53 protein-coding genes, 1 tRNA gene and 1 riboswitch (1 of these 55 cut by a window edge) are annotated in these 55,917 nt (G+C 68.9%); of the genes, 18 read left to right on the forward strand and 36 right to left on the reverse strand.

The genetic code is table 11. The features are described from left to right. The first annotated feature begins 6 nt into the window (after positions 1–6). Positions 7–1,968 (forward strand): DNA topoisomerase IV subunit B, encoded by a 1,962-nt coding sequence (gene parE, locus Q5Y72_RS02820; protein WP_305961900.1) that lies wholly within the window; start codon positions 7–9, stop codon positions 1,966–1,968. 78 nt (positions 1,969–2,046) lie between these two features. Here the strand turns inward: parE and Q5Y72_RS02825 are convergent, their stop codons facing one another. Next, entirely contained in the window at positions 2,047–2,598 is a 552-nt protein-coding gene (locus tag Q5Y72_RS02825) for a hypothetical protein (protein ID WP_305961901.1), read from the reverse strand. A gap of 123 nt (positions 2,599–2,721) precedes the next feature. On the opposite strand from Q5Y72_RS02825, the gene moaA reads away from it, so the two are divergent. Next, entirely contained in the window at positions 2,722–3,735 is a 1,014-nt protein-coding gene (gene moaA, locus Q5Y72_RS02830) for a GTP 3',8-cyclase MoaA (protein ID WP_305961902.1), read from the forward strand. Positions 3,736–3,961: 226 nt separating this feature from the next. After that, entirely contained in the window at positions 3,962–4,618 is a 657-nt protein-coding gene (locus Q5Y72_RS02835) for a DUF6338 family protein (protein ID WP_305961903.1), read from the forward strand. A gap of 477 nt (positions 4,619–5,095) precedes the next feature. Here Q5Y72_RS02835 and ispG read toward each other — a convergent pair whose 3' ends face one another. From ispG to Q5Y72_RS02865, 6 genes are all read right to left on the reverse strand, one after another. After that, a complete protein-coding gene (gene ispG / locus Q5Y72_RS02840) occupies positions 5,096–6,229 on the reverse strand; it encodes a flavodoxin-dependent (E)-4-hydroxy-3-methylbut-2-enyl-diphosphate synthase (RefSeq protein ID WP_305961904.1) in 1,134 nt (377 codons plus the stop codon). Positions 6,230–6,383: 154 nt separating this feature from the next. Next, on the reverse strand, positions 6,384–7,049 hold the full coding sequence (locus Q5Y72_RS02845) for a thiamine diphosphokinase (protein ID WP_305961905.1): 666 nt from the start codon (positions 7,047–7,049) through the stop codon (positions 6,384–6,386). Next, positions 7,046–7,258 carry a DUF2842 domain-containing protein gene (locus Q5Y72_RS02850; RefSeq protein ID WP_305961906.1) on the reverse strand — a complete coding sequence of 71 codons (213 nt, stop codon included), beginning with the start codon at positions 7,256–7,258 and terminating at the stop codon, positions 7,046–7,048. The genes Q5Y72_RS02845 and Q5Y72_RS02850 overlap by 4 nt, the downstream gene beginning before the upstream one ends. Next, the gene (locus Q5Y72_RS02855) at positions 7,259–7,858 is read right to left on the reverse strand and encodes an NAD(P)H-dependent oxidoreductase (RefSeq protein ID WP_305961907.1); all 600 of its coding nucleotides are present in this window, start codon (positions 7,856–7,858) and stop codon (positions 7,259–7,261) included. It abuts the gene before it with no gap. Positions 7,859–7,861: 3 nt separating this feature from the next. Further along, on the reverse strand, positions 7,862–9,154 hold the full coding sequence (locus tag Q5Y72_RS02860) for an adenylosuccinate synthase (protein ID WP_305961908.1): 1,293 nt from the start codon (positions 9,152–9,154) through the stop codon (positions 7,862–7,864). A 172-nt stretch (positions 9,155–9,326) separates the two neighbouring features. After that, positions 9,327–9,545 (reverse strand): SlyX family protein, encoded by a 219-nt coding sequence (locus tag Q5Y72_RS02865; protein ID WP_305961909.1) that lies wholly within the window; start codon positions 9,543–9,545, stop codon positions 9,327–9,329. 53 nt (positions 9,546–9,598) lie between these two features. Here Q5Y72_RS02865 and hisS point away from each other — a divergent pair, with 53 nt between their 5' ends. From hisS to hisG, 3 genes are read left to right on the forward strand one after another with little or no spacing between them, the layout of a single operon-like run. Continuing rightward, positions 9,599–11,080 carry a histidine--tRNA ligase gene (gene hisS, locus Q5Y72_RS02870; RefSeq protein ID WP_305961910.1) on the forward strand — a complete coding sequence of 494 codons (1,482 nt, stop codon included), beginning with the start codon at positions 9,599–9,601 and terminating at the stop codon, positions 11,078–11,080. Then, positions 11,080–12,138: an ATP phosphoribosyltransferase regulatory subunit gene (locus tag Q5Y72_RS02875; RefSeq protein ID WP_371930745.1), complete on the forward strand. Its 1,059-nt coding sequence runs from the start codon at positions 11,080–11,082 to the stop codon at positions 12,136–12,138. The genes hisS and Q5Y72_RS02875 overlap by 1 nt, the downstream gene beginning before the upstream one ends. After that, a complete protein-coding gene (hisG, locus tag Q5Y72_RS02880) occupies positions 12,135–12,827 on the forward strand; it encodes an ATP phosphoribosyltransferase (RefSeq protein WP_305961912.1) in 693 nt (230 codons plus the stop codon). Before Q5Y72_RS02875 ends, hisG begins: the two co-directional genes overlap by 4 nt. Positions 12,828–12,841: 14 nt before the next feature. Here the strand turns inward: hisG and ftsY are convergent, their stop codons facing one another. From ftsY to Q5Y72_RS02910, 6 genes are all read right to left on the reverse strand, one after another. After that, complete coding sequence (ftsY, locus tag Q5Y72_RS02885) at positions 12,842–13,903, reverse strand: signal recognition particle-docking protein FtsY (protein WP_305961913.1); 1,062 nt, start codon at positions 13,901–13,903, stop codon at positions 12,842–12,844. Between the two features lie 73 nt (positions 13,904–13,976). Beyond that, a complete protein-coding gene (gene pgi / locus Q5Y72_RS02890; RefSeq protein ID WP_305961914.1) occupies positions 13,977–15,587 on the reverse strand; it encodes a glucose-6-phosphate isomerase in 1,611 nt (536 codons plus the stop codon). A 12-nt stretch (positions 15,588–15,599) separates the two neighbouring features. Further along, positions 15,600–16,271, reverse strand: a complete 672-nt coding sequence (gene pgl, locus Q5Y72_RS02895; RefSeq protein WP_305962079.1) for a 6-phosphogluconolactonase — start codon at positions 16,269–16,271, stop codon at positions 15,600–15,602. Positions 16,272–16,273: 2 nt separating this feature from the next. Further along, positions 16,274–17,725 carry a glucose-6-phosphate dehydrogenase gene (zwf, locus tag Q5Y72_RS02900; protein WP_305962080.1) on the reverse strand — a complete coding sequence of 484 codons (1,452 nt, stop codon included), beginning with the start codon at positions 17,723–17,725 and terminating at the stop codon, positions 16,274–16,276. 60 nt (positions 17,726–17,785) lie between these two features. Continuing rightward, entirely contained in the window at positions 17,786–18,325 is a 540-nt protein-coding gene (locus Q5Y72_RS02905) for an RSP_2648 family PIN domain-containing protein (protein ID WP_305961915.1), read from the reverse strand. Next, positions 18,325–19,518, reverse strand: a complete 1,194-nt coding sequence (locus tag Q5Y72_RS02910; RefSeq protein ID WP_305961916.1) for an RSP_2647 family RNA methyltransferase — start codon at positions 19,516–19,518, stop codon at positions 18,325–18,327. Before Q5Y72_RS02910 ends, Q5Y72_RS02905 begins: the two co-directional genes overlap by 1 nt. A gap of 218 nt (positions 19,519–19,736) precedes the next feature. Here Q5Y72_RS02910 and edd point away from each other — a divergent pair, with 218 nt between their 5' ends. Further along, positions 19,737–21,539, forward strand: coding sequence for a phosphogluconate dehydratase (edd, locus tag Q5Y72_RS02915; protein ID WP_305961917.1), 1,803 nt, complete (start codon positions 19,737–19,739; stop codon positions 21,537–21,539). Between the two features lie 25 nt (positions 21,540–21,564). Here edd and Q5Y72_RS02920 read toward each other — a convergent pair whose 3' ends face one another. Further along, the gene (locus Q5Y72_RS02920) at positions 21,565–22,428 is read right to left on the reverse strand and encodes a LysR family transcriptional regulator (RefSeq protein ID WP_305961918.1); all 864 of its coding nucleotides are present in this window, start codon (positions 22,426–22,428) and stop codon (positions 21,565–21,567) included. A gap of 134 nt (positions 22,429–22,562) precedes the next feature. Here Q5Y72_RS02920 and Q5Y72_RS02925 point away from each other — a divergent pair, with 134 nt between their 5' ends. Beyond that, the gene (locus Q5Y72_RS02925; protein ID WP_305961919.1) at positions 22,563–22,796 is read left to right on the forward strand and encodes a hypothetical protein; all 234 of its coding nucleotides are present in this window, start codon (positions 22,563–22,565) and stop codon (positions 22,794–22,796) included. 31 nt (positions 22,797–22,827) lie between these two features. Here Q5Y72_RS02925 and Q5Y72_RS02930 read toward each other — a convergent pair whose 3' ends face one another. The 6 genes from Q5Y72_RS02930 to Q5Y72_RS02955 all read right to left on the reverse strand — a co-directional run bounded on the left by Q5Y72_RS02930 (position 22,828) and on the right by Q5Y72_RS02955 (position 27,102). Then, the gene (locus Q5Y72_RS02930; RefSeq protein ID WP_305961920.1) at positions 22,828–23,295 is read right to left on the reverse strand and encodes an arsenate-mycothiol transferase ArsC; all 468 of its coding nucleotides are present in this window, start codon (positions 23,293–23,295) and stop codon (positions 22,828–22,830) included. A 4-nt stretch (positions 23,296–23,299) separates the two neighbouring features. Continuing rightward, a complete protein-coding gene (locus Q5Y72_RS02935; protein WP_305961921.1) occupies positions 23,300–23,779 on the reverse strand; it encodes a UPF0262 family protein in 480 nt (159 codons plus the stop codon). Continuing rightward, complete coding sequence (gene hisD / locus Q5Y72_RS02940) at positions 23,776–25,089, reverse strand: histidinol dehydrogenase (protein WP_305961922.1); 1,314 nt, start codon at positions 25,087–25,089, stop codon at positions 23,776–23,778. Before hisD ends, Q5Y72_RS02935 begins: the two co-directional genes overlap by 4 nt. Positions 25,090–25,179: 90 nt before the next feature. Next, positions 25,180–25,656, reverse strand: a complete 477-nt coding sequence (locus Q5Y72_RS02945) for a DUF2948 family protein (protein ID WP_305961923.1) — start codon at positions 25,654–25,656, stop codon at positions 25,180–25,182. 3 nt (positions 25,657–25,659) lie between these two features. After that, positions 25,660–26,931, reverse strand: coding sequence for a UDP-N-acetylglucosamine 1-carboxyvinyltransferase (murA, locus tag Q5Y72_RS02950; RefSeq protein WP_305961924.1), 1,272 nt, complete (start codon positions 26,929–26,931; stop codon positions 25,660–25,662). Then, positions 26,932–27,102 carry a hypothetical protein gene (locus Q5Y72_RS02955; RefSeq protein ID WP_305961925.1) on the reverse strand — a complete coding sequence of 57 codons (171 nt, stop codon included), beginning with the start codon at positions 27,100–27,102 and terminating at the stop codon, positions 26,932–26,934. Between the two features lie 131 nt (positions 27,103–27,233). Here Q5Y72_RS02955 and Q5Y72_RS02960 point away from each other — a divergent pair. Beyond that, positions 27,234–27,308: transfer RNA gene (locus tag Q5Y72_RS02960), tRNA-Thr, on the forward strand. Positions 27,309–27,522: 214 nt separating this feature from the next. Here Q5Y72_RS02960 and Q5Y72_RS02965 read toward each other — a convergent pair. The 6 genes from Q5Y72_RS02965 to Q5Y72_RS02990 form a co-directional block, all read right to left on the reverse strand. Then, positions 27,523–28,410, reverse strand: coding sequence for a hypothetical protein (locus tag Q5Y72_RS02965; RefSeq protein ID WP_305961926.1), 888 nt, complete (start codon positions 28,408–28,410; stop codon positions 27,523–27,525). 53 nt (positions 28,411–28,463) lie between these two features. Continuing rightward, positions 28,464–29,324, reverse strand: coding sequence for a DeoR/GlpR family DNA-binding transcription regulator (locus tag Q5Y72_RS02970; protein ID WP_305961927.1), 861 nt, complete (start codon positions 29,322–29,324; stop codon positions 28,464–28,466). Between the two features lie 135 nt (positions 29,325–29,459). Beyond that, positions 29,460–30,407 (reverse strand): D-ribose ABC transporter substrate-binding protein, encoded by a 948-nt coding sequence (locus Q5Y72_RS02975; RefSeq protein ID WP_305961928.1) that lies wholly within the window; start codon positions 30,405–30,407, stop codon positions 29,460–29,462. Positions 30,408–30,506: 99 nt separating this feature from the next. Then, positions 30,507–31,562 (reverse strand): ABC transporter permease, encoded by a 1,056-nt coding sequence (locus Q5Y72_RS02980; RefSeq protein ID WP_305961929.1) that lies wholly within the window; start codon positions 31,560–31,562, stop codon positions 30,507–30,509. Between the two features lie 9 nt (positions 31,563–31,571). Beyond that, positions 31,572–33,128 carry a sugar ABC transporter ATP-binding protein gene (locus tag Q5Y72_RS02985; protein ID WP_305961930.1) on the reverse strand — a complete coding sequence of 519 codons (1,557 nt, stop codon included), beginning with the start codon at positions 33,126–33,128 and terminating at the stop codon, positions 31,572–31,574. Continuing rightward, entirely contained in the window at positions 33,125–33,781 is a 657-nt protein-coding gene (locus Q5Y72_RS02990) for a DUF2291 family protein (protein WP_305961931.1), read from the reverse strand. Before Q5Y72_RS02990 ends, Q5Y72_RS02985 begins: the two co-directional genes overlap by 4 nt. 501 nt (positions 33,782–34,282) lie before the next feature. Between Q5Y72_RS02990 and Q5Y72_RS02995 the strand changes: the two genes are divergently transcribed. From Q5Y72_RS02995 to Q5Y72_RS03010, 4 genes are read left to right on the forward strand one after another with little or no spacing between them, the layout of a single operon-like run. Then, on the forward strand, positions 34,283–35,854 hold the full coding sequence (locus tag Q5Y72_RS02995) for an FGGY-family carbohydrate kinase (protein WP_305961932.1): 1,572 nt from the start codon (positions 34,283–34,285) through the stop codon (positions 35,852–35,854). A gap of 2 nt (positions 35,855–35,856) precedes the next feature. After that, positions 35,857–37,374 (forward strand): glycerol-3-phosphate dehydrogenase, encoded by a 1,518-nt coding sequence (locus tag Q5Y72_RS03000; protein ID WP_305961933.1) that lies wholly within the window; start codon positions 35,857–35,859, stop codon positions 37,372–37,374. Between the two features lie 12 nt (positions 37,375–37,386). Beyond that, positions 37,387–38,319: a sugar phosphate isomerase/epimerase family protein gene (locus Q5Y72_RS03005; RefSeq protein ID WP_305961934.1), complete on the forward strand. Its 933-nt coding sequence runs from the start codon at positions 37,387–37,389 to the stop codon at positions 38,317–38,319. A 60-nt stretch (positions 38,320–38,379) separates the two neighbouring features. Then, entirely contained in the window at positions 38,380–39,330 is a 951-nt protein-coding gene (locus tag Q5Y72_RS03010) for a sugar-binding transcriptional regulator (protein ID WP_305961935.1), read from the forward strand. A gap of 193 nt (positions 39,331–39,523) precedes the next feature. On the opposite strand, the gene fba is transcribed toward Q5Y72_RS03010, so the two are convergent. The 5 genes from fba to Q5Y72_RS03035 are packed head-to-tail and all read right to left on the reverse strand — an operon-like array spanning position 39,524 to position 43,571. Continuing rightward, a complete protein-coding gene (fba, locus tag Q5Y72_RS03015; protein WP_305961936.1) occupies positions 39,524–40,558 on the reverse strand; it encodes a class II fructose-bisphosphate aldolase in 1,035 nt (344 codons plus the stop codon). 5 nt (positions 40,559–40,563) lie between these two features. Beyond that, positions 40,564–41,541, reverse strand: coding sequence for a class 1 fructose-bisphosphatase (locus Q5Y72_RS03020; protein ID WP_305961937.1), 978 nt, complete (start codon positions 41,539–41,541; stop codon positions 40,564–40,566). 18 nt (positions 41,542–41,559) lie between these two features. Further along, a complete protein-coding gene (derI, locus tag Q5Y72_RS03025) occupies positions 41,560–42,021 on the reverse strand; it encodes a D-erythrulose-4-phosphate isomerase (protein WP_305961938.1) in 462 nt (153 codons plus the stop codon). Between the two features lie 12 nt (positions 42,022–42,033). After that, positions 42,034–42,786, reverse strand: a complete 753-nt coding sequence (locus Q5Y72_RS03030; RefSeq protein ID WP_371930747.1) for a triose-phosphate isomerase — start codon at positions 42,784–42,786, stop codon at positions 42,034–42,036. A 5-nt stretch (positions 42,787–42,791) separates the two neighbouring features. Further along, positions 42,792–43,571, reverse strand: a complete 780-nt coding sequence (locus Q5Y72_RS03035) for a DeoR/GlpR family DNA-binding transcription regulator (protein WP_305961940.1) — start codon at positions 43,569–43,571, stop codon at positions 42,792–42,794. A 144-nt stretch (positions 43,572–43,715) separates the two neighbouring features. Between Q5Y72_RS03035 and tkt the strand changes: the two genes are divergently transcribed. Then, entirely contained in the window at positions 43,716–45,737 is a 2,022-nt protein-coding gene (gene tkt / locus Q5Y72_RS03040; protein ID WP_305961941.1) for a transketolase, read from the forward strand. A gap of 45 nt (positions 45,738–45,782) precedes the next feature. Here the strand turns inward: tkt and Q5Y72_RS03045 are convergent, their stop codons facing one another. Continuing rightward, positions 45,783–46,688, reverse strand: a complete 906-nt coding sequence (locus Q5Y72_RS03045) for an NAD(P)-dependent oxidoreductase (RefSeq protein ID WP_305962081.1) — start codon at positions 46,686–46,688, stop codon at positions 45,783–45,785. Positions 46,689–46,836: 148 nt separating this feature from the next. Between Q5Y72_RS03045 and Q5Y72_RS03050 the strand changes: the two genes are divergently transcribed. From Q5Y72_RS03050 to Q5Y72_RS03060, 3 genes are all read left to right on the forward strand, one after another. Continuing rightward, positions 46,837–49,263, forward strand: coding sequence for a penicillin acylase family protein (locus Q5Y72_RS03050; protein WP_305961942.1), 2,427 nt, complete (start codon positions 46,837–46,839; stop codon positions 49,261–49,263). 139 nt (positions 49,264–49,402) lie between these two features. Beyond that, positions 49,403–50,737: a trigger factor gene (tig, locus tag Q5Y72_RS03055; RefSeq protein WP_305962082.1), complete on the forward strand. Its 1,335-nt coding sequence runs from the start codon at positions 49,403–49,405 to the stop codon at positions 50,735–50,737. Between the two features lie 215 nt (positions 50,738–50,952). Next, positions 50,953–51,375, forward strand: coding sequence for a DUF1489 family protein (locus Q5Y72_RS03060; RefSeq protein WP_305961943.1), 423 nt, complete (start codon positions 50,953–50,955; stop codon positions 51,373–51,375). Between the two features lie 4 nt (positions 51,376–51,379). Here the strand turns inward: Q5Y72_RS03060 and Q5Y72_RS03065 are convergent, their stop codons facing one another. The 3 genes from Q5Y72_RS03065 to Q5Y72_RS03075 form a co-directional block, all read right to left on the reverse strand. Beyond that, on the reverse strand, positions 51,380–52,534 hold the full coding sequence (locus Q5Y72_RS03065; RefSeq protein ID WP_305961944.1) for an iron-containing alcohol dehydrogenase: 1,155 nt from the start codon (positions 52,532–52,534) through the stop codon (positions 51,380–51,382). Between the two features lie 140 nt (positions 52,535–52,674). Next, a complete protein-coding gene (locus Q5Y72_RS03070) occupies positions 52,675–53,151 on the reverse strand; it encodes a 6,7-dimethyl-8-ribityllumazine synthase (RefSeq protein WP_305961945.1) in 477 nt (158 codons plus the stop codon). A gap of 76 nt (positions 53,152–53,227) precedes the next feature. Beyond that, positions 53,228–53,357, reverse strand: a riboswitch (FMN riboswitch). A gap of 94 nt (positions 53,358–53,451) precedes the next feature. Then, positions 53,452–54,930: a YfcC family protein gene (locus Q5Y72_RS03075; protein ID WP_305961946.1), complete on the reverse strand. Its 1,479-nt coding sequence runs from the start codon at positions 54,928–54,930 to the stop codon at positions 53,452–53,454. Positions 54,931–55,116: 186 nt separating this feature from the next. Here Q5Y72_RS03075 and Q5Y72_RS03080 point away from each other — a divergent pair, with 186 nt between their 5' ends. Next, on the forward strand, positions 55,117–55,779 hold the full coding sequence (locus tag Q5Y72_RS03080) for a GntR family transcriptional regulator (protein WP_305961947.1): 663 nt from the start codon (positions 55,117–55,119) through the stop codon (positions 55,777–55,779). Here the strand turns inward: Q5Y72_RS03080 and Q5Y72_RS03085 are convergent. Further along, positions 55,770–55,917 carry the 3' portion of an ABC transporter substrate-binding protein gene (locus Q5Y72_RS03085; RefSeq protein WP_305961948.1) on the reverse strand. It continues 887 nt past the right edge of the window, so 148 of the gene's 1,035 nt are visible here — the last part of the coding sequence; the start codon falls outside the window, past its right edge; the stop codon is at positions 55,770–55,772. The genes Q5Y72_RS03080 and Q5Y72_RS03085 overlap by 10 nt on opposite strands.

Below are 55,917 nucleotides of genomic sequence, written 5' to 3' on the forward strand. Positions count from 1 at the left end.
ACCCAGATGGCCGACGATCTTCTTTCCGCCGCCGACGCGACCGCCGACAGCTATTCCGCCGCCTCGATCGAGGTGCTCGAGGGGCTAGAGCCGGTGCGCAAGCGGCCCGGCATGTATATCGGCGGGACCGACGAACGGGCGCTGCATCACCTCGTCGCGGAAATCCTCGACAACGCGATGGACGAGGCGGTGGCCGGCCATGCCAGCCGCATCGAGGTCGAGCTGCTGGCCGATTTCAGCGTCGTGGTGCGCGACAATGGCCGCGGCATCCCGATCGACCCGCATCCCAAGTTTCCGGGCAAGTCCGCGCTCGAGGTGATCCTGTGCACGCTGCATGCGGGGGGCAAGTTCTCGGGCGATGCCTACCAGACCTCGGGCGGGCTGCACGGGGTCGGCGCCTCGGTGGTGAACGCGCTCAGCGACAGCATGGTGGTGCAGGTCGCGCGCAACAAGGAACTGTTCGAACAGCGATTCTCGCGCGGCATCCCGCAAGGCCCGGTGGCGCGGGTGGGCGCGGCGCCGAACCGGCGCGGCACCACGGTCAGCTTCCATGCCGACGAACAAATCTTCGGCCATCACCGCTTCAAGCCCGCGCGGCTGCTGAAGATGGTGAAGTCCAAGGCCTACCTGTTCTCGGGCGTCGAGATCCGCTGGAAATCTGAAATCGACGATGGCGAGACGCCGGTCGAGGCCACGTTCCACTTTCCCGGCGGCCTTGCGGACTACCTCGCCGAAACCCTGACCGGCGCCTCGACCTATGCCGACCGTCCCTTTGCCGGCAGCGTCGATTTCAAGCGCTTCAACGCGCCCGGCAAGGTCGACTGGGCGATCAACTGGACGCCGGCGCGCGACGGCTTCATCCAGTCCTACTGCAACACCGTGCCCACCCCCGAGGGCGGCACCCACGAGGCCGGCTTCTGGGCGGCGATCCTGAAGGGCGTGCGCGCCTATGGCGAACGCATCAGCAACCGCAAGGCCGCCAACATCACCCGCGAGGATCTGCTGGCGGGCGGCTGCGCGCTGGTGTCGTGCTTCATCCGCGAACCGGAATTCGTCGGCCAGACCAAGGACCGCCTCGCCACCACCGAGGCGGCGCGGCTGGTCGAGGGCGCCGTGCGCGACCATTTCGACACCTGGCTGGCCGCCGACACGAAATCGGCCGGCGCGATCCTCGACTTCCTCGTGCTGCGGGCCGAGGAACGGCTGCGCCGCCGGCAGGAAAAGGAAACCGCCCGCAAGACCGCCACCAAGAAGCTGCGGCTGCCGGGCAAGCTGGTCGATTGCTCGACCTCGGTGCGCGACGGCACCGAACTCTTCATCGTCGAGGGCGACAGCGCGGGCGGCTCGGCCAAGATGGCCCGCGACCGCACCAGCCAGGCGCTCCTGCCGCTGCGCGGCAAGATCCTGAACGTGCTGGGCGCCGCGTCATCGAAGATGGGCGCCAACCAGGAGATCAACGATCTCTGCCAGGCGCTGGGCGTCGGCATGGGCTCGCGCTTCAACGTCGATGACCTGCGCTATGACAAGGTCATCATCATGACCGATGCCGATGTGGACGGCGCCCATATCGCCAGCCTGCTGATGACCTTCTTCTTCACCCAGATGCGGCCGATGATCGACAAGGGCCACCTTTACCTCGCCTGCCCGCCGCTGTACCGGCTGACCCAGGGCGCGCATCGCATCTATGTGGCCGACGACGCCGAGAAGGAACGGATGCTGGCGCGCGGCCTCGGCGGCAAGGGCAGGATCGACGTGCAACGCTTCAAGGGCCTGGGCGAAATGGACGCCAAGGACCTGAAGGACACCACCATGAACCCCGCCACCCGCAAGCTGATCCGGGTCAGCATCGACGACGAGGATGGCGGCGAGACCGGCGACCTGGTCGAGCGGCTGATGGGCAAGAAGCCCGAACTGCGCTTCGAATACATCCAGGAAAACGCCCGCTTCGTCGAGGAACTCGACGTCTGAGGCCGCCCGCGACCGGCCCCCTGAACCCGCGCCCCCGTGAACCGGCCCTCTCGGCCTGCTGCCCCGCGGCGGGTCCGGTCAGGACCGGAACACCTCGATGCTGGGCAGGTCGGTCAGCGACACCCCGATCAGCTGCAGCGCCGGCAGCGACACCTGGCTGCCGCCGCTGGCGGGCCCGTCCAGCGGGATCAGGTCCACCTTCGCCGACTTGCCATTGGCCGGGTTGAAGATCCGCCCGATGCCGCGCGCCTTGACCAGCGGCGTCTTGATCCAGAAGCCGCCCTCGGTCGGATCGCCCAGCGAGGCGATGGTGCTGCCCAGCCGCGTCTCGGCCGTGTCGGGCTGCGGCGCCTGCGCGGCGGCCGCGCGCTGCGCGGCGGTGGTGGTATCCAGCTGCGCCGCCGTGGCGCGGGCGGCGGGCCTGGGCGCCGGCGCGCGGGTGATCGCGGTGGCCGCGGCGACCTGCGCGGGCGTCAGCGCGGTCTCGACCTTGCCGGCCGGCGCGGCGGCGGTCGCGGCGGCCGTCGTGGCGGCGGGCCGGCTGGTGCTGCCGCCGATCCCCGCCGGTGTGCAGGCGGCCAGCAGCCCAAGCCCCGCCATCGCCGCGGTGGCGGTCATGGTGATCCGCATCGGAACGCTCCTTCCCTGGGTCGGTTGCCGGCACCCTAGACCGCGGCGCCGGGCCGCGTCCACCAGCGGTTGCGTGATCGGCGCCAGCTTGTGTGTTCGCCGTCACAGGCCTAGATTGAGGGCATGGACACCGCCCCGCACCCGCCCCTCATCGACCCGTTCGCCCGGCCGATCACCTATCTGCGGGTCTCGGTCACCGACCGCTGCGACTTCCGCTGCGTCTATTGCATGGCCGAGCACATGCAGTTCCTGCCCAAGGCCGAGCTGCTGACCCTCGAGGAGCTCGACCGCCTCTGCACCGCCTTCATCGGCATGGGCGTGCGCAAGCTGCGCATCACCGGCGGCGAGCCGCTGGTCCGGCGCGGCATCATGGGCTTTTTCCGGCAGGTCTCGCGCCATCTCGGCGACGGCCTCGACGAGCTGACCCTGACCACCAATGGCAGCCAGCTGGGCCGCTTTGCCCCCGACCTCGCCGCCTGTGGGGTCCGGCGCGTCAATGTCTCGCTGGACACGCTGGACGCGGACAAGTTCGCCCGGATCACCCGCTGGGGCCGCCTGCCGCAGGTGCTGGACGGCATCCGCGCCGCGACCGCGGCCGGGCTGCGCGTCAAGATCAACGCCGTCGCGCTGAAGGGCGTGAACGATGACGAGCTGTTCGACCTGGTCGGCTGGTGCGGCGATCAGGGCCACGACCTGACCTTCATCGAGGTCATGCCGATGGGCGATCTGGGCGCCGAGGACCGGCTGGACCAGTACTGGCCGCTGTCGGACCTGCGCGCCCGCCTCGCCGACCGCTTCACCCTGACCGATCTGGCCGAGCGCAGCGGCGGCCCGGCCCGCTATGTCCGGCTGGACGAGACCGGCCAGAAGATCGGCTTCATCACGCCGCTGACCCACAATTTCTGCGAAAGCTGCAACCGCGTCCGCGTCACCTGCACCGGAGAGCTGTACATGTGCCTCGGCCAGGAGGACATGGCCGACCTGCGCAGCCCCCTGCGCGCCAGCCCCGACGACGCCCCCCTGCGCGCCGCCATCCGCACCGCCATCACCCGCAAGCCCAGGGGCCACGACTTCGACTATTCCCGCCAGACCGTCGCCGGCCAGATGACCCGCCACATGAGCCATACGGGGGGGTAGATGTGTCCCCTCCCGGCGGCCGCGTCGTGAACGGAAACCGGCGTGATGCATCGGGCGGCGGAAACGTGACATTGCAACCACCCGGAAAAGGTGTTGCGGCCGACAGATCGCGCGTGTCTTGCAATGTCGCGGGCTCCAGGGCGAGCAAGGTCCGCCGCGCCATGCCCCGCATCTTGGCCAAAACGCTGAATGGTCGGAATTTCAAATCCACTCCTGAAGGTTTTCGGTGAACACCCTCGTTCTGACACTGGCGCTGATTTTTCTTCCGGGCATCATCTGGGCACGCCTGGACGCCCGCTACGCTCGGCAAGCAAAACCCTCCCAGTCCGAGCTTATCATCAACGTGTTTGTCTTTGGATTGGTGGCCTATCTTGCGACCTATCTCGTGTACATGATACCTGCGGTTTCGCGGCTGGCGTCCTTCGATCTCACGACGGATGCCTTCGGGACCGCGCAGGTCAGACCGACGCTCAGGCAATCGGCGGTGGACGAAATCCTTGCCGCCACCGCAATCGCACTGCTGCTGGCGCCGCTCTGGTTAGCAGTCCAGAGGTACAAGCTTGTCGTGCGCACGCTTCAGTGGCTGAAGGTCACGAAAAGATACGGCGATGAGGATGTCTGGGATTACCTGCTGAGTTCGGACGATCCACGGGTGCAGTATGTCAATGTCCGAGACGAGCAGACAGGGCAGACCTTCACCGGATATGTCGAACAGTTCTCAGAGGAACCCGGCCTGCGAGAACTGGTGCTGAGCAAGGTCAAGGGTTACAATACCAGGACCGGAGAGGGCGAGTTCGAGGTAGAGCGCATCTATCTTGCCCGAGATCCCAAAGGGATAACACTGGAATTCCCGGCCCGCCCGGAACACGTCATCGGCAAATGAACAGGCAGGGAAGGAACGACCAATGCCAGAAACAACATCCAATCCTGTGAATCAGGGCCGAAATAGTCCGATCGTCGAAGGTGTCGTGAACAGGGGCGGCATCAATCCCAACCCAAGTGCGATGCTGAAGCGGCCTGACGCACCGCCGCCCTACAAGTCCTCGACGTCAAGCGGATCTGGGTCGAGCCCCGGCGCAAATGACAAGGGCAGGCAGAACGGCTGAGCCGCAGCTGTCCGTCAGCCCGTCTGACAGGAACCATCCGGTCCGGCACCGGGGCGACCCTGACATCCTAACCCTTCCTTAACCGACAGCCCGCAAGCGGTGTACAGGCTGTGCACGACCGGTGCCTCTGCGGTGCGCGCCCGGTGACGCGTCATCGCCAGCATTTGCAGGGTTTGCGCCCATCGCGCCCGGCATGGCGTCACCGGCAACGCACGCTGCCGTTGCGCGCAACGCGCAAGGCCCGCGCAACGGGTCTATTCGGCCGCGGTCTTGTCCGCCGCCGCCTCAGCCTCCAGTTGCGCGGCGCGCTCCTCGACCAGCTGCACGATATGGTCGATCATCTGCGCGTTCGACAGCTTGTGGCTTTGCGCGCCGGCCAGGTAGACCATGCCGCTGCCCGCCCCGCCGCCGGTGAAGCCGATATCGGTCATCAGCGCCTCGCCCGGCCCATTGACGACGCAGCCGATGATCGACAGGCTCATCGGCGTCTTGATGTGTTCAAGCCGTTTTTCCAGCGATTCCACGGTCTTGATGACGTCGAAACCCTGCCGCGCGCAGGACGGGCAGCTGATGATCTGCACGCCGCGCGTGCGCAGCCCCAGCGATTTCAGGATCTCGAAGCCGACCTTCACCTCCTCGACCGGATCGGCCGACAGGCTGACCCGGATCGTGTCGCCGATCCCCGCCCACAGCAGGGTGCCAAGGCCCACGGCGGATTTCACCGTGCCGCCGACAAAGCCGCCCGCCTCGGTGATACCCAGGTGGATCGGCGCGTCGGTCGCCTCGGCCAGCTGCTGATAGGCGGCGGCGGCCAGGAACACGTCGCTGGCCTTCACGCTGATCTTGAACTCGTGAAAATCGTTGTCCTGCAGGATCTTGATGTGGTCGAGCCCGCTTTCGACCATCGCATCCGGGCAGGGCTCGCCGTATTTTTCCAGCAGGTGCCGCTCGAGGCTGCCGGCGTTCACGCCGATCCGCATCGAGCAGCCGTGGTCCTTCGCCGCCCGGATCACCTCGCGCACGCGTTCGGGGCTGCCGATATTGCCGGGGTTGATCCGCAGGCAGGCCGCGCCCGCCTCGGCCGCCTCGATCGCGCGCTTGTAGTGGAAATGGATGTCCGCGACGATGGGCACCGGGCTTTCGCGGCAGATCTCGCGCAGCGCCCGCGTCGTCTCCTGATCGGGCGCGCTGATCCGCACGATATCGGCCCCCGCATCGGCCGCGCGCATCACCTGGTCCAGAGTCGCGCGCACGTCATGGCCGTCGGTGTTGGTCATCGTCTGCACGCTGATCGGCGCATCGCCGCCGACCGGCACATTGCCCACCATGATCTGCCGCGATCTGCGCCGCTCGATGTTGCGCCAGGGTCGGATCGGGTTCAGCGACATGCGGGCCTCCGGGGTTCGTCCCCGGAATAGGCCATAAGCCACGGCACGGCAACAGCCGCACGGGGCTGTGATCGGCGCCGGGGCACGGCGGGGGGTCCGGGGGGCGCAGCGCCCCCGGCCGTCGCGGGACGCAACCCGTCCACGCCCGAGGGGATCAGGGCCGCGGCAGGCGCAGCGCGGTCAGCACCGTGGCCAGCGTGTCGCGCGGCAGCATGACCAGCATCCGGCCCTCGATGCGCAGGGTCACCAGCCCCGAGGCCATGTTCGAGGTTCCGACCCGCCCGCCCGGGCTGAACTCGATCCCCTCGATCGGCCATTCCAGCCCGGTGCTGACCCCGCGCGCCGGCCCCATCGGGTACAGCGACACCCGCGTTCCCGGCATCAGCGGCAGCGTCATCCGCGGCGGCGCGAGGAAGGCCAGGTCGTCCGAGGCCAGCAGGATCACCGGCGGCCGCTGAACCTGGCTCATCGTCGTCAGCACCGCCAGCGTGTGATCCAGCCGCAGCCCCGAGAACCCGACCGCCATCACGAAGGGCGCCGCGATCCGCGTCAGGCATTTGGTGAAATCGGTGCTGTCCTGCTCGGCGATGTGGTGCACCCGTTCGACAGGTATCAGCCTGCGTGCGGCCGCGCTGATGCTGTCGAGATCGCCGATCACCCAGTCGGGCGGATGTCCCAGCGACAGCGCCCGGTCGGTCCCGCCATCCGCGGCCACCAGCGTCGGCGCGACGGCCAGCGCCACCTCCAGATCCGCCGGCCCGACCGCCCCGCCGCCGACCACGGTGACGCCCCGATCCGAGATCACCAGCGGCGGGATCATTCGCTCCGGCCGATGCCGCTGAAGACCCGCCGCAGCGGCAGGATCCAGGCGATTCCCAGGCCGACATAGACCAGCAGCTCGATCCAGATCGGCTGTCGTCCCCAGGTCGCATCCATCCAGTTCACCAGGCTGACGGCAATCACCACATAGGCCGGCAATCCCAGCACCAGGATCAGCAGGGACAGTCTCTTGCGGGTCTTCAGGTCCATCTATGCCCTCTTTCCGCGGCGCAGCCCGGATGCGGTGCGCGCCAGCCTCTCGATGCGGCCGCGCCAGCGCGGCAGGTTGCGTTCGGCGCCGCCCCGGCGCACCGGTCCGAAATAGGCCGGCCGAATCGGCCGGAAGCCCACGAAGCCCAGCACCTGCCGGCGATAGCGCCAGCCGACGGGGTCGAAATAGGCCAGCCGCAGATAGGCCGGCGGGGTATCCATCGTGACCAGAAGATCGGCCGAGCGGCCCTTCAGCAGGCGGTCCCAGAACGGGTCGCGCGGGTGATAGCGAAAGGCCCGCAGCGGCAGCAGGATGCGGTCCCAGAACCCCTTCATGCGCGCCGGCTCGCCGCCCCACCACAGCGGAAAGGCCAGCACCAGATGGTCGCAGGCCTCGATCGCGTCCAGCGCCTCGGCCAGGTCGGGTTCCAGCGGCGGGATCCCGGCATAGCCGCGCGGCAGGTCGGGATCGAAGCCCATGTCGCGGATCGCCAGCCGGCGCGTCTCGGCCTGCTCGGGCAGGGCGGCCGCATAGAGGTCCAGCAGATGCGCCGACAGACGGTCCGCGTCGGGATGGCCGTCGATCAGCAGCACCCGCATCGGTCAGTCCGCGAACGGGTCGGTGACAAGAATGGTGTCGTCGCGCTCCGGGCTGGTCGACAGCATCGCGACCGGGCACTGGATCAGTTCCTCGACGCGGCGGACATATTTGATCGCCTCGGCCGGCAGGTCGGCCCAGCTGCGCGCCCCGGCCGTCGATTGCTGCCAGCCGGGCATTTCCTCATAGACCGGCGTCACTCGGGCCTGCAGCGCCGCGGCGGTCGGCAGGTAGTCGTATGTCACCCCGTCGATGTCGTAGCCCACGCAGATCTTCAGCGTCTCGAACCCGTCCAGCACGTCCAGCTTGGTCAGCGCGATGCCGTTCACGCCGCTTATCGCGCAGGTCTGCCGCACCAGCACCGCGTCGAACCAGCCGCAGCGACGCTTGCGCCCCGTGACGGTGCCGAATTCGTGGCCCCGCTCGCCCAGCCTCTGCCCGTCGGCATCCTCGAGCTCGGTCGGGAACGGGCCCTCGCCCACGCGGGTCGTGTAGGCCTTGACGATGCCCAGCACGAAGCCGATGGCGCCGGGCCCCATCCCGGTGCCCGAGGCCGCCATGCCCGACATGGTGGTGGACGAGGTGACATAGGGGTAGGTGCCGAAATCGATGTCCAGAAGGCTGCCCTGCGCGCCCTCGAACAGGATGCGCTTGCCGGCCTTGCGGGCCTCGGCCATGATCTTCCAGACCGGCTGCGCATAGGGCAGCAGCCGCGGCGCGACCTCCGTCAGCCGGGCCTTCAGCTCGGCCCGGTCGATCGGCTCTGCGCCCAGCCCCTGGCGCAGCGCGTCGTGATGGGCCAGCAGCCGGTCGAGCCGGGCGTCCAGCGTCTCCTCGTCGCCCAGATCGGCGACCCGGATGGTGCGGCGACCGACCTTGTCCTCATAGGCCGGGCCGATGCCGCGGCCGGTGGTCCCGATCTTCGCCTTGCCCGCCGCCTCTTCGCGCAGCTTGTCAAGATCCTGGTGCAAGGGCAGGATAAGCGGCGTGTTTTCGGCGATGATCAGATTGTCGGTATCGATCCTGACGCCCTGCCCGGCCAGCTTCTCGATCTCGGAAAACAGCGCCCAGGGGTCCAGCACGACGCCATTGCCGATCACTGCCAGCTTGTCCTCGCGCACGATCCCCGAGGGCAGCAGCGACAGCTTGAACACCGTGTCGCCGATCACCAGCGTATGGCCGGCATTGTGACCGCCCTGAAAGCGCGCGATCACGTCGGCGCGCTCGGACAGCCAGTCGACGATCTTGCCCTTGCCCTCGTCGCCCCATTGCGCGCCGACAACCACCACATTGGCCATGAGCCGGTCCTTCCATTGCCCGAAAAAGTCCGCAGCCGGGTCTAGCGCATGGCAGGGGCGGGGAAAAGCGCGGATTTCGGCGCTGCCGCCGCGGCCTGGCCGGGGGGCTTGCCCCCCCGCGAAAGCCGGCCCCTCGATGGGGCGGGCTTTCGCTGCCCCCTTCCCGCCCCGCCTACCAGTGCGGCGGGCGCTGATCGGCCAGCGGGATGCCGCCCTGCTGGGCCGCCTCGCGCTCGGCCTCGGCGCGCATCAGCAGGTCCAGTCGGCGCGACAGCCGGACGATCTCGGCGTCCTGCCGGGCGATCACCTCGCTCAGATCCTCGGTCAGCCGGATCAGATGCGCCAGCGTTTCCTCCAGCCGCTCGATCCGCGGCTCGGCCTGCTTGTCCATCACGGCACCTTCCGTTACAGCAGCCACGGATTTGCCCTCGAAAGGCGTCGACCATGGCGAAGGATCAGAAAAAACAGCCCCGTCCGAGGGCCGAAACGCCCAAGGGCTTCCGGGACTATTTTGGCGCGGACGTGACCGAGCGCAAGGCGATGCTGGACCGCATCGCCGAAATCTACCACCGCCACGGCTTCGACCCCCTTGAAACCAGTGCCGTCGAGACGGTCGAGGCTCTGGGCAAGTTCCTGCCCGATGTCGACCGCCCCAATGCCGGCGTCTTCGCCTGGCAGGAAGAGGCGGTGCCCGGCGGCGGTTCGGGCGACTGGCTGGCGCTGCGCTATGACCTGACGGCGCCGCTGGCCCGGGTCGCGGCGCAGTTCCGCAACGATCTGCCGACGCCCTATCGCCGGTACGCGATGGGCCCGGTCTGGCGCAACGAAAAACCCGGCCCGGGGCGGTTCCGTCAGTTCTATCAATGCGACGCCGACACGGTCGGCTCTGCCTCGGTCGCGGCGGACGCCGAGATCTGCGCCATGCTGGCCGACGCGCTCGAGGCCGTGGGGATCGCGCGCGGCGACTACGTCGTGCGGATCAACAGCCGCAAGGTCCTCAGCGGTGTGCTGGATGCCGCGGCGATCCGCCCCGATCAGGCCGACGAGGTGCTGCGCCAGATCGACAAGTTCGACAAGGTTGGCCGCGAGGGCGTGCTGGCGCTGCTGACCACGGGCCGCAAGGATGACAGCGGCGCCGTGATCGAGGGCGTCGGCCTGACGGGGGCGCAGGCGGCGCCGGTTCTTGCCTTCCTGACCTCGAAAGGCGCGGACAACACCGCCACGCTGGACAATCTGCGCGGCGCGGTCGGCGGCTCGGCGATCGGCGCCGAGGGCGTGGACGAACTGGCGCAGATCGCCGCGATGCTGTCCGCCATGGGCGTGGCCGAGGATCGGGCCGTCATCGACCCCTCGGTGGTGCGCGGCCTTGGCTATTACACCGGGCCGGTCTTCGAGGCCGAACTGACCTTCGAGATTCTCGACGAGAAGGGCCGCAGGCGGCAGTTCGGCAGCGTCGCGGGCGGCGGGCGCTATGACGGGCTGGTGGAACGCTTTACCGGCCAGAAGGTGCCGGCGACCGGCGTCAGCATCGGCGTGGACCGGCTGCTGGCCGCGTTGCGGTCGAGGGGGCTGGCGGGGACCGAGGCGCAGGGTCCGGTCGTGGTGACCGTGATGGACCGCGACCGCATGGCCGATTACCAGGCCATGGCCGCCGACCTGCGCGCCGCCGGCATCCGCGCCGAGGTCTATCTGGGCAACCCGAAGAATTTCGGCAACCAGTTGAAATACGCCGACAGGCGCGGCGCACCCGTGGCCGTCATCCAGGGCGCCGACGAGGCCGCGCGCGGCGTGGTGCAGGTCAAGGACCTGGTCCTTGGCGCCCGCATCGCCGCCGAGGCCAGCCATGAGGAATGGAAGGCGCAACCCGCGCAGACCGAGGTTCCCCGCGCCGATCTGGTGGCCGAAGTGCGGCGTATCCTCGGATGATCCCCAAGCGCGACAAGCAGGATGTCGGCCAGCGCCTTCTGGCCGCCTTTCGCGCCGCAGGCGCGGCCGAGATCGCGCCCGACATCCTGCTGCCCGCCGAAAGCCTGCTGGACCTTTACGGCGAGGACATCCGCGCCCGTGCCTATGTCACCACGGACCCGATCCGGGGCGAGATGATGCTGCGCCCGGACTTCACGGTGCCGGTGGTGCAGGCGCATATGCAGGGCGGGGCCGAGCCCGCCCGCTACTGCTATCTGGGCGAGGTGTTCCGCAAGCAGGACATGGGCGAGACCCGCCCCGCCCATCCGCGCGACAGCGAGTATCTTCAGGCCGGGTTCGAACTGTTCAGCCGCGACGCCGCCGCCGATGCCGAGGTTTTCGCGCTGTTTCACGGCCTGCTTGCCCCCTATGGCGCGACGTCCGAGACGGGCGACATGGGCCTGCTTCTGGATGCGGTGCGCGCCCTGCCGCTGACCGCGCCGCGGCGTGACGCGCTGCTGCATCACATCTGGCGCCCCGGCCGGTTCCAGCGACTGATGGAGCGCTTTGCCGTGCCGGGCGTCGCGCGGCAGTTCCCGCCCGAACCCGACGGCTGGTCGGGGCTGCGCGACCGGGCCGAGATGGTCGCCCGGATCGCGCGCCTGCGGGCCGATGCCGCCGTGCCCCCGCTGCCCGCGATCTGGATGGAGCGGCTGACACGTCTGCTGGCCCTGCGCGGGCCCGTGCCCGAGGTGACGGCCTCGCTGCGCCGTCTGGCCGAGGACTGGCCCGGCATCGCCGAGGCGGCGCAGCGGATCGAGGCCCGCTTTGCCCGCATCGCCCGTCTTGGCGTCGATCCCGCGGGGATCGTCTTCGATGCCAGCCACGGCCGCGCCACGATGGAATATTACGACGGCTTCACCTTCAGCTTTCGGGCCGGGCCGGATGAGTGGCCGCCCGTCGCCTCGGGCGGGCGCTATGACGCGCTGACCCGCGTGCTGGGCAAGGGTCGCGCCATTCCCGCGGTCGGTGGCATCATTCGTCCCGGCCTGCTGGCCGAGATGGAGGCCGCCGCATGATCCGCCTTGGGGTGCCGTCCAAGGGGCGGCTGATGGAACAGAGCTTCGCCTGGTTCGCGGATCGCGGGGTGCGGCTGACCCGCAGCGCTTCGGACCGCGAATATGCGGGCACGGTCGAGGGGGTCGAGGGGGTCGCGCTGGTGCTGCTGTCGGCGGGCGAGATCCCGCGCGAACTGGCAGCCGGCCGGATCGAGCTGGGCGTCACCGGCACCGATCTGGTCCGCGAGAAGCTGCCCGGATGGCGGTCGGACCTGATCGAGGTCGCGCCGATGGGCTTTGGCCATGCCGACCTGATCCTGGCCGTTCCCGAATGCTGGACCGACTGCCGGACACTGGACGATCTGGCCTCGATCGCCCGGGACTTCCGCGCCGCGCATGGCTTCCGGCTGCGGATCGCGACAAAGTACCACCGCCTGGTGCGCGCCCATCTGGCCGCCCATGAGGTCGCCGACTACCAGCTTGTCGACAGCCAGGGCGCGACCGAGGGCACGGTGGCCAACCAGACCGCCGAGGCGATCGCCGACATCACCTCGTCGGGCGCGACCTTGCGGGCCAACGGCCTTGCCGTGCTGGACGGCCCGCCCATCCTGCAATCGCAGGCGACGCTGTTCATGGCCCGCGCCGCGACCGGCCCCGCGACCGACGCGTTCCTGCGCCGGCTTGGCCTTGACGGCACAAAGGGGCTGTAGCGCCCCCCCGCAGGCTACAGCCCGACAAGCGCACGGGCAAAATCCTCGGCGTCGAAGGCATCCAGGTCGTCGATCTGCTCGCCCACGCCGATCGCATGGATCGGCAGGCCAAACCGGTCGGCCAGCGCCACCAGCACGCCGCCGCGCGCCGTGCCGTCCAGCTTGGTCATCACCAGCCCCGAGACATCGGCCAGCTTGCGGAAGGTCTCGACCTGGCTCAGCGCGTTCTGGCCGGTGGTGGCGTCAAGGACCAGCAGCGTGTTGTGCGGGGCCGAAGGGTCCTTCTTGCGGATCACGCGGACGATCTTGGCCAGCTCCTCCATCAGGTCCTGCCGGTTCTGCAGCCGCCCGGCCGTGTCGATCATCAGCAGGTCGGCGCCCTCGGCCTCGGCGCGGGTCATCGCGTCAAAGGCAAGGCTTGCCGGGTCGCTGCCCTGTGCCGCGACCATCACCGGCACGCCGGCGCGCTGGCCCCAGACCTGCAACTGTTCGACTGCGGCGGCGCGGAAGGTGTCGCCCGCGGCAATCACCACATTCTTGCCGGCGGCACGAAACTGGCTGGCCAGCTTGCCGATGGTGGTGGTCTTGCCCGAGCCGTTGACGCCCACGACCAGAACCACCTGCGGCCGGCGCGGATAGATCGGCATGGGCCGCGCGACGGGGGCCATGATCCGTGCGATCTCGCCGGCCAGCAGTTCCTTCAACTCGGTGGCGGACAGCCGGCGACCCATCCGCCCCTCGGCGATGTTGGCCGTGACGCGCAGGGCGGTATCCACACCCATGTCGGACTGCACCAGCATGTCCTCGAGCTCTTCCAGCATCGCATCGTCAAGCACCCGGCGCGGCGCGTCGGCCTGCGGTCCGGCGGTGCGCCCGAAGATCCGCCCGACCAGACCGGGGCCGGCGGCAGCGACCGCGGCGGGTTCGGGCGCCGCCGACGGCTCGGCCGGTGTCTCGGCCCCGTCCGGTGGCCACGGCGTCTCGGGCGCGGCCTCGGCCACGATCTCGTCCAGCCCCGCACCGATCTTCGAGGAAGAGCGGGTCAGCCGCTCGCGCAGTTTCGACAAAAACGACATCACGGCATCCTTCCTGATCGGCGCGACACTAGCCCGTCACGGCGATGAGGAAAAGGCGCGGCGCCGCGCGGGCTCAGGCGCGCAGGGCGCGGAACAGCCCCGCGAGATGTTCGGTCGAGGGATCATGGCCTGGCGCAGGCTCGCCCTTCAGCAGCGGCTCGACCTTCAGGGCCAGTTCCTTGCCCAGTTCGACCCCCCACTGGTCAAAGCTGTTCAGGCCAAGGATGACACCCTCGACAAAGACCCGATGCTCGTAAAGCGCGACGACCTGGCCCAGCGTGTAGGGTGTCAGCTGCGGGATCAGAAGCGTGGTCGAGGGCCGGTTGCCGGGGAACACCCGGTGCCGGGCCTGCCGGTCCTGCTCGGCCCCCTCAAGCCCCTTCGCGGCCATCAGCGCGCGCGCCTCGTCGAGGCTGCGCCCCCGCATCAGCGCCTCGGACTGCGCAAGACAGTTCGCGGCCAGCAGGATGTGGTGATGGGCCAGGTCGGGCTCGTGGCCGCGCGCGGCCAGGATGAATTCGCAGGGCACGGGCATCGTGCCCTGATGGATCAGCTGGTAGAAGGCGTGCTGGCCGTTGGTGCCCGGCTCGCCCCAGACCACCGGCCCCGAGACGACCGCCAGATCGCTGCCATCCATCGCCACCCGCTTGCCGTTCGATTCCATTTCCAGCTGCTGCAGATAGGCGGGCAGCCGCAGCAGGCGGTTGTCATAGGGCAGCACGGCGCGGGTTGGATAGCCGCAGACCTGATGGTGCCAGATGCCGACCAGAGCCAGCAGCACCGGCAGGTTGCGATCCAGCGGGGCGGTCTGGAAATGACGATCCATCGCCGCGCCGCCATCCAGGAAACGCTCGAAATTCTCGGGGCCGACGGCCAGCATCAGCGACAGGCCGATCGGACCCCAGACCGAATAGCGCCCGCCGACCCAGTTCTCGAAGCCGAAGACGCGGCTGGGGTCGATGCCGAAATCGGCGGTCCTGTCGGCGGCCGAGGACAGCGCCACGAACTGCGCGGCCGGGTCAGCCACCCTGGCCGCCATCCAGTCGCGCGCAGTGCGGGCGTTGGTCATCGTCTCGATGGTGGTGAACGTCTTGGACGCCACGATCACCAGCGTCGTGGCGGGGTCCAGCCCCTTCAGCGTGTCGGCGATGTCGGCGCCGTCCACATTGCTGACGAAATGGGTGCGCGGGCCGTCATGGAAAGGTGCCAGCGCCAGCACCGCCATGTAGGGGCCAAGGTCCGAGCCGCCGATGCCGATATTGACGACATCGGTGATCTTGCCACCCTGCCCCGCGAAAGCGCCCGAGCGCAGGTCGCGCGCGAAGGCCGACATGCGCTCATGCGTGGCGCGGACGGCGGGCATCACGTCCTCGCCATCGACGGTGACGCTGCCCGACAGGTTGCGCAGCGCGGTGTGCAGCACGGCGCGGTCCTCGGTCTCGTTGATCCGGTCGCCGCGGAACATCGCGGCGCGGCGTTCCGCGATATCGGCACCCTGCGCAAGCGCCAGCAGCAGGTCGCGGGCGGGCGCGTCGATCATGGTCTTGGACCAGTCGAAGACCAGCCCGTCCGCCTCGGTGCAGAACGCGGCGGCGCGGCCCGCATCGGCCTCGAACAGGTCGGTGATGCGCTGATCGCCCTGCGATATGCGGTGCGAGGTCAGCCGGCTCCAGAGGTCGGTCATCTCAACTACCTTCTATTCGGCCCAGTGAACGATGGCGCTGTCCAGAAACGCCCGGATCGGGGCTTCCATCGGGTCCAGCCTGGCGGCACGGTCCAGCGCCTCGCGTTTTTCCGGGCCCATGATCAGGACGTGGATGTTGAAGGCGCCCGACAGGATCGGGCGGGTCAGCGTGATGCGCGGCTCTTCGGCGCCCTCGGCGCGAATCGCCATCAGCGGCGGCGCGTCCGGGGCCATCGCGGCAGCCAGATGATCGGCGCCGGGAAACAGGCTGGCGGTGTGCATGTCATTGCCCATCCCCAGCAGCGCAACGGTGATCGGCAGGTGCGGCGCCAGCGCCTCGGCCAGCGGGCCGGTCGCGTCGTCCGGCCGGTCGGCGCCGGTATAGAGGTCGATATAGTTCGCCCCGGCCGCACGGTCCTTCAGCAGATGCCGGCGCAACAGCCGCGTGTTCGAACGTTTGTGATCGCCATCCACCCAGCGTTCGTCACCCAGAAACACCGTGACGCGGTCCCAGTCGATATCGGTGCCGCTGAGCGTCTCGAACACCGGACTGGGCGTGGTGCCGCCCGGCACGCACAGGCTGGCCGAGGGGTGGGCGCGCAAGTGCTGGGCCAGCTGAGATGCCAGCTGGTCGGCCAGCGACAGGGCCAGCATCTCGCGGTCGGGATAGTCGCGGAACTCCATGCTCATGAGCGGATTTCCCGCCAGCGCCGGTTGTCGCGATGCATCAGCCGCAGCGCCTCCTCGGGGCCGGACGAGCCGGGATCATAGGGTTCGGGCCGGCGCTTGCTGTCCTCCCAGGCGTTGATGATCGGGTCGGTCCAGGCCCAGGCGGCCTCGACCTCGTCGCCGCGCATGAACAGCGTCTGGTTGCCGCGGATCACATCCATGATAAGCCGCTCATAGGCATCTGGCATGTCCGCGCCCTCGGCCCCCAGAGCATCGGCGAAGGACATGTCCAGCGGCACCTGCACCAGTCGCATCCCCCCCGGCCCCGGTTCCTTGATCATCACCTTCAGGTTCATGCCCTCGTTTGGTTGCAGCCGGATGACAAGTTCATTGGCCTTGGGCGCGCCGGTGTCGTCGAAGATCGAGTGCGGCGGCTCCTTGAAGGTGATCGCGATCTCGCTGGTGCGGGCGCGCAGCTTCTTGCCGGTGCGCAGGTAGAAGGGCGTGCCCTGCCAGCGCCAGTTCGAGATACGGACCTTCATCGCGACATAGCTTTCGGTCCGCGAATCGGGGTTCTCGGCGGCCTCCAGATAGCCCGGTTCCTTGCCGTCGGCCTGATACTGGCCGCGCACGATGTCGCCCGGTTCCAGAGGCTCGAGCGCGCGGATCACCTTCAGCTTCTCGTCGCGCACGGCGTCGGGATCGAAGTGATAGGGCGGCTCCATCGCGATCAGGCACAGAAGCTGCATCATGTGGTTCTGGACCATGTCCCGGATCGCGCCGGACTTGTCGTAATAGCTGCCACGCCCCGCGACGCCAACCGTCTCGGCCACCGTGATCTGGACGTGATCGACATATTGTGCGTTCCACAACGGCTCGAACAGCACGTTGGCAAAGCGCACGGCCATCAGGTTCTGGACCGTTTCCTTGCCCAGGTAATGGTCGATCCGGTAGATCTGGTGCTCGTCGAAATGCTGGGCCAGCATCGCGTTCAGCGCGCGGGCCGAGGCCAGGTCGCGCCCGAAGGGCTTTTCGACGACGATGCGGCTTTGGGCGTCGGCGATGCCGTGACCGGCCAGACGTTCGGCGATGTCGCCGAACAGCGCCGGCGCGACCGAGAAGTAGAAGGCATGGACGGCGCCTTCGCGCATCCGGCCCTTCAACTCGTTCCAGCCGCCCTCGCCCCTGGCGTCGATGGCGGTATAGCCCAGAAGTTCGACGAATTGCGCAAGCCGGGGATCGTTCTTCTTCACCCCCGCGAATTCCACGATCGCCCTTGCCGCCTCGGCCCGGAAGGCCTCGTCATCCTGTTCGGTGCGCGCCGCGCCGATGATCCGCGAGGTTTCGGGGATCTGCCCGGCCACAAAGCGCCGGAACAGCCCCGGAAGGATCTTGCGATGTGCCAGATCGCCCGTGGCGCCGAAGATGACCAGATCGAAATCCTCGACCGGAATGACGCGCGAGACCATGCTGTCCTCCTTGCGGTTGGCCACTGCCATATCTCTTGTTAGCGTTAACAGCAACTCGGTTCAACCTCTCAGTGCCTTGGCCAGTCGCGGCAGGCGGCTGCGGTGCAGCATTTCGGCCATACTCATCGCGCCGCCCATCGCGGCGGCCTTGCCGCGTGCCGCCTGCGCTGCGGCCGCGACGGCCTGCGGGTCGCTGCGGTGCAGGTCCAGCAGGAATGCATCGGGATGGATCGCCCGCAAAGCCAGCCCCTGCATGAGGTGTCGGGGGAAGTCGCGCAGGTTGGCGGTGACGATCAGCGACGCCGAGCCCGCCAGGGCGGCCTCGATCACATGGCGGTCTGCGGGGTCGGGCAGATCCAGGTCGATCGCCCGGTCGCCGTCATCAGCTTGTGCGGCATCGGGAAAGCGCAGGCGCAGCAGGGCGATCTCGGCCCCGGCGATGCGGTCCTGATCCACCCCGAGACGGCCCGCCGCATGGCGCCATTCGGCAAGGATGCGCTGCGACCACAACGGCTGGAAGAGGCCCGCGCCCGCAAGATCGGTCAGGATCTCGCGCAGGATCGTGGGGAACAGAACATTGGCGTCCAGAACCGCGCGCATCAGTCGAGCCGGAAGAACAGCGCCTTCAGATAGCCTGTCTCGGCCAGTTGCGGCAGGGTCGGATGATCCGGCCCGGCCTGGCCGGTATGGATCAGCACCCCGCGCCGCCCGCCCCGGCCGATGCCGCGCGCGCTGACATTGCGGAACTGCGTCAGGTCGGCGGCATGGCTGCAACTGCACAGCACCAGATAGCCGTCGGGCGCCACCAGCGGCGCGGCAAGGCGCGCCACCCGTTCATAGGCACGCAGCCCCGCCTCGAGCGCCTGCCGGGACGGCGCGAAGGCCGGTGGATCACAGACGACCAGATCAAAGCGGCGGTCCTCGGCCGCCAGCGCCTCCATCGCCTTGAAGGCGTCGGACTGCCGCGTTTCCAGACGGTCCGCAGCGCCCATCGCCTCGGCGCCGGCCGTCGCCAGATCCAGCGCGGCCGCGCTGCCGTCAACGCATGTCGCGCGCACCGCCCCCGCCGCCAGCGCGGCAAGGCCGAAGCCACCGACATGGCTGAAGACATCCAGAACCTCGGCATTCGCCGACAGCCGCTGCGCAAAGGCATGATTCGGCCGCTGATCGTAGTACAGCCCGGTCTTCTGGCCGCCCATCAGGTCGGCAAGGTAGACCGCGCCGTTCATCGGCACCCCGACCGGGGCGGCGGGCGCATCGCCCAGCAGGACCTCGATACGTTCGTCCAGACCATCCAGCCCGCGCGCCCGCCCCTGACCGTTGAGGATCACCGTCGTCACCCCCGTCACCTCGGCCAGCGCGTCGGCGATCTGGCCCGCCATGCGGTCGGCCCATGCGGCGTTCGGCTGGATCACGGCGGCGCTGTCGAAGCGGTCGATGACCACCCCCGGCAGGCCGTCCGCCTCGGCATGGACAAGACGGTAGAAGGGCGTGTCGTGCAGGCGTTGGCGCAACGACAATGCCCGCGCGATCCGCTGGCGCAGCCAGGCCTCGTCGATTCGCGCCTCGGGGTCACGATCCATCACCCGGGCAACGATCTTCGAGGCCGGGTTGACGGTGACAAGCGCCAGCGGCCGCCGCTCGTCATCCTCCAGCACCGCAAAGCTGCCCGGCGCAACCGACCGGGTGCGACGATCCAGAACCGCCTCGTCGGCATAGATCCAGGGAAATCCGTGACGGATCGCCTGGGGCCGGGTCCTGGGGCGCAGGCGGATGACGGGAAGATCGCTCATGTCGGGTTCCTTTCGCTGCCGATCTGGCACGACCTCCCGCCCGGCACAAGCCGCAAGGCCATCCCCCGGCATCGATGTGGTAGAAGGAAAGGCAAGCGACGCCGCGCAAGGTCGGCACGGTGAGTCCCGCACCGCGGCCGCGTTGCCGAAAAATTCAGCGCAGGTTGCGCCGTTAACGCTAACGACCTATAGTCGACGGAAAGCCACAGGAGGCCACGATGACCCTGCACGCCACAATCGACCGTGTTACCGACCGCATCCGCCAGCGGTCGGACACCGCCCGCGCCGCCTATCTCAAAAAGATCGCACGGGCAGCCGAGGACGGGCCGCGCCGCGCGCATCTTAGCTGTGGCAACCAGGCCCATGCCTATGCCGCGATGCCCGACAAGGAGGACATGGCCACCACGCGCAAGCCCAATATCGGGATCGTCACGGCCTATAACGACATGCTGTCGGCGCATCAGCCCTATGAGCGCTATCCCGACCTGATCCGCGCGGCCGGCCATGCGGCGGGGGCCACCGTTCAGGTCGCCGGGGGCGTGCCGGCGATGTGCGACGGCGTCACCCAGGGCCGCGCCGGGATGGAGCTATCGCTGTTCTCGCGCGACGTGATCGCGCTGGCGACGGGGGTGGCGCTGTCGCATGACTGTTTCGACGCGGCGCTGTATCTGGGCGTGTGCGACAAGATCGTGCCGGGTCTGGTGATGGGCGCCGCAACCTTCGGCCACATTCCGGCGGTGTTCATTCCGGCCGGGCCGATGCCCTCGGGCCTGCCCAATGACGAGAAATCCAAGGTGCGCCAGCAATTCGCGGCGGGCGAGGTGGGGCGCGACGCGCTGATGGCGGCCGAGATGGCGTCCTACCACTCGCCGGGCACCTGCACCTTCTACGGCACGGCCAACAGCAACCAGATGCTGATGGAGTTCATGGGCCTGCACCTTCCCGGGTCCAGCTTCGTCAATCCGAACACGCCCCTGCGCGAGGCGCTGACAGTGGCCGGGGTCCAGCGCGCGGCGGCGATCACCCGGCTTGGCAACGACTTCCTGCCCGCGGGCGAGATCCTGGACGAGAAGGCCTTCGTGAACGGCATGGTCGGGCTGATGTCGACCGGCGGATCGACCAACCTCATCATGCACATCCCGGCGATGGCACGCGCCGCGGGCGTGCTGATCGACCTCGAGGATTTCCACGACATCTCCGAGGCGGTGCCGCTGATGGCGCGGGTCTATCCGAACGGCCTGGCCGATGTGAACCATTTCCACGCGGCCGGCGGCATCGGCTACATGATCGGACAGCTGCTCGAGGCGGGGATGCTGCACGAGGATGTCAAGACGATCAACGGCACCGGCCTTGGGGGCTATACGGCCGAGCCGAAGCTGGCCGAGGGGCGGGTGCATTGGGAACCCGGCGCCCGCGAGACGCTGAACGACAAGATCCTGCGCCCGGCCCATGATCCCTTTGCGCGCACCGGCGGGCTGAAGCAGCTTCAGGGCAATCTGGGGCGCGGCGTCATCAAGGTCAGCGCGGTGGCCGAGGAACGCCATGTCATCGAGGCGAAGGCGCGGGTGTTTTCCGACCAGGAGCAGGTCAAGACCGCCTTCAAGGCCGGCGAATTCACCGAGGACACGATCGTGGTGGTCCGCTTTCAGGGGCCGCGCGCGAACGGGATGCCGGAACTGCACTCGCTGACGCCGACGCTGGCGGTGCTGCAGGATCGCGGCCTTCGGGTCGCGCTGGTCACCGACGGGCGCATGTCGGGCGCCTCGGGCAAGGTCCCGGCGGCAATCCACATCTCGCCCGAGGCCTCGGTCGGCGGCCCGCTGGCGCGGGTCCGCGACGGCGACGTGATCCGCATGGATGCGACCATGGGCACCATCGACTGCCTTGCCGAGGATTTCGAGGATCGCCGGCCCGCGGCCTTCGACCCGACCGCCAGCAGCGAGGGCATGGGGCGCGAGATGTTCGCGGCCTTCCGCGCCGTCGCCGGCCCCGCCACCGAGGGCGCCGGGGTCGTCGTCTGAGCCGCGCCCGGCGGCGGGCGCCAGATCAGGCGGCGGCCGCGACCTCGCAGACCGCGCGACGCAGATGGCCGGTGAACTCGGCCGCCAGCGACCGCGCCGGGCCATCGGCGACATAGGCATTCAGCCACGTCGCCGGCAGCGGCGGCAGCGCGCCGCCATGATCGACCAGTTCCAGCCCCGGCTGGCAGATCCCGCGCGGCAGCAGGGTCACGCCCAGATCGGCCGCCGCCAGCACCCGCCACGTGTCGGTGCCGCCATCGCTGATGGTCTGCACCCACTCGATCCCCGCCCGTTCCAGCGCCTGAAGCCCGACCGGGTAATAGGCGCAATGGGGCGAGTTCGCGATCGGCAGCGGGCGTTGCCGCCAGCTGTCGCCGCTGATCGCGCCGAACCAGCCCAGATCGACCTTGGCCAGATGGATCGCGCCCAGCGGCGCCTCGAATTCGGTGGTCAGGATCACGTCATGTTCGCCCTGGCGCATCTGCTGGCGCAGGTCGCGGCTGCGGCCGTCATTCACGATCAGTTCGACCCGCGGGTTGTCCTCGCGAAAGGCCCGGACCGCCTGCGCGACGCGGGCAAACAGCCAGTCGCTGGTCAGGCCGACCCGCAGCCGCCCCTCGGGGCGCTGCCCGGCAAAGCGCGCCAGGATCGCGTCGTTCAGCGCCACCAGCTTGCGCCCCTCGAGGACCAGTTCGGTCGCGAAATCGGACAGCACCACGCCGCGCCCCTGCTTGAGCAGGATCGGCGAGCCGAACAGCTCTTCCAGCCGCTTGATCTGCATCGACAGCGCGCTTTGCGTCATGTTCAGCGCATCCGCCGCCCGGGTCACCGCGCCGTACTCTGCCACGGCCTGAAGCGATCGCAGCGTGGCGATGTCAAGATTTCGCATGAATCACATCCCCTGATGATTCGGATCAATATCATTCATTTTACAAATACGACCCTCTGCGCGATCAATCAATCATCCCGAAGCATACGGCGGTTCGTATCAACGGGATTGATCCATGCTGAAGGAGATTGATCATGGCGAAATCATCGAAAGCCCTGCTGCGCGTGGTCACCGGACATGGCATCATCCCGCGCCCGGCCTGGCTGGAACGACTGCTGACCGCGCTGGATCGCGACACGCCGGTGCTGGACCTGAAGCGGATCAGCGATCGACAGCTGCGCGACCTGGGGCTGGATCGCAGCGAGGTGCTGGCCGAGATGCAGCGCACCCCGGAATGGGACGCGCCGCAGCACTGGCATCGGGCCTGATCGCCCGCGGAGGACGGGCCGTCTGGCCGTCTCAGGCGGCATCTTCGGCGGGCGGCCCAAAGCGTTCGATCATCCTAGACCGGATCTGGTCGCGGGTCTGGCGATACACCGCCAGCCGGGCCTCGCGGCCCTCGGCCAGTCCGGTCGGGTCCATGATCGGCCAGTATTCGACGTCGAGATGCACCAGCCGGGTCAGTTCCAGCGCCAGCCGCTGGCTGGCCGGAGACAGCGCGACGATCAGGTCGAAGCCGCCCAGGTCGTCGCCCCATTCCATCATCTCGTCAAAGCTGCGGCTGCGATGGTTTTCCAGCTTCACGCCGATCTCCTCGCAGACGGCGATCGCGAAGCCGTCGATCTCCATGTCGTTCCTGACGCCGGCCGACTGCACATAGGCGGCGCGGCCATAGTATTTCTTCATCATCCCCTCGGCCATGGGCGAGCGGATGGCATTGTGGTCACAGCAGAACAGGATGGCGTGCGGTATCTTGTCCTGCTGCATCCGGTCAGCCCTGCGGGATCAGCGCACAGATCAGGGTGAACAGGCGCCGCGCGGTATCGATATCCAGTTCGGCCTTGCCCTCCAGGCGTTCCTGCAACGTGCGGGCGCCCTCGTTGTGGATGCCGCGCCGAGCCATGTCGATCGCCTCGATCTGCGCCGGCGGCAATTTCTTGACCGCATCGAAATAGCTTTGGCAGATCTGGAAGTAGTCCTTGACGACCTGCCGGAACGGGCCGAGGGACAGGTGGAACTCTGCCACCTTCTCGCCGCCCTCGCCGGCCACGTCGAAGACCAGCCGCCCCTCGCGGATGCACAGGTCCAGCACATAGGGGCCTGCGGGCGCGGCGCTGCCGTCGCGGCCGGGCACGAGGAAGCTGTTGTCCTCGATCAGGTCGAAGATCGCGACGCGGCGTTCCTGTTCGATCTCGGGCGTGGCGGGCGCCATCGCGCTGTCGTCGATCTCGATGCGGCTCAGTCGGCTCATCCGGCCCCCCTGTCGTTCAGCGTGGCCAGCCGGGCCTGGACCGAGGCGCCATGCGCCTGCAGCCCCTCGGATGCGGCCAGCCGCACCGCCGCCGGGCCGATCGCCGCCAGCGCGCCGGGCGTCAGTCGCGCCAGCGTGGTGCGCTTGAGGAAGTCGAGGACCGACAGCCCCGACGAGAAGCGCGCCGATCGCGCCGTCGGCAGGACGTGGTTGGGGCCGCTGACATAGTCGCCGACCGCCTCGGGGGTGTGCGCGCCAAGGAAGATCGCGCCCGCATGGACGCATTTCGCGGCCAGCGCCTCGGGATCGTCGACGCACAGCTCCAGATGCTCGGGCGCGATGCGGTTCGACAGCGCCGCCGCCTCGTCAAGATCGCGGACCGCGATGATCGTGCCATAGTCGCGCCAGCTTGCGCCGGCGATGGCGGCGCGGGGCAGCGTCGGCAGGATGCGGTCCACCGCACCCGCGACCGCATGGCCAAGCGCCGGATCGGTGACGATCAGGATCGACTGCGCGTCGGCGTCATGTTCGGCCTGCGCCAGCAGGTCCAGCGCCAGCCAGTCCGGGTTCTGCGGGCCCTCGGCGATGATCAGCACTTCCGAGGGGCCCGCGATCATGTCGATGCCGACCTGGCCGAAGACCTGCCGCTTGGCCGCCGCGACATAGGCGTTGCCCGGCCCGGTGATCTTGTCGACGGGCCGGATCGTGGCCGTGCCATAGGCCAGCGCCGCAACCGCCTGCGCACCGCCGATGCGATAGACCTCGTCCACGCCCGACAGCTGCGCCGCCAGCAGCACCAGCGGGTTGACCACCCCGCCGGGCGTCGGCACGCAGACCACCAGCCGCCCGACCCCGGCCACGCGGGCCGGGATGGCATTCATCAGCACCGACGAGGGATAGGCGGCCTGTCCGCCCGGCACATACAGCCCGGCCGCCGACACCGGCGTCCAGCGCCAGCCAAGCGTCGCGCCCTCGGGGTCGGTCCAGCTGGCATCCTCGGGCACCTGGCGGGCATGGTAGGCGCGGATACGCTCGGCCGCCATGCCAAGCGCGGCGCGGTCCTCGTCCGCGACCTGCGCCACCGCATCCGCGATCTCGGCCTGCGAAAAGAGCAGGCGGTCGGGCGTCAGATCGAGCCTGTCGAAGCGCGCGGTCAGTTCGCACAGCACGGCATCGCCCCGCGCCCGGACATCCGCGATGATCGCCGCGACCGCGTCGTTCACATCGGCCGAGTCCTCGCGCTTGGCCGACAGCATCGCGGCAAAGCCCGTTTCGAAATCTGCATCAGAGCTGTTCAGCGTGACCGGCATCGCGTTCCCCTGCAATCACGCCTTGTTAGCGGCAAGCGCCCACCGCCTCAAGCGCCGCCGTGCCGCCCCCGTGGCCGCGCCGCCCCCCGATCAATCCGGGTGCGCGGGGGCACGGCCCGAGGGCGCCACATAGGGTCGGGTCATGTCGCGCAGGTCCAGATTGATGCATTCGACCTCGGCCATCAGCGTGCCGTCGCCGGCAAAGCTCAGCGACAGCCGGCCCGTGCCGTCAGCGCCCGGCAGCCATTCCAGCGCCAGAAGTTCCAGCACCGTGGCCTCGTCGCGGGCTATGCCATCGCTTTGCAGTCCCAGCACGTCATTGACGACCAGCAGGGCGCGGACCCGCTCGAAGGGGCGGCCCTCGGCGCGGGCCTGATCGGCGTCCTCCCACCGGAAGCGGTTGATCAGCAGCGCCAGCCGGCGCTGGCGGGCATCGTGGCGGATGTCGGCGCCTGTCAGCACCGCATCCTGCACCAGCGCAGACATGATCCGCAGATCCTCGGCGTCTTCGGCCCGCAGCGCGATCGGGCGCGGATCGGCATCGCGGAAGCTTGCGTCGCGCACCATCGCCTATTCCTCCCTGACCCGCTCGATATGGGCACCGACGCCGCGCAGCTTGCGCACCACATGCTCGTAGCCGCGGTCGAGGTGATAGACGCGGCTGACGGTGGTCTGGCCCTCGGCGGCCATGCCCGCGAGAATCAGGCTGACCGAGGCGCGCAGGTCGGTCGCCATGACCGGGGCGCCGCGCAGCTGCTGGACGCCGGTGACCGTCGCGTGGCCGCCATGCACCTCGATCTGCGCGCCCATCCGGGCCAGTTCCGGCGCATGCATGAAGCGGTTCTCGAAGATCGTCTCTTCCAGCACGCTGGTTCCCTCGGCCATGCACATCAGCGCCATGAACTGCGCCTGAAGGTCGGTCGGAAAGCCGGGATAGGGCTCGGTGGTCACATCGACGGCGCGCACCCGCCCGTTGCTGCGCGCGACCTTCAGTCCGCGCGGGGTCTCCTCGACGCTGAGGCCGGCCTGGTCCAGCTTGTCGCAGAACGCGGCCAGCAGGTCGATCCGGCCGCCCAGACATTCGACCTCGCCGCCGCACATCGCCGGGGCCAGCATGTAGGTGCCCAACTCGATCCGGTCGGTGACCACCGGATGGGTCGCGCCGTGCAGTGCATCGACGCCCTCGATGGTGATGGTGCCGGTGCCCTCGCCTTCGATCCTCGCGCCCATCCGGCGCAGGCATTGTGCCAGATCGACGATCTCGGGCTCGCGCGCGGCGTTCTTCAGAACGGTGGTGCCGCGGGCCAGAGTGGCGGCCATCAGCGCGTTTTCCGTGGCACCGACCGAAACGATCGGAAACTCGACCACCGCGCCGGTCAGCCCGCCAAGCGGCGCGCGGGCATGCACATAGCCGTCGCGCAGATCCAGCTCGGCCCCCATCGCCTCGAGCGCCTTGAGATGCAGGTCGACGGGCCGCGCGCCGATCGCGCAGCCGCCGGGCAGCGACACCTCGGCCTGGCCATGCCGCGCCAGCAGCGGCCCCAGCACCAGGATCGAGGCGCGCATCTTGCGCACGATGTCGTAATCGGCCCGCTGGCTGGTCAGGTCATGGCTGGACATCGCCAGCACCTGCCCGTCCTGCAGGCTGGTCGCCTCGGCGCCAAGGCTTTGCAACAGCTCGGTCATGGTGCGGATGTCGGACAGCCGCGGCGCGTTGGTCAGCGTCAGCGGCTGGTCGGTCAGCAGCGTCGCTGGCATCAGCGTCAGACAGGCGTTCTTGGCACCGGCAATCGGTATCTCGCCCTTCAGCGGGCCGTTCCCGTGAACGATGATCTGATCCATCTAGCTGTCGTCTCCGCCTGTCTCGCTGCCGCTGTTATCGTCGCCGTCGGCTTCTGCGGCCCTTGCACGGGCCTGTGCCTTGCGCCGCTGAAGATTGGCCCGCAGCGCGGCCCGCAGCCGCGCCTCACGGGCCGCCTTGCCATCAGAGGTACCGGGCCGATCATCGCTCATCCCGCCCTGTTAGCGCCGCACCGCGCGACAGTCCAGCGATGCGGCGGCCCGTGACGCGGCGGCGACGGCAAAAAACCCCGCTGCCCCCTTGCGCGCCCCCGCGCCTTTGTCTAAACGCCCCTGCACAAGGCGCTGCGGTAGCTCAGTGGTAGAGCACTCCCTTGGTAAGGGAGAGGTCGAGAGTTCAATCCTCTCTCGCAGCACCAGTCCAGCCATATCACGTCGAGGCAGATACCGGGTCTGCACAGCCTCTCAGCGATGGCTGTGCGGGCGCCGCGTCGGGTTGATCCGATGGCTGGTCCGGTGACGGACCGATGGTCGCGGCGGCGCGGGTCCGCGCCCGTGTCGCCGGGGGGCGCGGCCGCCAGATGGCCGATCCGCGGATGACGGGGTGGCGGGCAGCGTCAGGGACGGGCGGCGTCAGGGACGGGCGGCGGGGACCACCGGCAGCGGGGGGACAGGCGCCGGGTCGGGCAAGGGGTCCTCGATCGCCAGCGCCGGCACGGCGCCCGTGCCGCCAAAGCCCGCCCAGCGGTAATCCTGCAGGACCCGCCAGGCCATGTCCTCCATCTCGGGGAAAAGGGTCGGCTGCGGGACGCGGGCGCGGGCGAAGAACTGGTAGGTCAGATAGGCCAGCCCGGTCGGCCCCGGCCCGTTCGGGCGCCAATGCACCAGATCGACGAACAGCGCCCCGTCATCCTTGTAGTGGTCGCGCGCGGCACGGGCGAAAAGCCCCGCCGGGATGATCCAGACCGGCCGGCCGACATGGCGTTCCAGCCAGTCGCGCTGGTAATGGAACACCGGCTGCGCCTGCGCGTCGAGGTCGGGGTCAAGCGGCGACCACGGCATGTAGAGGACCGGCTCGGCGCCCTTCGACACCGCAGTCATGGCGAACCAGTAGAGATGTTGCAGGTTCTGGCGCCCCTGGGCCGAGGCCGGGTGCGGCAGTCCGGTCTTCAGGTCGCCAAGCTCGGTCATCACCAGCCGGTCGTAGCTGCCTGTCCGCGCATAGCCCAGCGCCCGCCAGCGCGCGGCATTCGAGGAAAAGCCCGCGAAGTCGAAATGCGTCGGGCCGGGCCACAGGCTGGGGAAATCGACGCCGTCATTATAAGCGTGGTCGTCGGTGGGAAAGATCGCCGCCAGCATCGAATGACCGGTGAAGGCGATGGTCGCCTGCGGGTCCAGCGGTTGCGGCAGCGTTTGCGGCAGGGCGCCCTCGGCCTGTGCGGCGACGGGCCATGGCGCGCCGCGCAGCAGGGCGGCGCCGGCAAGGGCGGCCAGAAACCGACGGCGCGGGATGGGAGGCATCAACCGGATCATGCCCGCGATATTAGCGCGGCGCGCGAGGCTTCCAAGCCCCCTTACAGCCCGTCCTCGCCGCACACGGCGATGGCGACCTCGATGCCCTTCGCGCGCAGCGCCTCGATGCTGGCACGCGGCGTCGCGTCGTCGACGATGACGAGGTCGAAGCGATCCAGCGGCAGCATCGCGTGCAGGGCGCGGCGGGTGAACTTGGTGTGGTCGGCCAGCAGGATGCGGCGGGCGGCGCTGTCGAACATCGCCCGCTTGGTCTCGACCATCTCGGGGGACTGGTGGAACACCACGCCGTCGGTGATCGCCGACAGGGACATGAAGGCCAGGTCGGCGCGCAGATTGCGGATCTCCTGCGTGGTGACGGGGCCCATGAAGGCGTTGCACCAGTGCTGGAACTGCCCGCCCAGCCCCAGCAGCGTAAGGTCGCGGATGTCCTTCAGCGCGGCCATCATGCGGATCGAGTTGGTGATCGCCGTCAGCGGCACCCGTGCCGGCAGATGCGGCACCATCCGCTGGACAGTGGTGCTGTCGTCCAGGAACACCGCCTGCCCCGGCTCGATGCACTGCGCGGCGGCTGCGGCGATTGCCGATTTCTCGGCCGCCTGCCGGCTGTCGCGATAGATGTCGCTGGATTCGATCAGGCTGGTCGGCGCGGCCGAGACGATCCCGCGCGTCTTGCGCAGCAGGCCGCGGCTTTCCAGATCGTCCAGATCCCGATGCGCGGTCATCAGGCTGACGCCGAAGCGTTCGACCAGATCCTCGATACGCATGGTGCCCTCGGCCATCACCGCCTCGGCCATCAACTGGCGCCGGGCGATCTGCCGTGCCTGCCGGCTGTCGCTGGGGATGTCCTCGGCGATGGGGCGAGGCCGCGGGGCGGCAGAGGGGGATGAGGTCGCATCGGTCATGGCTTTTCCCTTAGCGCCGCGGCGCGCGAAAGGCGAGAAGCTGTGCGGCCGCCCCAATGGATGTGGCCAAGGCGGCGCGGCCACGGGAGCGTCGGAAGAACGGGCGGGCGCGACCTGCGCGCCCGCCTGCCAGGATCACTCCGACAGGGTGAAGGGTGCGGTCACCTTGTCGGCGTTCTCGGCGGTGATCAGCATGCAGTCGAACAGCTGCTTTTCGCTGGCCGCGCCGGTCTCGCCGGTCTTGATGAAGTTGTCGGCCTGGCGGATCGCCTCGGCCGAGAATACCGCGACGGGCTGCAGCACCGTATACTGCATCTCGCCGGCCTTCACCGCCGCGACCGCATCGGGCGAGCCGTCGAAGCCGCCGACCTTCACCTGCTCCAGCTTGCCCGCCTCCTTCAGCGCGGCGATCGCGCCCAGGGCCATCTCGTCATTGCCCGAGATCACGCCGATCACGTCGGGATTGGCCTGCAGCAGCGACTGGGCCTTCTGGTAGCCTTGCGTGCGGTCCCAGTTGGCGACCTCCTGGCCGACCTTTTCCAGATCCGGATACTGGGTCAGGACCGTCTCGAAGCCGTTCGAGCGGGTCTGGGCGTTGTTGTCGGCGGGGTTGCCGAACAGTTCGACATACTGGCCGCTGTCACCCACCGCCTCGACCCAGGCCTGCGCGCCAAGTGCCGCGCCCTGGGCGTTGTTCGACACCAGCTGCGCCTTGGCCAGTCCCTCCTGGTTGATCTCGGCATTGACGAGGAACACCGGGATGCCCGCATCGACGGCCTTCTTGACCGCGCCGACCGAGCCGTCGGCATTGGCGGGATCGAGGATGATCGCCTTGGACTGGTTCGTGATCGCGGTGTCGATCAGCGTGCTTTCGGTGTTGGTGTCGCCCTTGTGGGCCGCGACATTGGCGGTATAGCCCAGCTCTTCGGCCGTGGCCTTGGCGACCTCGCCCTCGGTGAACCAGTAGGGGTTCGCCGGGTCGTTCACGATGATCGAGATCAGGCCCTCGGCCTGTGCGGCCCCGGCCATCAGCGGCGCGGCGGCCACGGCGGCCAGAAGCAGGCGGCGCGTCATCTTCAGCATTCTTCTCTCTCCCTTTGGGTTGGTGGAACTGCCGTGTCCGGCAGGCTTTCCGCCCGGCCTCTTTTTCCGTTCTGCCGGGCGGGGAAGGTCGCGAACGCCTCAGCCCTTGCGGCCGCCGCGTCCGTATTGAAGCGAGTTCATCAGCACCGCCAGCACGATCACCGCGCCGGTGAACACGGTCTGCCAATAGGACGACACGCCGATGATCACGAGGCCGTCCGACAGGAAGCCGATCACGAAGGCGCCCAGCATGGTGCCCTGGATGGTGCCACGCCCGCCGGTCAGCGCCGCGCCGCCGATCACAACCGCGGCGATCGCCGTCAGCTCGTAGGTGACGCCAGCGGTCGGCCCGGCCGAGGTCAGTTGCGAGGCCAGCACGAGGCCCGCGATGGCCGACAGGATGCCCGACAGCGTATAGACGGTGATCTTCACCCGGCGGGTCGGCACGCCCGACAGTTCGGCCGCGCGTTCATTGCCGCCCGAGGCGTAAAGCCAGCGCCCGAAGGAGGACCGCGTCAGCATCAGCGCCGCGAGGACCGCCAGCACCGCCAGCACGATCACCGAGATCGGCACACCGGCGATGCGGTTGAAGCCCAGCCAGTCGAAGCCGGTATTGCCCAGCTCGGCCCGGCCCGACAGGTTGTTGTAGGTCAGCCCGTTGGTCATCAGCAGCGCGACCCCGCGCGCCACATACATCACCCCCAGCGTGGCGACGAAGGCCGGCACCTTGAAGATCGAGATCAGCACCCCGTTCACGGCCCCGACCAGCCCGCCGACGAGGCAGGTCAGCACGACCACAGCCCAGACCGGCGGATACAGGATCACGCCCAGGGCGTCGATCTCGAGCCCCTGCATCATGGCGCCGGCGACGACGCCCGACAGCGCCAGGATCGAGCCCACCGACAGGTCGATGCCGCCGTTCAGGATCACCAGCAGCATGCCGATCGCCAGGATGCCGTAGATGGCCACATGGCTGGCCATGATCAGGAAGTTGCCGACCGTCAGGTAGTTCGGCGACAGGATGGAAAAGACCACGATGATCGCGATCAGCGCAAAGAAGGCCCGGCCTTCCAGCAGCAGGCGACCAAGGCTGAAATCGGCCTTCTTGGCGGGGCGGGTGATGGTGGTGTCCGACATGGTTCTGGTCTCCCTCACTCTCGTCCCTCAGGCGACCAGCGACTCGCCCGAGGCGGCCATGATCTTTTCCTTGGTGACGGTGGAATCGAATTCGGCCGAGATCCGGCCCTTGTGCATGACGACGATCCGGTGCGCGATCGACAGGCATTCGCTGACCTCGGAGGTCGAGTAGAGGACCGCAAGCCCCTGCTTGGCTTCCTCGGCCAGAAGCCGGAAGACCTCGGCCTTGGCGCCGATGTCGATGCCCCGCGAGGGTTCGTCCAGCATGATGACGCGCGGCCTTGTGGCCAGCATCTTGCCGATCACCACCTTCTGCTGATTCCCCCCCGACAGCGAGCCGATGGCAGCGTCCGGCCCGGAGGTCTTGACTGTCACCTCGCGGATGCTGGCGTCGATCAGGCTGCGCTCGGCCCGCTTCTGGGTGAACAGGCCCCTGGTGAAGCTGGCGATCGAGGCCAGCGACAGGTTCTCGCCCACGCTCATCGTCTGCACCAGCCCGTCGCGCTGGCGATCCTCGGGGACCAGGGCAAGGCCGCGGGCGATGCGTTCGGCGATCGACAGGTGCGAGATCTCGCGCCCCTCCAGCACCACCTCGCCCGATGTCGGTCGCAGCCGCCCGGCGCAGGTTTCCAGCAGTTCGGTGCGCCCCGCCCCCATCAGCCCGTAGATGCAGACGATCTCGCCCGCATGGACATCCAGCGACAGCCCGTCCACCAGGTTGAAGCCGCCCGCCGGATCGGCCAGGGTCAGGTTGCGGATCGACAGCGCGGGCTGGCCCAGCTGCGTCGCGGGCGGGCTGCCGAGGTCGTAGTTGTCGCCGACCATGTTGCGCACGATCCATTCAAGGTCGATGTCCGAACGCGGGGCATAGGCGGTCATGGTGCCGTCGCGCAGCACCACCGCATGGTCGGTGATGGTCAGCGCCTCTTCCAGGTGATGCGAGATATAGACAATGCTGACCCCCTTGGCCGTCAGGTCGCGGATCACCTTGAACAGCACCTCGACCTCGCTGGCCGACAGCGCACTGGTCGGTTCATCCATGATGAGGATGCGGCTGTCCACCGACAGGGCGCGGGCGATCTCCACGATCTGCTGCTGGCCAAGGCGCAGTTCCTCGACCGGGGTCAGCGGGTCGATCTCTTCCTCCAGCTCGGCCATCAGGCGGCGGGTCTGGCGCTCTTCCTCGGCGAAATCGACTCCGCCGGGGCCGCTGATCTCGCGGCCCATGAAGATGTTGTCGCGCACCGACATGTTCGGCGCGAGGCTCAGTTCCTGGTGGATGATCGAGATGCCGCGGTCGCGCGCCTCGGTGGAATTGTTGAAGGCGACGGGGCTGCCGTCCAGGATGATCTCGCCCGATGTGGGCTGGATGACGCCCGACAGGATCTTCATCAGGGTCGACTTGCCTGCGCCGTTCTCGCCGAACAGCGTCGTGACCTGGCCGCGATGGATGTCGAAGTTGACACCCTTCAGCGCGTGGACATTGCCATAGGACTTGGCGACGTTGCGGGCGGCCAGCACGACCTCGCGCGCGTCGGGGCGGCCCGCGGGGATGTCGCCCGTGACGGTGACGTGCGCGCTCATTGGACGGTCACCTCGACCGGGGTGATCATCCAGTTCTTAGGGTTGATCAGGCGGAAGGCGCCGGTCACGGTCAGCGTCTTGCCGGTCAGGCCTGCGGTGTCGATCGGATCGAGGATCTCGGCCTTCATGGCGCGGTTGATGCCGGCGCCGGCGTCCTGGTATTCGATCTGGTTCTTGAACTGGCCGAAGGCGATGTCGCCGGGGGCGTCGCGCAGGTCGGTGCCGTTGATCGCGGGCCCGGTCTGGACGCGCAGGGTGATGTCGGCGGGCAGCCCCTCGGCCGCCAGGGGATAGACGCCCGATTTCGCCTCGCCCGCCACGCCGGTGACGGTCACGAACATGATCGCGCCGGTCGAGGCAGCGGTGCCGTATTGCGCGGCGGCCGCATCCTTGTCGGCCAGCACCGCAGGCGCCAGCGTCGCGGCATCGACCGCCCTGGCCTTCACCACATCGCGGATGCGCGGGAATTCCTGCTGGCCGTAGCTGTCGGCCGAGAACGCCTGCGCGCGGACATCAGCCTCGGAACCGACCGGCACCACGGTGGTATCCAGCGCGATGGCGGCCAGCACCACCGCTCCGAGGCCGAGGCCAATCATCAGGCCGCGGCGCGACGGTGCGGGGGCTTTCGGGGCGGCGGCATTGTTCTGAGTCATGCTGAACCCTCTGCTTGAAGCTTGCGGCACAGGCCGGACCGCAGTGACATGGTCCCGGGGCGGCGGTGGCCGTCCGGGCGTGGCGTGCAAGATGTCATGACCCCTCCCCTGATCGCCGATCCGGGCAGCGCCTCCTCGCGCCGGCCCCTGATCGCCATGTAGTGTTACCACTGTGTTATATCTCTGGTCAACTCTGTTAACACATCCCTCGAAAAAATTTCGTGCAACTCGCCCGCGTCGCGTGGCGCCCACCCCGAACCGCGCCTGACGGCCGCACGGCCGGCCCGGCAGAAATCCGGCCGGAGCCCCGATTCCTCATGCCGATACCCATGCGATCACCCCACAGCACCCAGTTGACTGGCACAAGGACGCGCAGCCACGCGCGCAATCTTGGTATCCCTATGGGCATCATATCTGAAATTTATTATCATGTGCGTAAAAAAATACGTTCCTTGTGCGATAATTATGGTATATACCGCCAGGGAAGGCTGGGAGAGCAACATGAGCGGCCACGACATCCTGATCGGCATCGACGCTGGCACTTCGGTCATCAAGGCCGTGGCCTTCGATCTGGCCGGGCGTCAGCTGGCGACGGCCTCGGTGGCGAATCGCTATCAGACCGGCGCCGGCGGGGCGGCAACGCAATCGCTGTCGCAGACCTGGGCAGACTGCGTCGCGGCGCTGCGCGGGCTGGCCGGCCGGATTGACGGGCTGGCCGGGCGGACCGCCGCGCTGTCGGTGACGGCGCAGGGCGACGGCACCTGGCTTGTGGGTCGGGACGGGCCGGTCGGCGATGCCTGGCTGTGGCTTGACGCACGTGCCGCGCCGACCGTGGCGCGGCTGGCGGGCGGCGCGGCGGATCGCGGCCGGTTCGAGGCGACCGGCACCGGGCTGAACACCTGCCAGCAGGGCGCGCAGATGGCGCATATGGACGTTCATGCGCCCGAATTGCTGGACCACGCCGAGGTCGCCCTGCACTGCAAGGACTGGCTGTATCTGAACCTGACCGGGATCCGCGCCACCGACCCGTCCGAGGCCAGCTTCACCTTCGGCAATTTCCGCACCCGGCGCTATGACGAGGCGGTGATCGACGCACTTGGACTTGGCCATCGCCGCGCCCTGCTGCCCGAGATCGTCGAGGGCACCGACACCACGCATCCCCTGTGCGCCGAGGCCGCCGCGCTGACCGGCCTGCGCGCCGGCACACCGGTCTGCCTTGGCTATGTGGACATGGTGATGACGGCCCTGGGCGCGGGCGTGCATGGCGGCGGCGCGGGCGATGTCGCCTGCTCGACCGTCGGCTCGACAGGGGTGCATCTTCGGGCGGTGCGCGCCGAGTCCGTGCATCTGAACCCCGAGGGTACCGGATATGTCATCTGCCTGCCGGTTCCGGGCCTCGTGACGCAGGTGCAGACCAACATGGCCGCGACGCTGAACATCGACTGGGTGCTGGGCGTCGCTGCGGGCATCATCTCCGACATGGGACAACCGGTCACCCATCGTGACCTGGTCGGCCGGATCGATGGCTGGCTGGCCCAGTCGCGGCCCGGCCAGATCGTCTATCACCCCTACATCTCCGAGGCCGGCGAGCGCGGCCCCTTCGTCAATGCGGACGCGCGGGCCGGTTTCGTCGGGCTGAACGCCACCCACCGTTTCCCCGACCTGCTGCGTGCCGTCGCCGACGGGCTGGGGATGGCGATGCGCGACTGCTATGCCGCGATGGGCCCGCTGCCGGGCGAATTGCGCCTGACCGGCGGCGCGGCGCGGTCGCCCTCGCTGCGGGCGATCCTGTCGGCCAGCCTGAACGCCGCGGTGCGCGTGTCCGCGCGCGACGAGGCGGGCGCGGCGGGCGCGGCGATGATGGCCGCCGTGGCGATCGGGGCCTATCCCGACATGGAGGCCTGCATCGCCGACTGGGTCACCCCGCTGCTGGGCGCGGCCGAACCGCCCGACCCCGACCTCGTGCTGACCTATGACCGGCTGTTTCCCGCCTTCAGTCGCGCGCGCTCCGCCCTGCCCCCTGCCTGGCAGGCGCTGTCCGAGGCCCGCGACCCATCCCCGAAAGGACCATGACGATGAACGAGACCAGCGAGATGATCGACCTGTTCGTGATCGGCGGCGGCATCAACGGCGCCGGCGTCGCCCGCGACGCCGCAGGCCGCGGGCTGAAGGTGGTGCTGTGCGAGAAGGACGATCTGGCCGAGGGCACCTCGTCGCGGTCGGGAAAGCTGGTCCATGGCGGGCTGCGCTATCTGGAGTATTACGAATTCCGGCTGGTCCGCGAGGCGCTGATCGAGCGCGAGGTGCTGCTGCGCGCCGCGCCGCACATCATCTGGCCGATGCGATTCGTGCTGCCCCACAGCCCGCAGGACCGGCCCGCCTGGCTGGTCCGGCTGGGGCTATTTCTGTACGACAATCTGGGCGGGCGCAAGAAACTGCCGGGCACCCGGACGCTGGACCTGACCCGCGATCCCGAGGGCACGCCGCTGCTGGACCAGTATGTGAAGGGATTCGAATACAGCGATTGCTGGGTCGATGATGCGCGGCTGGTGGTGCTGAACGCGCTTGATGCCGCCGAGAAGGGCGCAGAGGTGCTGACCCGCAGCCCCTGCGTATCGGCCCGGCGCGAGGAGGGCGCCTGGACCGTCGAGACCCGCAACGAGACCACCGGCGAGACGCGCCGGTTCCGCGCCCGCTGCCTGGTGAACTGCGCCGGTCCCTGGGTCAGCGACTTCATCACCCGCGTCGCCGGGGCGAATTCCACCCGCAACGTGCGGCTGGTCAAGGGCAGCCACATCATCGTTCCGAAATGGTGGGCGGGCAGCCATGCCTATCTGGTCCAGAACCACGACAAGCGGGTGATCTTCATCAACCCCTACGAGGGCGACAAGGCGCTGATCGGCACCACCGACATCGCCTATGAGGGCCGGGCCGAGGACGTCGCGGCCGACGAGGCCGAGATCGACTACCTGCTGGCCGCCGTGAACCGCTATTTCAAGGAAAAGCTGCGCAGGTCGGACGTGCTGCATACCTTCTCGGGGGTCAGGCCGCTGTTCGACGACGGCAAGGGTAACCCCTCGGCGGTGACGCGCGACTATGTGTTCGATCTGGACCAGACCGGCGGCGCGCCGCTGCTGAACGTGTTCGGCGGCAAGATCACCACCTTCCGCGAACTGGCCGAGCGCGGCATGCATCGCCTCCAGGAGGTCTTTCCGCAGATGGGCCCGGACTGGACCGAGACCGCCCCCCTGCCCGGCGGCGAGATCGCCAATGCCGATTACGAGGGTTTTGCCAACCTGCTGCGCGACCAGCACCCCTGGATGCCGCGCAGGCTGGTGCATCATTATGGCCGGCTGTATGGCGCGCGCACCAGCGACGTGATCGGCGGCGCCGCATCGCTTGCGGATCTGGGCCGGCATTTCGGCGGCCAGCTTTACGAGGCCGAGGTGCGCTATCTGGTGGCGCGCGAATGGGCGCAGCGGCCCCAGGACATCCTGTGGCGGCGCACCAAGCATTACCTGCATCTCAGCGACGCCGAGCGCCAGGCCTTCACCGACTGGTTCAACCAGTCGGACCTGGCCCGTGCAGCCTGAGGGGTGGGAATCATGCCGCTGACCCTGTCGCTGAGTACCAACCCCCTCGTCAACCGCTTTGCCGATCCCGATGACCTGATCGACACCGTGGCGCGCGATCTGCGCATCCGCGACCTGCAGCTGACGCATGAATTCATCAACCCGTCCTGGCCCGCGCCGGTGATCCGCCGGCTGACCCGCCAGATGGGTGCCGCGCTGACGCGGACCGGCGTGCGGGTGACCAGCGGCATGACCGGGCCCTACGGGCGCCTGAACCATTTCGGCCATCCCGACCGCGACGTGCGGCGCTACTATGTGGACTGGTTCAAGACCTTCGCCGACATCACCGCCGATCTGGGCGGCGTGTCGGTGGGCACGCAGTTCGCGATCTTCACCTACCGGGATTTCGACGACCCGGTGCGGCGCGAGGATCTGATCGCCACCGCCATCGACTGCTGGGCCGAGGTGGCCGACCATGCAAGGGCCGCCGGCCTGTCCCATCTCTTCTGGGAGCCGATGAGCGTGGGGCGCGAATTCGGCGAGACGATCGCGGCCTGCATGGCCCTGCAGGACCGGCTGAGCGCGGCCGGCATGGCAGTGCCGATGTGGATGATGGCCGATATCGACCATGGCGACGTGACCAGCGCCAATCCCGACGATTACGACCCCTATGCCTGGGCCCGCGCCGTGCCGAAGGTCAGCCCGATCATCCATATCAAGCAGTCGCTGATGGACAAGGGCGGCCACCGGCCCTTCACCGCCGACTTCAACGCCCGCGGCCGCATCCAGCCCGCGCCGCTGCTGGCGGCCCTTGCCGAGGGCGGCGCCACCGACAACGAGATCTGCCTGGAACTGAGCTTCAAGGAGCGCGAGCCGAATGATCGCGAGGTGATCGGGCAGATCGCGGAAAGCGTCGCTTTCTGGGCGCCGCATATCGACACGGGCGCCGAGAGACTGAATATCTGACGGCAAGGCAGAAGGAATCACCGCAATGTCGCAGTGTCCCGGCGCCGTCCGGCGCCGCTGATGGCCCGGCGCGGTGGCATCGATCCCGAGGAGGGGCTGGCGATCCGCGCGGCCTGGCTGCATTATGCGGGCGGGCTGACGCAGGCTGCCGTGGCCAAGCGGCTGGGGCTGGCGACCGTCAAGACCCACCGGCTGATCGCCCGCGCGGTCGCCGAGGGCGTGGTGAAGGTCTCGATCGACGGCGAGATCGTCGAATGCGTGATGCTGGAAAACCGGCTCTGCGCCGAATTCGGGCTGAAGACCTGCGAGGTGGCGCCCGATCTGGGCGAGGAGGGGCTGCCGCTGCGCGCCCTTGGCATCACCGGCGCGGCCTTCCTGCGCCGCGAGATCGAGCGGGGCGAGTATCCGGTGATCGGGCTGGGGCATGGCCGCACCCTTGCGGCAGCGGTCGACCAGCTGCCGCGCTTCGAGGCGGGCGGCACGCGCTTCGTGTCGCTGCTGGGCGGGCTGACGCGCAACTACGCGGCCAATCCACATGACGTGATGCATCGCCTGGCCGAAAAGACCGGTGCGCAGGCGCTGGTTCTGCCGGTGCCGTTCTTCGCCAATTCGCCGGGCGACCGCGACGTGGTGCTGGCGCAGCCGGGGGTGCGCGAGCTGTTCGACCTGTCGAACGGCGCGGGGCTGAAGGTCGTCGGCATCGGCACCGCCGACGGGGGCGCGCAGCTGGTCGCCTCGGGGATGATCGAGCCGCGCGAGATCGCCGAGATCACCGCCGCCGGCGCGGCGGGCGAGATGCTGGGCCATTTCTTCGATGTGCATGGCCGGGTCCTTGAAACCGGCCTCAGCAGCCGGACCCTCTCGGCCGATCTCGATCGGGCGAGCGACAGCCGCATCGTCGCGATCGCGGGCGGGGCCAGCAAGACCGAGGCGATCCGCGCGGTGCTGCACAGCGGCCGGCTGTCGGGGCTGATCACCGACGAGGCCACGGCGCGTGCGCTGATCGGCTGAACCGCCATCCTCGCGCCACCCCGCAGGCGATGGCGTTTCCGGCAGGGGGGCGGGACGGGCAAGGCCCGTCCCGGTCGCTGCCGCTGGGCCGGCGGCGCCTTCGGCGCGGCGTCGCGCAGGGCGGCGGCACGGAGATCGGCCGCCGGCAGCGCGCCCGGGGCCACCCTCCCGAGGGCCGCCCGATCGCCGCGGATCAGTAGCGCGCGGCCATTTCCGACAGCGTCAGCACCCGGATGCGCGAGGCGTTGCCGGCGGTGCCGAAGGCCTCGAAGCGGTGACGGCAGACCTCGGCCATCATCGCCATCGCGGGCTTGAGGTATTTGCGCGGATCGAATTCCGAGGGATCCTCGGTCAGAGTCTTCCGGATCGCCGCGGTCATCGCCAGCCGGTTGTCGGTGTCGATATTGACCTTGCGGACGCCCGAGCGGATGCCGCGCTGGATCTCGTCGACCGGGACGCCCCAGGTCGGGCGGATGTCGCCGCCATAGCTGTTGATGATCGCCTGCAGATCCTCGGGGACCGAGCTGGAGCCGTGCATCACCAGATGGGTGTTCGGAATGCGGCGGTGGATCGCCTCGATGACATGCATCGCCAGGATGTCGCCATCGGGCTTGCGGGTGAACTTGTAGGCGCCGTGGCTGGTGCCCATCGCGACGGCCAGCGCGTCCACGCCGGTATCGGCCACGAAGCGCGCGGCCTCGTCGGGATCGGTCAGCAACTGGTCCTCGGACAGCTTTTCGGTCGCGCCATGGCCGTCCTCCTGGTCGCCCATGCCGGTCTCGAGGCTGCCCAGAACGCCCAGTTCCCCCTCGACCGAGACGCCGCAGGCATGGGCCATTTCGACCACCCGCGCGGTGACATCGGCATTGTAGGCGTAATCGGCCGGGGTCTTGCCGTCGGATTTCAGGCTGCCGTCCATCATCACGCTGGTAAAGCCGTTCTGGATCGCGGTGGCGCAGGTCGACAGCCCGTTGCCGTGGTCCAGATGCATGCACAGAGGGATCTGCGGGAATGCCCGCGACAGCCCCTCGATCAGCCCGGCCAGTACCTGGTCATTTGCATAGGACCGCGCGCCGCGGCTGGCCTGCAGGATGACCGGGCTGTCGGTGGCGGCGGCGGCCTGCATGACCGCAAGCCCCTGTTCCATGTTGTTGATGTTGAAGGCCGGCACGGCATAGCCCTGTTCGGCGGCGTGATCCAGAAGCTGGCGCAGGGTGATCATGGCCATCGCGTTTATCCTTTGCTGGAGGCGAGGTAGCCGAGGATCGTCGCGACCTCGTCCCTGGCGCCGAAGATGAGGGGGGTGAAGTCATGCGGTGCCCGCGGGCAACGGTCCAGGATCGCGCCCTGACCGTCGCTGGCCGCGCCGCCCGCCTGTTCGATGAGGAAGGCGATCGGGAAGGCCTCGTAGGTCAGCCGCAGGCGGCCCTGATGATAGCCGGGCCGGGCATCGGCGGGATAGAGGAATGCGCCGCCCTTCAGCAGGATGCGGTGCAATTCGCCGACCGCCGCAGCCAGCCAGCGCATGTTGAAATCGCGCCCGCGCGGGCCGTCGCGCCCGGCGCGCAGATCGGCGGCCCAGCCTTGCAGCCCCGATGGCCAGTGGCGTTCGTTCGAGGCGTTGTAGGCAATGGTCGAGGCGGCGGGCGCGAGGCGCAGATCCTCGTGCGAGACGCGGAAGATTGCGGCCTCGGCGTCATGGGTGGCGATGTGGACACCGTCGCCAAGCGACCAGCCGAAATCCAGGGAATGACCGAAGGACGCATAGCCCGCCGCCACCACCGCACGGCCGGGCCGCAGGAAGCCCTCGGGCGCGGCGGGCAGGATGCAGAACAGCAGGCCCAGTGGCGCGCCGATGCCGATGCTGCCCGAGCCGTCGATGGGGTCGATGGCGACGTCGAAGCCGCCGCCGGGGTTCAGCACGATCACCGCCTCGGCCTCTTCGGACAGGACCTGCCGCACCCCCGCCGCCCGAAGGGCCGCGATCAGGTGGTCATGCGCCGCGACATCCAGCGCCTTCTGGCGGTCGCCGCTGTCATTGGTGCCGACAAGCGCCTCGGGGTCGCCATGCAGCCGGCCGGCCGCCAGCCGCGCGGCCAGCGGCGGCAATGCGTCCGCGATGGCGCGGATGATGGCGGCGGGGCCCGGCCCCGCCAGCGCATCCTCCAGCGGGCGACCCGTCGCCGGGCCGTCATTCGGCAGCTTCAGCATGGCGGTGTCCTCCGGCGCTCAGGCCCGGTTGTATTTCGCATCGACCGCGTCGATGGCGTTCACATTGCCGGCCGACTTGCCCGCGGCGTCGAAATTCGCGGTCTCGGCAAGGAAGGCGTCGGCGATGGTCTTGGCCACCTCGGCGCCGATCACGCGGGCACCCATCGTGATGATCTGGGCGTTGTTCGACAGCGCCGCGCGCTCGGCCGAATAGGTGTCATGGGTCAGCGCGGCACGGATGCCCGGCACCTTGTTGGCCGCGATGCAGACCCCGATGCCCGTGCCGCAGACCAGGATGGCGCGGTCATAGGTGCCGTCCAGCACCTGCGAGGCCACCCGGTCGGACAGGTCGGCATAGAAGGCATCCGGCCCGGCATCGGTGCGGCTGATCTCGGACACCTCGTGGCGGCCCCTCAGATGATCGGCCAGCACCCTGGCCAGCCCCTCGCCCGCGCTGTCGCCCGCAATCGCCAGTTTCATGTCGTCACTCCTTCAGATTTTCGCGGCGCAGCGCGCCAGAATGTCCAGATATCCCTCGACCTTCCAGGCCGAGCGTCCGATGAACAGCCCGTCGATATGCGGACAGGCGATCAGTTCCTCGCAATTGCCCGGATTGACCGAGCCGCCGTAGAGGCAGGGCACCCGCCGGCCCAGCACGTCACCGGCCACCGCAATGATCTCGGCCTGCCTTGCATCGGCATAGTCCGACGTGGCGGGGATGCCGTTCTCGCCGATCGCCCAGACCGGCTCATAGGCCAGCAGGACCGGCGCGTCGCTGCCCGCCACCCGCGACAGGGCGCCGCGCACCTGCCTCGCCAGCACGTCGGCGGCGCGGCCCGATTCGCGTTCGGCCAGGGTCTCGCCGATGCAGATCAGCGGGATCAGCCCGTGGCGGATGGCGGCCTCGGTCTTCAGGCCCACGGTCTCGTCGGTTTCGCCAAAATGTTCGCGGCGCTCGCTGTGGCCCAGCTCCACGATGTCGAGATCGCAGTCCCGCAGCATCACCGGGCTGATCTCGCCGGTCCAGGCGCCCGCGTCCGCCCAGTGCATGTTCTGCGCGCCCACCTTGACCGAGGTCTGGGCCAGCATCGCCTTGACCTCGCGGCAGGCGGTGAAGGGCGGGATGACGAAGCGCTGGATGCGCGGGTCGCGCCCGGCATCGGCGGCGGCCAGCCCATCGGCGAAGGCGCGGGCCTCGGCCAGGGTCTTGTTCATTTTCCAGCTTGTGCCGATCCAGCAGGCCATGGCGATCATTCCTCGGGGCTTGGGGGGCGGGCGATGGTCAGCACGATGCCGGCCCGGTCGATGGCGGCGCGATCCTCGGGCGCGGGGGGCGCATCGGTGATGATCGCATCGAATTCGGTCAGTTCGGCCAGCAGGTGCAGGGCCGGACGGCCGAAGCGCTGATGGTTGACCAGCAGCACCCGCCGCTCGGCCGCGGCCATCATCGCGCGCTTGGCGCGCACCACGGGCTCGTCCATGTGAAAGGCCTGCAGCCCGGCCAGCGCGGGCGTCGAGATGAAGGCGACATCGGCGCGCAGCCGGGCCAGCGCCTGTTCGGTCACGATGCCGAAATAGCCGTTGAACTTGGGGCTGAAGACGCCGCCCAGGGCGATCAGGTTGACGCGCGGCGCATCCTTCAGATGGTCGAGGACGGCGGCGTTGTTGGTGATGACGGTCAGCGGCGCCTTGTCGGCCAGCCGCGCCCCCAGCAACGAGGCCATCGAGCCGTCATTGACCATCACCGTCATGCCTGATTCCACCAGGTCCAGCGCGGCATGGGCCATGCGCGACTTGGCGCTGCTGTCCTGCAACTCGCGGATGCGGAAATCGCTTTCGAACTGGGTGCCGGCCTCGATGGTGGCGCCACCACGGACCTTGCGCAGAAGCCCCGCCTGTTCCAGATCATCGAGGTCGCGGTGAATCGTCATCTTCGACACGGCGAAACGATCGGCCAGGTCGTCCAGATCGACGGCGCGGGCCTCGACGAGGATGTCCATGATCGCCTGTCTGCGTTCCTCGCGCTTCACGGCAGCCTCCCTCGCGTCGTCCGACTCGCCCTGATGCCGTTGTAACAGAGAAGCCCGCCAATGCAACATTAATTTTGTTACTTTGTGATTTTTGATTGTTATTTTTCACGCCCGCGCGTATCAAGCAGGAAAAGGAGGACCACCATGCCACTCGATTCGCCCAAAGATCCCGCCATCGCCGCCAAGGCCGCGCTGGACCCCGAAAACTTCGCGCTGGCCAATTGCGTGCGGGCGCTGGCCATCGACGCCGTGAACGCCGCCAATTCCGGCCATCCCGGTGCGCCGATGGGCATGGCGGATGCCGCGACGGTGCTGTTTCGCAACCACCTGAAATTCGACGCCGCCAACCCCGACTGGCCCGACCGCGACCGCTTCGTGCTGTCGAACGGCCATGCCTCGATGCTGCAATACGCGCTGCTGCACCTGACCGGCTATGCGGACATGACCATCGATCAGCTCAGGAACTTCCGCCAATGGGGCGCGATCACCGCGGGACATCCCGAATACGGACATGCCAAGGGGATCGAGCTGACCACCGGCCCGCTTGGCCAGGGTCTGGCGATGGCGGTGGGCATGGCGCTGGCCGAACGCGGGCTGGCCGCCGAATTCGGCAGCGATCTGGTGGATCACCATGTCTATGTGATGCTGGGCGACGGCTGCCTGCAGGAAGGCATCGGGCAAGAGGCGATCAGCCTTGCCGGGCATCTGGGCCTGGGCAAGCTGGTCGTGCTGTATGACGACAACTCCATCACCATCGACGGCCCCACCTCGGTCAGCTTCTCCGAGGATGTCCCGGCGCGGCTGGCGGCCTGCGGCTGGCATGTGCAGAGCTGCGACGGCCATGACGGCCGCGCGCTGGATGCGGCGATTGCGGCGGCCAAGGCCGAGACCGGCAAGCCGTCGCTGATCGCGATGAAGACAGTGATCGGCTTCGGCTCGCCCAACAAGGCCGGCAGCTATGCCGTCCACGGCTCGCCCCTTGGCGCAGACGAGGCTGCGCTGACCAAGGAGGCCCTTGGCTGGTCGGCGGCGCCGTTCGAGATCCCGGCGGAACTGGCCCGGGAATGGCGCCAGATCGGCGCCCGCGGCGCCGCGGCGCGCGAGGCCTGGGAAGCCCGGCTGGCGGCCTCGGCTGACCGCGCGGAATTCACCCGCCGCCTGTCGGGCGACCTGCCTGCCGGCTATGACGCGGCGGTGACCGCGGCGCGCGAGGCGCTGTTCGCCGCGCCGAAGAAGGCCGCGACCCGCAAGGCCAGCCAGATGGCGCTGGAGCCGCTGACCGAGGCCCTGCCCGAGATGATCGGCGGATCGGCCGATCTCACCGGCTCGAACCTGACGCGCGTCAAGGCGGTGGACAGCCAGTACACCCGCGAGGCGCCGGGCCGCTATATCGGCTATGGGGTGCGCGAATTCGGCATGGCGGCGGCGATGAACGGCATCGCGCTGCATGGCGGCTTCATCCCCTATGGCGGCACCTTCCTGGTGTTCTCGGACTATGCGCGCAACGCGATCCGGCTGTCGGCGCTGATGGGGATCGGCACGATCTATGTGATGACCCATGACAGCATCGGGCTGGGCGAGGACGGCCCCACCCACCAGCCGATCGAGCATCTGGCCAGCCTGCGCGCCATCCCGGGCCTGACCGTGCTGCGTCCCGCCGACACGGTCGAGACGCTGGAGGCCTGGGACATCGCGGTTCGCAACCGCAAGGTGCCCTCGCTGCTTGCCTTGTCGCGCCAGGACGTGCCGCAGTTGCGGCTGGAGGCGGGCGACGAGAACCTGACCGCCAGGGGCGCCTATGTGATCCGCCAGTTCGGCGAGGGCCGCGACGTGACCCTGATCGCGACCGGCACCGAGGTCGCCATCGCCGTGCAGGCCGCCGAGACGCTGCATGCCGAGGGGATGACCGTCGCCGTCGTCTCGATGCCCTCGTGGGAACTGTTCGACGCCCAGCCCGAGGATTATCGCCGCGCCACCCTGGGCGACGCGCCCCGCATCGCCATCGAGGCGGCGGGCAAGTTCGGCTGGACCCGCTATGTCGCCAGCGAGGATGACGTGATCGGCATGACCGGCTTTGGCGCTTCGGCGCCCATCGACCGGCTGTATCGCGAATTCGGCATCACCGCCGACGCCGTCATCGCCCGCGCGAAGGCGCTGGCGGGCTGACGTTAACGGGCGCGCCGCGCGGACGCCGCGGCGCGCCCCCTGCCCCTAGCGGGTCAGCCGCGCGATCAGCGACGAGGTGTCCCAGCGCCCGCCGCCCATGCCCTGCACCTCCTTGTAGAACTGGTCCACCAGCGCGGTGACGGGCAGCGAGGCGCCCACCTCGTCCGCGGCCGACAGGCAGATCGCGAGGTCCTTGCGCATCCAGTCGACCGCGAAGCCGTGATCGAACTCGCCGGCCGCCATGGTCTTGTGGCGATTGGCCATCTGCCAGCTTCCGGCGGCGCCCTGGCTGATCACCTCGACCACGGCGGCGCTGTCCAGACCGGCCTTCTGCGCGAAGGCCAGCGCCTCGGCCAGACCCTGCACCAGCCCGGCGATGGCAATCTGGTTGCACATCTTGGTCATCTGACCGGCGCCGGCCTCGCCCATCCGGCGGCAGATCCGGGCATAGGCGTCGATGATCGGCGCGGCGCGGTCGTAATCGTCTGCATCACCGCCGCACATCACCGACAGCTGGCCGTTCTCGGCCCCCGCCTGCCCGCCCGAGACCGGCGCATCGACATAGCCCAGCCCGGCCCCGCGGGCCGCCTCGGCCAGTTCGCGCGTCACCGCCGCCGAGACGGTGGTGTGATCGACGAAGACTGCCCCCTTCTGCATGCCCGCGAAAGCACCGTCATCGCCAAGGCAGACCTGCCGCAGGTCGTCGTCATTGCCCACGCATGCCATCACGAATTCCGCGTCCGCCGCCGCCTCGCGCGGGGTTTCGGCGCGATCGCCGCCATGCCGGGCCACCCATGCCTCGGCCTTGGCCGGGCTGCGGTTGTAGACGGTTACCGCGTGACCCGCCGCGCGCAGATGCCCCGCCATCGGCGCACCCATCACCCCAAGGCCCAGAAAAGCCAGTTTCGCCATGCGTGAATTCCTTCCTGTTGCCGCATCCCGACACCTGATCGGGGTTGTTCCGTGCCGCGCCCCGCTCTCGTTGTAATGGCAGCGCGGCTGTCTTATGCAGCACCCCACCACCCAAGCGCGGCCCGGTCAAGTTCCGGCCGCCATCCTGCCAAGGCACAGCGGAACTGCCCATGGACAAGCTGCCGGAATGCTGACCCTTTTTCGCTGGCTGCTGCGGCTGACCATCGCGCTGATCGTGCTTGTCGTGCTGGCCGCGGTGCTGGTCTGGTATTTTGCCGTCCGCTCGCTGCCCGACTATGGCGCCAGCTACCGGATGCAGGGGCTGTCGGCCCCGGTCGAGATCGTGCGGTCGACCGAGAACGTCCCGCACATCTTCGGACAAAGCGACACCGACATGTTCTTCGCCCTCGGCGTCGCCCATGCGCAGGACCGGCTGTTCCAGATGATCCTGCTGCGTCGCGCCGCGCAGGGCCGGCTGGCCGAGGTCGAGGGCAGCCGCGCCTTTGCCTCGGATGCGCTGGCCCGGCGGCTTGAACTCTATCGCAGCGCGGCGGCCTCGGTGGATGCGCAGGATCAGGATACCCGCGCCGCGCTGGAGGCCTATGCGGCGGGGGTGAACCAGTGGATCGCCGAGGTCAACGAGAACGCGCTTGGCCGGGGGGCGCCGGAATTCTTCCTCTATCCGCAGCAGATCGCCTTCTGGCAACCCGCCGATTCGCTGGCCATCCTGAAGCTGGTCGCCGCGGCCTCGTCGAACGCCGCAGCCACCGAGGTGCTGCGGGCGCGGCTGTCGCTGGCCTCGCCGCAGAACGGGCCGGCGATCCTTGCCGGCGACGGCGCCCCCGCCGGCCTGCCCGTCTATGCCTCGATGTTCGGCGATGTGCGCTTCCTGCAGACCGAGCCCGAGCGCGAGCAGGCCGGCGTCGCGGGGCTGTCGGGCTTCTTGCCCACGGGGTCCGGGCTGGGCGGGAACGGCTTCGCGGCCGCGCCCGACCGCACCGCGGCGGGCGGCGCGCTGCTGGCCAGCGATCCGCACGGGCCGCTGACCGCGCCGTCGCTGTATTATCTGGCACGGCTGCAACTGTCATCGGGCGGCGTGATCGGCGCCACGATCCCGGGGATTCCGGCGATCCTGTCGGGGCGCAACCCGCATCTCGCCTGGGGGCTGACCCCGGCGCCGGTGGACGATGCCGACATCGCCATCGAGGAGGTGCAGCCCGGCGATAGCGACCGCTATCGCGGCGTGGATGGCTGGACCGCGTTCACCACCCGGCGCGAGGTGATCCGCATCCGCGACGGTGTCGACCAGCCGATCCTGCTGCGCAGCACGGCCAACGGGCCGCTGGTGCCGGGGCTGGTGCCGGGGCTTGCCGATGTCGTCCCGCAGGGGCATGTTGCCGCGCTGCGCTGGACCGGGCTGTCGCCGCGCGACAGCACCATGTCGGCGCTGATCGCCCTGATGCGCGCGCCCGACACCGACAGCGCGGCCTCGGCCCTGTCGCGCGCGGTGGCCCCGCCGCTGGCCGCCATGCTGGCCGATGGCGACGGCGTGCGGATGCTGGTCGCGGGTCGCCAGCCGCGCCGCGCCGCGGAACATCCGTCCGGTGGCGCGATGCCCGCGCCGGGCTGGCTGGCCTCGGCGGCCTGGTCCGAGGCCGATCCGGCACCCGCCGACGCGGCCGCCACAGAACCCTCGACCGGCATCCTGATCGCCACCGAAGAGCCCGGGGCCGCCGCGCTGCGCCGCGACCGGCTGACCCGGCTTCTGCAGGATCGCGAGGTCCATTCGCGCGACAGCTTTGTCGCCGCGCAGCTGGACGTCGTCAGCCCGGCCGCCCGCGCCCTGCTGCCACTGGTCGGTGCGAACCTGTGGTTCGCGGGCGAGCCCGCCGCCGCCGGCACCGTCGAGCGCCAGCGTCAGGATGCGCTGGCCCTGCTGGCCGAATGGGACGGCGCGATGAGCGAGCACCTGCCCGAGCCGCTGATCTATGCCGCCTGGATGCGCGCCCTGCAGGACCGGCTGATCCGCGACGAGCTGGGCCCGCTGGCCGACGACATCGCCACGCTGCGCCCCGCCTTCATCGCGGCGGTGTTCCGCAATCGCGACGGCGCCGCGGGCTGGTGCGACATCGTGCAGAGCGCGCCGGTCGAGGACTGCACGACCATCGCCCGGCAGGCGCTGGACCGGGCCATCCTGGATCTGGCCGAGCGCTTCGGCCCGCAGGTGACAAGCTGGCGGTGGGGCGATGTCCACCTGGCGCGGCACCGGCATCCGGGGCTGGGCGACCTGCCGGCGCTGGACTGGATCGTCAACCTGACGCAGTCGATCTCGGGCGGGCAGTTCACCGTGGCGCAAAGCGGCCTGACCGGCCTCCCGCAGGATCCCTTCGCGGCGTCCAGCGGCGCGGGCTATCGCGGCGTCTACGACCTTGCCGACCCCGACAGTTCGGTGTTCATCACCGCGACCGGGCAATCGGGCCATCCGCTCTCGCGCCATTACGACGACTTCGCCGGGCTGTGGCGTCGCGGCGAATATATCGGCATGTCGCTGGATCCCGACCTCGCCCGCGCCGCGGCGCTGGGCGTGACGCGGCTGATCCCCGAGGCCGACTGACGCCGCCGGGCGGCGCTGCGTGGCCATGCTTGCGGGGTCCGGCCCGCTATCTGCTTGCAGAGTGCAGCCCCCGCGACTAGAACGGCGGAAATTTTCAGGCCGCCGCGGCCCGGCGGCCCTTCTTGCCATGAGGACGATGATGCAGGTCAAGGAAACCCAGAACGAAGGTCTGAAGCGGGGATATCAGTTCACCCTGCCCGCAGCCGAACTGGCCGCGACGGTCGACGCCAAGCTGAAAGAGGCGCAGCCCGAGATCGAGATGAAGGGCTTCCGCAAGGGCAAGGTCCCGATGGCGATGCTGAAGAAGCAGTTCGGCCCGCGGATCCTGGGCGAGGCCATGCAGGACGCCATCGACGGCGCGCTGCGCCAGCATCTGCAGGACAGCGGCGACCGCCCGGCCACCCAGCCCAAGGTCGAGATGGAAAACGGCGATGGCTGGAAGGAAGGCGACGATGTCGTCGTGAATGTCAGCTACGAGGCGCTGCCGGCCATCCCCGAGGTCGATCTGGGCGGCCTGAAGCTGGAAAAGCTGACCGTGCCGGCCGAGGAGTCCGCGATCACCGAGGCGCTGGAGAACCTGGCCAAATCGGCGCAGAACTTCGAGGACCGCCGCAAGGGCAGCAAGGCCAAGGACGGCGATCAGGTGGTGATCGATTTCAAGGGCTTCGTGGATGGCGAAGCCTTCGAGGGCGGCGCGGCCGAGGATTACCCGCTGGTACTGGGCTCGAACAGCTTCATCCCGGGCTTCGAGGCGCAGCTGGTCGGCGCCAAGGTCGAGGACGAGGTGAAGGTCGAGGTCACGTTCCCCGAGGAATACGGCGCCCCGCATCTGGCCGGCAAGGATGCGGTCTTCGACTGCACCGTCAAGGCCGTCAAGGCCCCGAAACCCGCCGAGATCGATGACGAGCTGGCCAAGAAGTTCGGCGCCGAAGACCTCGACGCGCTGAAGACGCAGATCGCCGAGCGGCTGGAGCGCGAATACGCCGGTGCCGCCCGCGCGATCCTGAAACGCTCGCTTCTGGACCAGCTGGACGAGCGGGTGAAGTTCGACCTTCCGCAGTCCCTGGTCGAGGCCGAGGCCGCGCAGATCGCGCATCAGCTGTGGCACGAGGACAATCCCGAGGTTCACGACCACGACCACGGCAGCATCGAGCCGACCGACGAGCACAAGAAGCTGGCCGAGCGGCGCGTGCGCCTGGGCCTGCTGCTGGCCGAGATCGGCCAGAAGGCCGAGGTGACCGTCAGCGACCAGGAGATGACGCAGGCCGTGCTTCAGGCCGCGCGCCAGTATCCGGGCCAGGAACGCGCCTTCTTCGAGTTCATCCAGCAGAACCAGGCCGCCCAGCAGCAATTGCGCGCACCGCTGTTCGAGGACAAGGTGGTCGATCACATTGCGGGGCAGGCCGAGGTGAGCGAGAAGAAGGTCAGCAAGGAAGAGCTGGAAAAGGCCGTCGAGGCGCTGGACGAGCTGTAGGCTCGTCGTCCTCCCCATGGTGATTCGCAAGGCCGCGGCGCTCCGTCGCGGCCTTCGCCTGTTGCACCAGCCTTGTCCCGGCGCGCGGCGGGGCGGGCTGCGCCTCCGGCGGGGATATTTCTGCACAGAAGATGGGGCGGTCGCCCGCGATCTGCCGGTCGCGGCGCAGGCAGGGTGACTTGCGGCGGCGCGGGACCGCGCCTATGGTGCCCGCCATGCCCGCAGACCTGAACCTGATGAAGCTTTGCGTCGGCGCCGAGGGGCCCGAGGATCTGGCACTGTGGCAGCAGCAGCGCTTTGGTGCGGGCCCCGCGATGCATGTCACGCGGATGTGGCCCAAGCGAGACGAGGCGCTGCTGGACGGCGGCTCGATCTACTGGGTGTTCAAGGGGGTGATGCTGGCGCGGCAGCGCCTTTTGCGCCTTGACGAGCGGATCGGCGAGGATGGCATCCGGCGCTGTGCGCTGGTGCTGGACCGCGACCTGGTGCGGGTCGCTGCGGTGCCGCGCCGGCCGTTCCAGGGCTGGCGCTATCTGAAGGGCGACGAGGCGCCGGCCGACCTGCCGCGCGCCCGGCTGTCCGAGGATCCGCTGCCCCCCGCCGTCGCCGCGGCCCTGGCGGATATGGGGCTGGTCTGAGGGATCAGCGGGCGGCCTGAAGCGTCGCGCGCAGGTCTGCGGCCGTCAGGTCGGCGGGATTGGCCTTCATCGAGGACGAGGACAAGGCGGCGTCGGCGGCCGCGTCCTCTGCCCGGTCGTCGATGCCAAGCGCGGCGAGGCCGGGAAGGCCCGCCTTGCGGGACCAGTCCGCAAGCAGCACCGCTGCCTCCTCGACCGTGGCGGCGGGCCGGTCAAACGCCGCACCGATCCAGCCCGCGACCCGATCCAGCCGGGTGGCCAGCCGCGCATCGGCGACCGCGCGGCGGTTGGTCGCCAGCACATGCGGCAGCAATGCGCCGCAGATCGCGCCATGGGCGGCGCCGGTGAGCCCGCCGAGCGGGCCGGCCAGCCCATGCACCGCGCCCAGCCCCGCATTCGCCAGCGCCAGCCCGCCGCAGAGACTGACCCAGGCCATCTCGTCGCGGGCGGCGGGATCCTCGTCCTTCATCAGCCGCCGGAGCGCGGCGAGGCCGCGCGGGATCGCGTCGCGGCACAAGGCGTCGGTGAGCGGGCTGGCGCGGGTCGAGACATAGGGCTCGATCACCTGCGTGATCGCGTCAAGGCCGGAGGCCAGCGTCACCACGCGCGGGCAGCCATCCGTCAGCGCCGGATCGACGATGGCCAGACGCGGCAGCATCCGCGGATCGCGCAGGCTGACCTTTCGGCGATGTTCGGGCACCCCGATCACCGCGTTGCGCGTCACCTCGGCGCCGGTGCCTGCGGTGGTGGGCAGGGCGATGAAGGGCAGCGGCGGGTGATCCAGCGGCAGCCCCTGCCCCACCACCTCGAGATGGTTCAGCATCGGCCGCGTCGCCGGAAGCAGCGCGGCGATGGCCTTGCCGGCGTCGATCACCGCGCCGCCGCCGATCGCCACGACGACCGCCACCTGCGCGCCGCGCGCGTGGTCCAGCCCGGCCTCGATCATCGCCATCTCGGGTTCGGCGGCGACGGTCAGGGAGGTCACCTCGCAGCCGTCGCGGACCATCGCCTGTCGCAGGACCGCGCTGCGGGCCGGATCGCGGCCATGCACCAGAAGGACACGACGGCCCAGCGCGGCGATCCGCTCGGCGGCTTGATCGGCCTGGCCGCGCCCGAACAGGATCTCGGTCGCGGTGGCAAAGGAGAAGGCGGTCGGCATGACGGGCTCCGGCAGCGGCGGTTCTGGGGGGGGCGAATCCGGGTGCGGCGATTACGAGGTTCTATACGGGCGGGCTATTCGGGCGGCAAACCGGCGGGCGGCAGGCGATCGGGCAGCCCCGGAGGGGGCCGCCCGGAAGGTCAGGCGACCGCGGCGCGATCCGCCGCCGCAAGGGTGCGGTCCAGATCGAGGATCTGGTGGACGGCACGGGCGGCCTCGGCGCCCTTTGTCAGGAAATGATCCCGGAAGAAATCGATCAGCAGCGGCGTTTCCTGGAAGTTGTGCGGGGTCAGCGCGACCGAGAAGCAGGGGACGCCGGTGTCGAGACCCACGGTCATCAGCCCGTTGACCACGGCCGCGGCCACGAAATCATGGCGATAGATCCCGCCATCGACCACAAGGGCGGCGGCGACGACCGCGTCGTGACGGCCCGACTGCGCCAGCTTCCGGGCCAGCAGCGGCATCTCGAACGCGCCGGGGACGTCGAAGGCATCGGTCCGGGCGCCGGGCATCAGGCGGGCGATCTCGGCCAGAAAGCCCTCATGCGCGCGGTCGACGATGTCGGCATGCCAGCGCGCCTTGATGAAGGCGATGCGGGGGGTGGTGGTATCGGTCATCTTTGCGGAACCTTCCGTTTTCACAGCGTAAGGTCCCAGAGCACGAGCCTTGACCGCACCGGGGAAGGGGCGCGGCCTCGGTCCTCTTTCATCCGGACTATACCGTCGGCCCCGGAGTTCCACCGGATCTGCTGACCCTTCCCGAAGGAAGGCGCTCGCGGGCTGTCACCGCCGGTGGGGAATTTCACCCCGCCCTGAGAACGGGATGCCGATAGCACGCCGTCACGCCCGCGCCAAGATGATTGAGGCGGCGGGTCGCCCCGCCGCCCCGCCCCGACTGACCCCGAACGGGAGGTCCGGTCAGCCGATCCAGTCCACCATCTGCGCGTAGACGAGGAAGGCCGAGGCGATGGCGATCCAGATCCCGAACAGCGGCAGGAAGAAGCGCACCCAGCGATCCCAGCTGACCCCGGCCAGCGCCAGCGTTGCCATGAAATAGCCCGAGGTGGGGTAGAGGATGTTCGACAGCCCGTCGCCCAGCTGATAGGCCAGCACCGCGCTTTGGCGGGTGACGCCGATCAGGTCGGACAGCGGTGCCATGATCGGCATGGTCACAAGCGCCTGACCGCTGCCCGAGGGCACGACGAAGTTGAAGCCCAGCTGTGCCGCAAACATCCCCAGCGCCGAGAAGGTCGCGGGCAGCCCGCCCACCAGCCCGCCAAGGCCGTTGACCAGCGTGTCCATCACCTGCCCCTGTTCCAGCATGACGGCGACCGCGCGGGCCAGCCCCACGATGATCGCGCCGACCAGGACGTCCTGGAACCCCTCGTTGAAGGCCTCGCAGATGCGGGTGGCGCTGAGCCCGGCGATCAGCCCGACACTGATGCCCATGATGACGAACAGGCCCGCCATTTCGGTCATGAACCAGCCGCGGCTGAGCACGCCCCAGACCATCACGGCGAAGAAGCCGACCGTCGCGATGCCGCCCCATTTCTGCCGCGGAGTGAAGGTCAGCGCCGGCGTGTCCAGGTCGTGGACATAGACGCGGCGCTTTTCCTGTTCGGCGGCGTTTCCGGCCATCAGGCTGGCGGCGGGGTTGGCACGCACCTTCAGCGCATAGCGCATCAGATAGGCGATGCCAGCGCCGATCAGGCAGACGAACAGCAAGGCCCGCAGCCCGAAGCCGGAATACAGCGGCAGTTCGGCAATGGTCTGGCCCAGCCCGGTATTGATCGGATTCAGCACGCCCGCCGTGAACCCCGCCGTGGTGGCCAGCAGCGCGGTGGCGACCGCCACCACCGAATCAAAGCGCAGCGCGATCATCAGCGGCAGGATCACCGGCACATAGACCAGTGCCAGTTCCTGCGTGCCGATCAGCGTGGCGATGACCGCGAAGGTGATCATCAGGACCGGGATCATCAGCACGCTGCGCCCGGCAAAGCGGCGGGTCAGCTTGTCCACCGCCACGTCGATGATGCCGGTGCGGCGGATGACCATGAACATGCCGCCGATGATGAGGGTGAAGAACACCACCTGGGACGCGTCCATCAGCCCGCGCGGCACCGCCATCATGAACTGTTCCAACCCGACCGGCGTCGGATCGACATGGCGGAAGGTGGCAGGATCGACCGCCGCGCGCCCGTTGTGCAGCGTGATCCGGTCGTAAAGGCCCGCCGGTATGACATGGGTCAGGGCCGCGGCGATCGCGGTGAAGATGAACAGGATGACGTAGATATGCGGCATGCGGAAACCGCCGCCGCCATCGCTGTCGATGGCGCTGCGGGCCTCTGGATCGTCGGGGCTTGCGCCGGTGCTGCGGTGCTGTGCGGTGTCGGACATGGATGGTCTCCCGGTCGGGGCGCCGGCGGCGCTGGTTGAAGCGGAGGGTCGCGCCTTTCGAGGCATCTTATCTGATCTCTCTTGTAAAATGTTACCTGATGCGCCAGATTGCCACTATGCGAAAATCGGAAAGGGTTTCCCTTCGATTTATTGAAAGTCCATCAACGGCGGGGACGGGAAAGCGACGTGAAACAGTCACATGATCTTCAGTCGGATCAGGCCTTTGCGGCACTTCTGGCGGCGCTGAAGGATGGCCGGCTGCGCAGCAGCGAATTCCAGGCGATGCCGTCGCTGGCGGCGGTTCTGGGCTTTCCCCTTGCCGCAACGCGCGAGGCGGTCAAGCGCGCCGAGGAACAGGCTCTGGTGGTGATTCTGCCCAAGCGCGGCGTGATGATCATGGAGGCGGGGCAGGACATCACCCGCGCCTGCATGGACATGCGCGCCGCGCTTGAGAAAGAGGGCGTGCGCCGCCTGCTGGCCTCGGGGCGGCCCGATCTTGGCCGGTTGCGCGATGCCCATGAAAGCCTGCTGGACGAGGCCCGGACCGATCCCGGCGCCGACCTGTCACGCCGGGCGCTGGCGACCGACCTGACGCTGCACGACTTCATGGCCGGCGGGCTTGACAACCCCTTCCTGAGACGCGCCTACGAGGCCAATCGGAACCGCATCACCATCATCCAGAATGTGCGCACCTTCCTGCCCGACCGCGTGGTGCCCGCCATGCAGGAGCATCTGCAGATCATCGAGGCGATCGACAGCGGCGATCCGGTCCGCGCCGCCGAAGAGATCGAGCGCCACCTGCGCCAGACGCTGCGCTGGTGGGGCGTGGCGCCGGATGCTCAGGGCTGAATCATCGCCGCGCTCCATTCGCTCAGCAGCCCGGCACGGCGCAGACGGTCGTCATAGACCAGCAGCCCGGCATCGAGGCGGATCGGACGCAGATGCGGCGAGGGCGCCGCGCCGGTGCCGGGGATCAGCGCAACCCCC

The sequence above is a fragment of the Paracoccus spongiarum genome, assembly GCF_030732095.1.
Lineage (GTDB): Bacteria > Pseudomonadota > Alphaproteobacteria > Rhodobacterales > Rhodobacteraceae > Paracoccus > Paracoccus spongiarum.

Coding starts and splice junctions, on each gene's coding strand:
- Q5Y72_RS02935 (WP_305961921.1), bottom strand. CDS start 23,779: ATGAGCCGACTGAGCCGCATCGAGATCGACGACAGCGCGATGGCGCCC.
- fba (WP_305961936.1), bottom strand. CDS start 40,558: ATGGCCATGATCACCCTGCGCCAGCTTCTGGATCACGCCGCCGAACAG.
- Q5Y72_RS02985 (WP_305961930.1), bottom strand. CDS start 33,128: ATGAGCGCGCACGTCACCGTCACGGGCGACATCCCCGCGGGCCGCCCC.
- Q5Y72_RS03020 (WP_305961937.1), bottom strand. CDS start 41,541: ATGCTGAAGCTGCCGAATGACGGCCCGGCGACGGGTCGCCCGCTGGAG.
- Q5Y72_RS02920 (WP_305961918.1), bottom strand. CDS start 22,428: ATGCGAAATCTTGACATCGCCACGCTGCGATCGCTTCAGGCCGTGGCA.
- Q5Y72_RS02845 (WP_305961905.1), bottom strand. CDS start 7,049: ATGATCCCGCCGCTGGTGATCTCGGATCGGGGCGTCACCGTGGTCGGC.
- Q5Y72_RS02910 (WP_305961916.1), bottom strand. CDS start 19,518: ATGAGCGATCTTCCCGTCATCCGCCTGCGCCCCAGGACCCGGCCCCAG.
- Q5Y72_RS03065 (WP_305961944.1), bottom strand. CDS start 52,534: ATGCCGACCGCCTTCTCCTTTGCCACCGCGACCGAGATCCTGTTCGGG.
- moaA (WP_305961902.1), top strand. CDS start 2,722: ATGGACACCGCCCCGCACCCGCCCCTCATCGACCCGTTCGCCCGGCCG.
- Q5Y72_RS03070 (WP_305961945.1), bottom strand. CDS start 53,151: ATGACCGATACCACCACCCCCCGCATCGCCTTCATCAAGGCGCGCTGG.
- hisD (WP_305961922.1), bottom strand. CDS start 25,089: ATGCCGGTCACGCTGAACAGCTCTGATGCAGATTTCGAAACGGGCTTT.
- Q5Y72_RS02925 (WP_305961919.1), top strand. CDS start 22,563: ATGGCGAAATCATCGAAAGCCCTGCTGCGCGTGGTCACCGGACATGGC.
- ispG (WP_305961904.1), bottom strand. CDS start 6,229: ATGTCGCTGAACCCGATCCGACCCTGGCGCAACATCGAGCGGCGCAGA.
- Q5Y72_RS02945 (WP_305961923.1), bottom strand. CDS start 25,656: ATGGTGCGCGACGCAAGCTTCCGCGATGCCGATCCGCGCCCGATCGCG.
- Q5Y72_RS02850 (WP_305961906.1), bottom strand. CDS start 7,258: ATGGACCTGAAGACCCGCAAGAGACTGTCCCTGCTGATCCTGGTGCTG.
- Q5Y72_RS02930 (WP_305961920.1), bottom strand. CDS start 23,295: ATGCAGCAGGACAAGATACCGCACGCCATCCTGTTCTGCTGTGACCAC.
- parE (WP_305961900.1), top strand. CDS start 7: ATGGCCGACGATCTTCTTTCCGCCGCCGACGCGACCGCCGACAGCTAT.
- ftsY (WP_305961913.1), bottom strand. CDS start 13,903: ATGTCGTTTTTGTCGAAACTGCGCGAGCGGCTGACCCGCTCTTCCTCG.
- Q5Y72_RS02990 (WP_305961931.1), bottom strand. CDS start 33,781: ATGACTCAGAACAATGCCGCCGCCCCGAAAGCCCCCGCACCGTCGCGC.
- edd (WP_305961917.1), top strand. CDS start 19,737: ATGACCCTGCACGCCACAATCGACCGTGTTACCGACCGCATCCGCCAG.
- derI (WP_305961938.1), bottom strand. CDS start 42,021: ATGAAACTGGCGATTGCGGGCGACAGCGCGGGCGAGGGGCTGGCCAGG.
- Q5Y72_RS02995 (WP_305961932.1), top strand. CDS start 34,283: ATGAGCGGCCACGACATCCTGATCGGCATCGACGCTGGCACTTCGGTC.
- Q5Y72_RS03030 (WP_371930747.1), bottom strand. CDS start 42,786: ATGGCCTGCTGGATCGGCACAAGCTGGAAAATGAACAAGACCCTGGCC.
- Q5Y72_RS03060 (WP_305961943.1), top strand. CDS start 50,953: ATGCCCGCAGACCTGAACCTGATGAAGCTTTGCGTCGGCGCCGAGGGG.
- zwf (WP_305962080.1), bottom strand. CDS start 17,725: ATGGTCTCGCGCGTCATTCCGGTCGAGGATTTCGATCTGGTCATCTTC.
- Q5Y72_RS02860 (WP_305961908.1), bottom strand. CDS start 9,154: ATGGCCAATGTGGTGGTTGTCGGCGCGCAATGGGGCGACGAGGGCAAG.
- hisG (WP_305961912.1), top strand. CDS start 12,135: ATGATCCGCCTTGGGGTGCCGTCCAAGGGGCGGCTGATGGAACAGAGC.
- Q5Y72_RS03010 (WP_305961935.1), top strand. CDS start 38,380: ATGGCCCGGCGCGGTGGCATCGATCCCGAGGAGGGGCTGGCGATCCGC.
- Q5Y72_RS03005 (WP_305961934.1), top strand. CDS start 37,387: ATGCCGCTGACCCTGTCGCTGAGTACCAACCCCCTCGTCAACCGCTTT.
- Q5Y72_RS03000 (WP_305961933.1), top strand. CDS start 35,857: ATGAACGAGACCAGCGAGATGATCGACCTGTTCGTGATCGGCGGCGGC.
- pgi (WP_305961914.1), bottom strand. CDS start 15,587: ATGACCGACCTCTGGAGCCGGCTGACCTCGCACCGCATATCGCAGGGC.
- Q5Y72_RS02825 (WP_305961901.1), bottom strand. CDS start 2,598: ATGCGGATCACCATGACCGCCACCGCGGCGATGGCGGGGCTTGGGCTG.
- Q5Y72_RS02965 (WP_305961926.1), bottom strand. CDS start 28,410: ATGCCTCCCATCCCGCGCCGTCGGTTTCTGGCCGCCCTTGCCGGCGCC.
- Q5Y72_RS02855 (WP_305961907.1), bottom strand. CDS start 7,858: ATGCGGGTGCTGCTGATCGACGGCCATCCCGACGCGGACCGTCTGTCG.
- hisS (WP_305961910.1), top strand. CDS start 9,599: ATGGCGAAGGATCAGAAAAAACAGCCCCGTCCGAGGGCCGAAACGCCC.
- Q5Y72_RS03075 (WP_305961946.1), bottom strand. CDS start 54,930: ATGTCCGACACCGCACAGCACCGCAGCACCGGCGCAAGCCCCGACGAT.
- Q5Y72_RS02975 (WP_305961928.1), bottom strand. CDS start 30,407: ATGCTGAAGATGACGCGCCGCCTGCTTCTGGCCGCCGTGGCCGCCGCG.
- murA (WP_305961924.1), bottom strand. CDS start 26,931: ATGGATCAGATCATCGTTCACGGGAACGGCCCGCTGAAGGGCGAGATA.
- Q5Y72_RS02970 (WP_305961927.1), bottom strand. CDS start 29,324: ATGACCGATGCGACCTCATCCCCCTCTGCCGCCCCGCGGCCTCGCCCC.
- Q5Y72_RS02865 (WP_305961909.1), bottom strand. CDS start 9,545: ATGGACAAGCAGGCCGAGCCGCGGATCGAGCGGCTGGAGGAAACGCTG.
- Q5Y72_RS02905 (WP_305961915.1), bottom strand. CDS start 18,325: ATGCGCGCGGTTCTGGACGCCAATGTTCTGTTCCCCACGATCCTGCGC.
- Q5Y72_RS03050 (WP_305961942.1), top strand. CDS start 46,837: ATGCTGACCCTTTTTCGCTGGCTGCTGCGGCTGACCATCGCGCTGATC.
- Q5Y72_RS02955 (WP_305961925.1), bottom strand. CDS start 27,102: ATGAGCGATGATCGGCCCGGTACCTCTGATGGCAAGGCGGCCCGTGAG.
- pgl (WP_305962079.1), bottom strand. CDS start 16,271: ATGGAGTTCCGCGACTATCCCGACCGCGAGATGCTGGCCCTGTCGCTG.
- tkt (WP_305961941.1), top strand. CDS start 43,716: ATGCCACTCGATTCGCCCAAAGATCCCGCCATCGCCGCCAAGGCCGCG.
- tig (WP_305962082.1), top strand. CDS start 49,403: ATGCAGGTCAAGGAAACCCAGAACGAAGGTCTGAAGCGGGGATATCAG.